The organism is Rhizobium sp. 768_B6_N1_8, from assembly GCF_051811225.1.
Classification (GTDB): domain Bacteria; phylum Pseudomonadota; class Alphaproteobacteria; order Rhizobiales; family Rhizobiaceae; genus Rhizobium.
The window spans coordinates 2,947,442-3,001,790 of the sequence record NZ_JBPWPV010000001.1 but is presented as its reverse complement, the minus strand read 5'-3'; the positions used below and the strand labels follow the sequence as shown (position 1 = coordinate 3,001,790).

Here is a 54,349-nt window from a genome sequence, read left to right as displayed (position 1 = left end):
GCCTGTGGTGACTTATGAGACGACCTCCAGTGTCGTGCCGGCTGAGCCGATGCCTGCACCCGGTGACGAGCTGATCGGTCCGGTCGGCTCGGTCGAGGCGATTACGCCGCCGGAGGAAGTCCGCACCTATATCGACACCACGCCGGGGCAGGCCGTGCGGCTTGGCGGTGATGTGGTCGTCGGTGCCGAAGTACCTGCAGACGTGACATTCGAGACGATTCCGGATTACCAGTATCGCTATGTCCGCATCAACGATCGGCCGGTGCTGGTCGACCCGGGCACGCGCCGCATCGTCTATGTCTATCAATAAGCTCATGGGAAAGGCGGCCATGCTGCCGCCTTTCTCCTTTCCATAAAGGATCCGCAGAGCTCTCGCATGGGTTGCCAGAATCCTCTACTTCTCCTCGTAAACATGATAATATTCTAACATGTCATCCGGTGATGGCATGAGTCGGCGATCGGGGAGATCGCCAGAGGAGAAAATCATGGAAGCGCTACTTCCGCTCATCACACAACTGGTTGCAGGGGCAGTCGGCGGCAATGTCGCAAGCGCCGCGCTGAAACAGCAGGCGATCAATGTCGTTGCCCGCACGATTGCGGGCGCCATCGGCGGCATTGGCGGCGGCATGCTGCTCAGCATGGTCGGCGGGGAAGCAGCAATGACCGGGCTGATCGCTGACGGCATTGGCGGACTGATCGGCGGCGGCATCCTTTCGTCGGTCGCCGGGCTGGTTATGGCCAAGGCACGCTGAAGGTTCGGACGCTGGACAACGAAACGGCCGGCAAACGCACGCGCCTGGCCGGGTCGGCATGATCGGTGGATGGTTTATTCGGCGGCGATAGCGGCGGCCGAATAGATTCTTTCATGTAATCATTCATCAGCGTTTCGGCGATCGTCGCCGGCGTGACGTAATACGGGCCGATTTCAGCCACGGGAGTAACGTCCGCTGTCGAACCGGTCTGGCAGCGCCCGGAGAAGCTGCTCAGCTTTTCCGGGAAGAAGGCCCGTTCGTCGACTTCAATGCCACGGCGTTTGGCGAGTTCAATCACCGTCCGGTGAGTGATGCCGTTCAGGAAGCAATCCGGGGTCGGCGTGTGAATGACGCCATCCTCGATGAAGACGATATTGGCGTCCTCGCCACGTTGATGCGGTTCGCCTGCGCGGAAACCCTCATCATCTCACTCCCGCGCGTCGTGAGATCGGCCGCACGTAAGCTTCAGAGAACTGAAGCCATCCTTGCCTCCTCCGGCGCGTTTGCGCCATGTCTGTTGATTGTTGTCCCCATTACGTTCTATCCACTGACGCAAGGGGAAATTGCGCGTTGCGTTGGAGATTTGCCGGGCGGGCTTTAGTTTCCGGGGAAAGAACAGTCCGCGGGGCCTGCAACGTTCGGGGAAGCTAGCGGCGACGCAAATTACGTCAATAAAGCTGACATATTTTGCGAAAGTTCCGCAAGGCTCGCGCCAAGAGAGAGGAAATGCCGAGTGCCACGACAGACCAGCTCGAAAGCAGGCAAACCTGAGCCGCTGGCCACGCCGATGGAAGATGTCGGGATCATCGATTTCGAGATCATCGAGCTGTTCTTCTTCGCTTATCGCGACTTCGTATCCGATCCCGACGCCATTCTCGAAAAGAGCGGTTTTGGGAGGGCGCATCACCGCGTCGTGCACTTCGTCAACCGAAATCCGGGCATGACGGTCGCCGATCTGCTCGATACGCTTAAGATCACCAAGCAGAGCCTTGCAAGAGTGCTGAAACAACTGATCGATTCAGGCTATATTCGGCAGGTGGCAGGCCCGGAGGATCGCCGACAGCGCAAGCTCTATCCCACCAAATCGGGCAGGGAGCTGGCACTGGCGCTCGCCGAGCCGCAATCACGCCGTATTGAACGGGCATTCGAGGGAGCTACCTCGGAGGCGCGAGGGCGCGTGAAGGCATTCCTCAGAGGCATGCGAGACAGACAGAAGGCGGATTGAATGGCGGTCAAGACAGGCATTTCCGATGACGCGGCGCATCTTCTCGTCGTCGACGACGATACCCGTATCCGCGCGTTGCTGAACCGCTACCTGACGGAAAACGGTTTTCGCGTGACCATTGCCTCTGACGGGGCCGAGGCGCAGCGCAAGCTGGCAGGGCTCGATTTCGACCTCATCATCATGGACGTGATGATGCCGGGCGAATCCGGCATCGAGGTGACACGCGGGCTCAGGGCCGTGAAGAACGTGCCGATCATCATGCTGACGGCGCTTGCCGAATCCGACAGCCGTATTGCCGGGCTTGAAGCCGGCGCCGACGATTATCTTCCCAAGCCTTTCGATCCGCGCGAACTCGTCCTGCGTGTCAACAATATCCTGCGGCGCAACAGCGGCGGCGATACGCTGAAGATCGAGCAGATCATGTTCGGGCCTTACACCTTCTCGCTGACGCGCAAGGAGTTGAAGAAGGCGGCTGAAGTGATCCGCCTGACGGACCGCGAGCAGGAGATCATGCTGCTTTTCGCCCGCCGGGCCGGCGACACGATCCCGCGGCATGAGCTGATCGGAGACGATGCGGAAGTCGGCGAACGCACCATCGACGTGCAGATCAACCGTCTGCGCCGCAAGATCGAGGATGATCCTGCCAATCCGGTCTGGCTGCAGACAGTGCGCGGTATCGGATACAGGCTGAGCATCGACTGAAACGACGGGTTCGGGACCGGCGCAAATGGTGACATTCGACAGCTTGCGGCGGGAAGACCGCTCTCCTGCACCCGGCTGGCGCTGGTTCGTGCGCTGGCTGCGCCGGCGATTGCCGACGGGCCTTTATACGCGTTCGCTGCTCATCATCATCATTCCGATGGTGCTTCTGCAGTCAGTCGTCGCAGCGGTCTTCATGGAACGTCATTGGCAGATGGTGACGGAGCGGCTGTCGCTCGCCGTGACCCGCGATATTGCTGCTATCATCGAGGTCATCGACACCTATCCGCAGGGTGATGATTACAGCGATATAACCCGCATTGCCCGCGACCAGCTCAACCTGCAGATTTCAATCGAGCCGGATGGAGATCTGCCGCCGCCGCGTGAAAAGCCGTTCTTCTCGATCCTCGACGGCATTCTGAGCGACGAGATCACCGAAGAAATCCGTCGGCCGTTCTGGATCGATACGGTCGGCAATTCCAACCTCATCGAGATCCGTATCAAGCTCGACAACCGCATCCTGCGTGTGATCACCAAACGCAGCCAGGCCTATGCATCGAACACGCATATTTTCATTCTCTGGATGGTCGGCGCGTCACTCGTGCTGATCGCCATCTCAATCCTGTTCCTGCGCGGCCAGATCCGGCCGATCCTCAATCTGGCGCGGGCGGCGGAAAATTTCGGCAAGGGACAGAAGGCCGATAGTTTCTATCCGCGCGGCGCTGACGAAGTTCGCCGGGCCGGCCTTGCTTTCATTCTCATGCGTGAGCGTATCGAGCGGCAGATGGAGCAGCGCACCGCGATGCTCTCAGGCGTCAGCCACGACCTCAGAACCATCCTGACGCGCTTCAAGCTGCAGCTGGCGCTCGCCGGGGACAACCCTGATCTTGCCGGGCTCAACGAAGACGTCAACGATATGCAGACCATGCTGGAGGCCTATATGGCCTTTGCCAAGGGTGAGGTGGAGGAGGATGTCGGCGAGCTGAAGCTCAGCGAGATCTTCGAAAAGCTCGAGATCGATTTCGAGCTGCATGGCAAGGTGTTGACCTATTCCATCGAGGGCGAGGACCATATCTCGGTGCGCCCCAATGCCTTCCTGCGGCTTGTGACCAATCTCGCCTCGAATGCAAGGCGCTATGCCGACACGCTCCATATTGAGGCCAAGCACGGTGCGAAGTGGCTGACGATTGTCTTCGATGACAATGGCCCCGGCATTCCGGAGAAGTACCGGGAGGATGTGTTCAAGCCGTTCTTTCGGCTGGATAGCGCACGCAATCTCGATGCTTCGGGCACCGGTCTCGGGCTTGCCATCGTGCGGGATATCGCGCGCAGCCACGGCGGCAATATCACGCTTGGCGACAGCCCGCTCGGTGGGCTGAGAGCGACTGTGCGTCTTCCGGCCTAGCTTTTTGCAGCCGGTTTGGGGGCGTCGAATTCATTCAGGTGAATGACGATCCAGCGCCAGAGCGAGACGACCTGGGTCAGCAGTTCGCGGCCGAGTGGCGTCAACTCGTATTCCACGCGCGGAGGCACCTGCGGATAGAGTGTGCGGATGACGAGGCCGTCGCTTTCGAGTGTGCGTAATGTCTGTGTCAGCACCTTCTGGCTGATATCCTCCACCCGCTCCAGCACCCTTGAAAACCGCAAGGGGCCATCGGCCTCAGAAAGCACATGCAGGACGCGCAGCGGCCATTTGGCGGCGGCGCGTTCCAGCATCTGCCGGGCTCGTGCATCCTGCTCGTCGCTCATATTGCGGCAGAAGTCGAAGATGTCGTCTCTCATTACAGTTACTTTCAGGTGTGTATAGATCTCCAAGGTATCTTCTTTCTAAAGGAAACAATAGATCCTAAATGGACAGGGAACCGAAAAGGAGGTTTCCCATGTCGAAGGTTTGGTTGATTACAGGAAGTTCGCGCGGTCTCGGGCGTGCGCTCGCTGACGCCGTGCTCGAGGCCGGCGACAAGCTGGTCGCGACGGCGCGTGATCCCGGCCAGCTTGCCGATCTCGTCGAAGCGTATGGTCCCCGCGTTTTCACGTTGCCGCTCAATGTGACTGATGAGGCGGCTGCGGAAGCTGCGGTGAAAACCGCGGTCGAAACATTCGGCCGGCTCGATGTGCTGGTCAACAATGCCGGTTACGGCAATGTCGCGCCGATTGAGGATACGAGCCTTGCGGATTTCCGGGCGCAGATCGAGACCAATCTCTTCGGCACAATCATCATGACCAAGGCGGCGATCCCGGTCATGCGCGGGCAGGGGGCGGGGCACATCATCCAGTTCTCCTCCGTCGGTGGCAGGATCGGTCCTGTCGGGCGTGCACCCTATGCGGCGGCAAAATGGGGTGTCGAGGGCTTTTCCGAAGTGCTCTCCAAGGAGGTTGGGCCGCTCGGCATCAGGGTAACGGTGATCGAGCCTGGGGGCTTCCGCACGGATTTCGCCGGCTCGTCGACGGCGATTTACGAAGGCCGCCCGGAATACGCTGAAACGGTTGGTGCCATGGCAGATTACCAACGCAACTATAATGGCCGCCAACCCGGCGATCCGGCCAAGGCGGCCGCCGTGGTCCTGCACATTGCCTCGCTCGATACGCCGCCGCTACGCCTACTGCTCGGCAGCGACGCGGCCGCGGCCGTGGAGAAGGCGGATGCCGCGCGAATGGAAGCCGATCGCACTTGGCGAGTCGTCAGCCAGTCGACCGATTTTGAACAGGACGGAGGTGCCAAGCCTATGCCCTGGGAGAAGAAGGCCGGCTGAGGTGTGGCCAAAAGAAAAGCGCCGCACTGTGGCGGCGCTTTTCGTCGGAATATCTTCAGCCTATCAGCTGGCGACGCAGAAGTGTTCGCGACCGTCATTGCCGACATAGGTGCCGCTCTGCGGGTCGAAGCTGCGGTAGCGATAAGAGCAATAGCGCTGCCATTGAGCGCTCCAGGGTTCCATGGCGCTGACTGGGCGACCATAGACGGGGCGGCCGTAGACCGGCTCGGAATAGACGGGTTCGGAGTAGACCGGACGCGCGCGGTAAACCGGCGGCGGAGCATATTCCGGCTCATAGACCGGCGGGTCGATGTAGCGGCGCTCTTCATAAACCGGGCCATTATTGGCATTGGCGATGGCGGAGCCGACGATCAGGCCAGTGGCAAGGCCGACCGCACCACCGACCAGCGCATCGTTGCCGTGGTCGTGGCCATGACGCCAGTAGCGATCGCCTGCAGAGGCTTCGCCGATGGCCGAGAGGGTAAGGGCGGCAGCGGTTGCGGTCAGAAGAATGGTCTTTGCAAGCCTGTTCATGGCGTAAAATCCCGGTATCGGGAACCGGAAGCGGTCCCTTCTCAATGGTTCTGAAACTAGCGGCGTCATGCTGAACGAAGGCTGAACGACAAAACCCGGCATCGCTGCCGGGCTTCAACTCGAATTCCACGCCTATGCGAGGGTTCAGCCTGAAATCTGCAGATTGACGGCCTTCGGGCCCTTGCCGCGGCGATCCGGCTCCGTGTCGAAGCTTACTTTCTGGTTTTCCGTCAGACCGGCCAGACCGGAAGCCTGAACGGCAGAAATGTGAACGAAGATATCGGCGCCACCTTTGTCCGGCTTGATAAAGCCGAAGCCCTTGTCGGTATTGAAGAATTTTACAGTGCCAGTCTCGGCCATGCCTCAGGTCCTTTTGTCTCCGCCCGCCATCCACACGGGCAGCATTACGCTATTGCCTTCTTGCGAAGACGCTGGCAGGCAATCTTGAAATGTGAGAAAAAGGTCCCCTCTACCTCCGCCGGTTCCAGACAGGACTTAACGCCTGCTGTTTTTTGGGACCGGCTGACCGGAATATTAGCGTTTCCGGCTCGCAAATTCTTAAGGACTTCCCATGCTCGCAAAATGCCCGAACGCGCGAAGAGTGCTGCGTTTGAAGGATTTTGGCAAGCAAAAGTTTTTTAACGTGTCCCTAAGAACACACCCGCAAAAATGACCTGTTTTCGCAAAAACGCAAAAAATCCTCCGTCGGGAGCAAATGATTAACGTTTTATATCGTCTGCAATATAAGTTCCGGGCAGATTTTACCAAAAATGCAACGCTAGCGCGTCTTAACACCTGCTTAAAAAAAATTTCAGATGGCACTAAACGCCCCACAAATGGACGCGTGTTCAGGCCGTTTGCGAGCGTCGACGGGTCATTTCGGGCACGAGCTCGACTACAAGCATAGCGATAAACATCAGCGCACAACCGACATAGCCGAGCGGCGGCATGCTCTCGCCCAAAAGAAGTGCGGCGAGCGAGGCACCGAACAGTGCTTCGGCGGAGAGGAAGATCGCCGCCTGTGACGGCGTGGTGTAGCGCTGGGCGACGACCTGCAGCACGAAGGCGACGCCCGAGGAGAAGATGCCGACATAGAGGATTTCGGGTGCTGCCGCGCGGATATCTGACAGGCTGATCGGTTCGAAAATGGCCGCGATGATGAGCGCGCAGACTGCCGTGACCGCAAACTGGGCGCTGGACAGGGCAAGTGGCCGACCCGTTTCCCCAACCGTCGTTCCGGCAAGCGTGATCTGGACCGACCAGAAGATGGCACAGACGACAGTCAGCAGGTCGCCGATCGTAAGGGCCGAGAGTTGGCCGCCGGAGAGCAGGTAAATGCCTGACACGGCCATGATGGCGCCTGGCCAGATGATCCAGTGCGGCGAGCGGCGCAGGAAGAAGACGGCAATCAGCGGCACGAAGATCACATAGAGGCCGGTGATGAAGCTGGAATTGGTGACGGTCGTCGTCTGCAGGCCGACCTGCTGTGTCGACGCGCCGCCGAAGAGCGCCAGTCCGATCAAAAGATAGAGACCGAGATGTCTGCGGCTGGTTGCGATCTTTGCCCTGCGGGCTTCGAAGAGCGTGAACGGCAGGGTGGCAAGTGCAGCGATGGCGAAGCGCAGGCCGATGAACCAGAAGGGACCGATCGCCTTCATTGCCGTCGACTGGGCGACGAAGCCTCCGCCCCAGATGGCGGCTGCAAGCAATAGAAGGAGGTTCGCCTGAATGCGCGTCATTTTCACCCTCGATGTTGGGGAAGCGTCTGGGAGCTATGCTCAGCGGGTTAGCAGTTGCATTTCTTTTCGGCAAGGATGAGGATTCCCCATATGGTTCGGAGGACATGCAGATGAGGGGGCAATTGATTGCCGTCGCGACAGCAGTCGTTCTGGCGGGGCTTGAGAGCGCTTCAGCCGAGGCTTCCTCGTCCGTCCGTCTGATTTCGCTCTTTGCCGATCTGCCGGAGTCCGTGCGGGCGGATATCGAGCCTGATGATGGCGACTGCCATATCGAAGAGCGGCGCCTTGCCTATGGCGACGCCTTCGAAGTCACTCAGGAGAAGGGGATGAGGCCGATCATCGTGCCCTGCGGCCCGGCCGGTGCCTACAACATGCCTTCCGCGATCTATGGCGGTCAGGGCAGCCAGATTTCTCGAACGGTCTTTCCGCTGAAGTTTTCAGAAACGACAGGCGATACGGGTTTCAACATCCGCTACGATGCGATGGAGAGGCGTTTCACTTCCTTCGTGAAGGGGCGTGGCATGGGCGATTGCGGCAGCTATTATGCGTGGCGCGTCGCAGAGCCTGAGAACACGGATTTCCTTGTTCTCGAGGAAGTGCGCATCAAGGAAGAGTGCGATGCAAGGGCCGATGGCGGTCCGGCAACATGGCCGCTCGTGTGGAAGCGCCAATGACGGCAGGATATTCCGGCACGCCGCTCGCAAGGAAGCTGGGGCTCAAACCGGGACAGACGGCCTTGCTCATCAATGTTCCCGATGGGTTGGCCGAGATCAGCCGGTTCGAGGGTTTCGCTACGGTCGAACGAGTCTTTCCGAAGGCCCCCGATCGGCAATTCGATTATATCCACGTCTTCGAAACACATCGTGTGGCGTTGGAAGAGATGGCGGCGGCGTTATTCCGCGTGATCAGGCCCGATGGCATGGTCTGGATATCCTGGCCGAAGAAGAGCTCGAAGGTGGCGACCAGCATCACAGAGGACGCGTTGCGCGAGATTTTGCTGCCGATAGGCCTCGTCGACGTCAAGGTCTGCGCCGTCAACGAAACATGGTCAGGGCTGAAATTCATGATCCGCAAGGAATTGCGGAACTCGCTTTAGCCGGCACGGTCTGGGGCGCGGGAAACCCGAAGCAATTCGCCGTCATTCTCATCGGTCACCATCAGCAATGCGCCATCGGGGGCGACGATCACATCGCGGATGCGGCCGTAATCGCCTTCGAACATGCGCTCCTCGGCGGTGAAGGCGCCGCTCGCATCCCGCTGCATGCGCGACAGCAACTGGAACTTCAGGGCGGCGACGATGAAATTGCCGTTCCATTCCGGAAACATCTTGCCGTGATAGACGACGAGAGCGCCCGGGGCGATCGACGGATCCCAATAGTGCTGGGGCTGCTCCAGGCCTTCCTTGGCGGTGCCTTCGCCGATCTTGGCGCCGGAATAGTCGCGGCCATAGGTGATGATGGGCCAGCCGTAATTCTTGCCGGGTTCGGGATTGTTGATCTCGTCGCCGCCGCGTGCGCCATGCTCGACGGTGTAGAGCTTGCCGTCGGCACTGTCGAAGGTGATGCCCTGCGGATTACGATGGCCCTTGGACCAGATTTCCGGCAGGGCTTTGCTGCTATTCTTGAAGGGATTGTCGGCGGGAATGCTGCCATCGGCGTTGAGATGGACAATGGAGCCGGCGTCATCTTTCCAGTCCTGCGAGCGGTTGCGGTCACCGCGATCGCCGACGCTGATGAACAGTGAGCCGTCGGGGGCGATCGCGATTCGTGAGCCGTACTGGATGTTCCCGCGGGTAAAGTGCCGCATGGTGAAAATGGGCGTGACGTTTTTGAGGCTCTTTTCATCCGAGGATAGTGTGGCGCTGAAAGCCTCGGTGCCGGAGCCTCGGTCGCTGGCAGTTGCGGCGGTCAGGTAGAGCTTTCGGCTGGTGGCGAAATCCGGGGCAAGCGCGACATCCATCAAGCCGCCCTGGCCGCGGGCGCTCACCTTTGGCACGCCATCGATCGGATCGGAAACCTTGCCGTCGCGGATGATGCGCAGCCGCCCCGGGCGCTCCGTGACGATATAGCCGCCATCAGGCAGGACCTCGACTGCCCAGGGATGCTCCAGCCCTTCGGCGAGTTTCTCGACACGAACCGAAACTTCCTGCGTCCTGATGATATCCCCGATCTGGGCAAGGGCTGGACCTGCAAAAGCAGCGGCTCCTGCCAGCAGCGCGGCGAAACGGAAAGTCGAAATGGCGTCCATCATAATCCCCCGTCGTCAGTTTAAGGGGAAGGTGGCGCGGGGCATGGTGCGCTTCAACCGTAGTCGGCACTCCATAACGGTTTTGTGTTTTCGGGTTGAATGAGAGCACGTCAGTTGATTATGCGGGGAGGGAAGCGGGTATCGAAATCGGCCTGTTGCAATTCCGCGCTCATTATCCGCTGTGTGATGTAGTAGCCGGTGCGCTTTGCTTCAGCTTTCAGGAAAAGTCCGCAGCCGATCAGCGCCATGCCGTAGAAGGCGAGGCAAACGATACCGACGGCGACCAGTTTCTCGACGATCGAAAGCCCGGGGAGACGGGGTCTTAGCGGTGCAGGCGGTGCCTCGTGGGCAGACGCGGCGGCCATTGCCAGCTCCATGTAGGTCGGCAGCGGCTCGAACGTGTCCGCTTCCTCGGTCCAGCTGGAACGCTGCGGCTTAGCGGGCATCGCTCCGGCCTCCCCAGATGACAAGGCCCTTAATGCGACGCAGCCAGATGGCGAGCCCGTTTGCGGCGACCAACGCGGCGAAAAGCACTGCTACGCCATCGGCAATCTTCTGGTCGGCATAGGAAACGTGGAGCGAACTGGAAGCCATGGCCGGTCCTGCTTCGGCGACTGAAAAGAGGCCGAACGCCGCGACGACACAGCTTGCAAACGCGATGACCGCCACCATCAGCGACAGAGAAACCCGGCTTGCGCGCAGACGTCCCGCTGCGTGCTCGTCTTCCAGAAACATGGCATACCCTCAATAACCAATGTCGGATGGTGATAGAGTAGCGGTTTGATCTCGGCGCTCTCACGACCGAATTGCGGCATGCCGCGGCATTTGTTGCGGCTTATTCGTGGCAAATGGTAAACGGGCGATAACCTTGATTTTAAGGAATAAAACAGGGACGACTTCAGAAGCTGATTCAACTTCCTGTGAGCCTGGATCCACCGCTTGCGGCGTCTCTTCGAACCTCGGTTCAAAATTCCAGAGGCAGGTGCGGCAATCGATCAATAAGAATCATTGCCGCCATCACGCCTTTGCGCTTGAAATGATGTCACACATTGGACATAGAGCTTAGCGCAGAACTCCGGTCCCGGCCTTCTGCCCGTTTCAACCTTGTAGGACCGATATCATGGCCTTCCTTGCCGATGCCCTTTCCCGCGTGAAGCCTTCAGCCACCATCGCCGTTTCTCAGAAAGCGCGCGAGCTGAAAGCCAAAGGACGCGACGTCATTGGTCTCGGCGCAGGCGAGCCCGATTTCGATACGCCCGAGAATATCAAGAAAGCCGCCATCGACGCGATCAATCGCGGCGAGACGAAATACACGCCGGTATCCGGTATCCCCGAGCTGCGTAAGGCGATTGCCGCCAAATTCAAGCGCGAGAACGGTCTGGAATATTCCTGGGAGCAGACGATCGTCGGCACCGGCGGCAAGCAGATCCTGTTCAACGCCTTCATGGCGACGCTGAACCCCGGCGATGAAGTTGTGATCCCCGCGCCTTACTGGGTGTCCTATCCCGAGATGGTGGCGCTCTGCGGCGGCACACCGGTTTTCGTTTCGGCTACCCAGGAGCATAATTTCAAGCTCCAGCCCGCCGATCTCGAAAAGGCGATCACGCCGAAGACTAAGTGGTTCATCTTCAATTCGCCGTCCAACCCGACGGGCGCTGCCTATACGCATGGCGAGCTGAAGGCGCTGACGGACGTGCTGATGAAGCATCCGCATGTCTGGGTGCTTACGGACGACATGTACGAGCACCTGACCTATGGTGACTTCAAATTCGTCACGCCCGTCGAAGTCGAGCCGAAGCTCTACGACCGCACGCTGACGATGAACGGCGTCTCCAAGGCCTATGCGATGACCGGCTGGCGTATTGGTTATGCGGCAGGCCCGATCCAGCTGATCAAGGCTATGGACATGATCCAGGGGCAGCAGACATCGGGTGCGACCTCGATCGCCCAGTGGGCGGCCGTCGAAGCGCTGAACGGCACGCAGGACTTCATCCCAGAGAACAAGAAGATCTTCGAAGGCCGCCGTGATCTCGTTGTTTCCATGCTGAACCAGGCCAGGGGCATCGTCTGCCCGGTGCCGGAAGGCGCCTTCTACGTCTATCCGTCCTGCGCCGGGCTCATCGGCAAGACAGCCCCGTCCGGCAAAGTCATCGAGACGGACGAGGATTTCGTTTCCGAACTCCTGGAATCGGAAGGCGTCGCCGTCGTTCACGGCTCTGCCTTCGGCCTCGGCCCGAACTTCCGTATCTCCTATGCGACCTCGGAAGAGCTTCTGGAAGAAGCGTGCCGCCGCATCCAGCGCTTCTGCGGCGCCTGCAGGTAATCATCGGCTATCAGCCGCATTAAAAAAGTCCGCCAGAGATGGCGGGCTTTTTGTTTGTCTGATGTTCTGATTTAACGCGCTGCAAAAATGATTCCGCTCGTCGCGTTAAGTCGCTGATTTCAGATTCAAAGTCCGATCGCCGTCAGCATGATGAAGGTGGCGAAGAGGATGAAATGGGTCATGCCTTCGATGGCATTCGTCTCGCCGTCATTGAGGTTGATGGCGGCGGCAATCAGCGTGATCGCCACCATGACCGTCTGGACCGGCGACATGGCCATGATGAAGGGCTGGCCGGTATAAAGCGCAATGGCCTCCATGACAGGTACGGTGAGGATGACCGTCGAGAGAGACGCGCCCATGGCGATGTTGACGGTTGCCTGCATACGGTTGCGGAGCGCCGCCCTCAAGGCCGTCAAAATTTCCGGTGCGGCGGAGATGGCGGCAACCACGATGGCAGTCACGGCAACAGGAGCGCCGGTATCGCGCAGGCCTTCGCTCATGAAGCCTGACATGAATTCGGCAAGCGCGCCGATGATGACCACGCCGATAAGGATGATGGTGATCGAGGTCGCGACCGATCCCTCTCCGTCATGTTCCTCGGGATGTTCCTTCTGCCGTTCCGAACGCGGATAGCTGTAAGAGAAGAAGTAGCTGTGCTGGCCGACCTGCATGCGCAGGAAAAGGCCGTAGAGCGCGATCATCGCGATGATGGTGAAGCCGGAATAATAGTGCCACTTGTCGTCGGGCACGAATTCCGGAACGATCATCGAGATGCCCATGGCGGTCAGAATCATCACACCATAGGTCTTGCCGGAATTGTCGTTATAGGGCTGCTCGCCATGTTTCAGGCCGCCGAGCAGGGCAGCTAGGCCGAGGATGCCGTTGATGTCGAGCATGAGCGCCGAATAGATCGTGTCGCGCACAAGCGTCGGCGACGTTTCCTCGCCGCTCATCATGATGCCAAGGATGATGACTTCGACAGCGACTGCCGAGAGCGTCAGGATCATCGTGCCGTAGGGGTCGCCAACCTTGACGGCCAGCAGTTCAGCGTGATGGGCGACGCGCATGGAGGCGAGCACGATGGTTGCGATCAGCGCGGCGGCGGCGAGAAGCGCCATGCCCCGGCCGGCCGCCATGACCGAATGTTCCAGCAAGTAGGCAATGACCGCGATAATGACTGCCACGATCAGGAATTTTTCTTCCTTAAGATGCAATGCCATTTCTACCACCAGCGCCGATTTTGATTCCCTCGGGGAATCTAAGCCGGTGATTTTTCTATGCAAGCAGACTCCCCACTGATGAAATTTGCAGTCTGTGACGATTAATGAAATACTGCTTTTCATACGGCAGCCGGAACCCAGATCGCGGCGTCCTGGAAATCTTCTCAAGCGGCCCGCGCTGAACCGGACATGATCCGGGAGCCTACGGATGCGCAACGAGAAGAAGAGGAGACACATGCATGGTCAAGGTGGTCTACGAAGTCGTACCGCATGACGGCGGCTGGGCCTACAAGCTTGGAGACGTCTATTCCGAGGCATTTCCGAGCCACTCCGAAGCGCTCGAAGCAGCCCGTATCGTTGCGGCCGAGCAGCAGGTTGGCGGCGATTCCGCCGAGATCAGCTGGCAGGATGCGCAGGGCAAGTGGCACGAAGAATATGCCGAAGGTGGCGATCGTCCCGAGACCGAGGTCGTGGACGGCTTTACCAAAGGCCGTTCGCCAGAGGTTTCCCCGGAGCCCTGATCCGGTTGATTTTCTGAAATCCTTCAGCGCGTCGTCAGGCGCGCGTTTCCCTGCATGACTTGATATAGTTCAGCAGACCCTTGACCAGCGCGTCGAAGGCGACACGGCAGCGCGGCGAGGTCTTGAGGCTTTCGTGCATGACGACCCATGTGCCGAGCTGGATTTCGAATTCATCTGCCAGAATGTGAACGAGATCGGAATTGGGACGGCCCAGCCCGGTCTGACAGATGCCGATTCCCACACCGGCGCGAATGGCCGTGTAGTGCGCCAGATGATTGCTGGTTCGGAAGGTGGCGGTGAGTTCATCCACGGCCGGGTAGAGCTTTCGCATCATGCGGATATAGGCTGTCTGCCTGTCGAAGCCGATGATGCGATGACCTGCAAGCTCGGCGAGAGTTTGCGGTGTGCCGTGGCGTTCCAAATAGCGGCGATGCGCGTGAAAACCGAGCGGGATATCGCCGATGCGCCGCACCAGAAGTGCATCCTGCTGCGGTTCGGCCATGCGCACAGCAATATCCGCCTCCCGGTTCATGAGATCTTCCAGCGCATCCGATGCCGACAGCTCCACCTGCAAGCCCGGATAGGCTTCCTGCAGATCGGCGATGATCGGCGGCAGCACTTCGACGCCGATGACCTCGCTGGCGCTGATGCGCACGGTGCCTTCCACTTTGTCGCGCTGGCTGGATGCCGTGCGCAGGAAGGCGGCGGCCGTCGTTGCCAGTGTTTCGGCATAGGGTTGGAGGTCGAGCGCCACATCGGTCGGCAGCAGGCCATTCGAAGAGCGGATAAAAAGCTCCGCACCGACAGCCTCCTCGAGCGCGGCGATATGGCGGCCGATTGTCGGCTGCGTCAGCCCCAGTTCACGCGCGGCCGCCGAGAGCGACCCCTGGCGCAGCACGGTGAGGAAGGAGCGATAGAAATCCCAGCTTGGCTCGGTGCTCATATAATTATGTATAGCGACGGAACTTATTTCGTCAATTTTGTTTATCCCGGATCGAAGGCATAGTCGTCTCATCGAACAAGGAGACGATCATGAGCAGCGAATATCAGGACAAGAAACTGGCGCTGGTTCTCGGCGCCACCGGCGGCGTCGGCGGTGCGGTCGCCCGCAAGCTGCAGTCACGCGGCTGGAAGGTCAGAGCGCTCAACCGCAACGCCGCGAAAGCATCCGCGAGCGGGCAGGGTTTCGACTGGTTACAGGGAGACGCGATGAATGCGGCGGATGTGCGCAAGGCGGCCGAAGGCGCAAGCCTGATCGTGCATGCGGTCAATCCGCCCGGTTATCGCGATTGGGAGAAGCTGGTTCTGCCGATGCTGGATAATACGATTGCCGCAGCTCGTGCCGTCGGCGCCCGCATCGTGCTGCCAGGCACCGTCTATAATTTCGGGCCGGATGCGTTTCCTGTTGTGACGGAGGATAGTCCGCAGCACCCGGTGACGAAGAAGGGCAAGATCCGCGTCGAGATGGAGAAGCGCCTGAAGGCTGCTTCCAAGACCGGCACCGGCGTCATCATCGTCCGCGCCGGCGACTTCTTCGGGCCGGGCGCTACCAGCAATAGCTGGTTCTCCGCTGCTTTTGCCACGCCGGGCAAACCTGTTGGTACGATCAAGAATCCGGCTAGGCCGGGCATCGGTCACCAATGGGCCTATCTGCCCGATGTCGCCGAGACGATGGTGCAGCTCGTCGAGCGTGCCGAGCGCCTTCCGGCTTTCGCCTGCTATCACATGAACGGTTTCTGGGATGGCGATGGCCGGCAAATGGCGGAGGCGGTCCGGCGTGTTGCCGGCGGCGCGGCGAAGATCGGTCGCTTTCCCTGGTTCATCGTGCCGTTGCTCGCTCCCTTCATGACGGTGATGCATGAACTGAAGGAGATGCGCTACCTCTGGAAGGTGACGCTGCGCATGAGGAACGACAAGCTGGTCGCCGAACTCGGAACCGAGCCGCACACGCCGATAGACGAGGCAGTGCGGGCCTCGCTCATCGCACAGGGCTCCCTGTCGGAGCCGAATGGAGCAACGACCACGGCACCTCTCTCTCATGTCGGGAAGGCGGGTTAAGCCAGTTCGGCGAGCGCGATGCGGGCGACAGTCAGAGGCTTTTCTGCCGACACGTGGTCATCATCTTCGAGGAACCAGGCGGCGGAAAGGCCGGAATAGGCGGCTATCCATTTGAGCAGGCGGGTCGGCTCGATATCGGCCTCCTTGGAGACGATCGCAAGCTGGCGCTTCAGACGAGCGGGGTCCGTTATCGTCGGCAGGTCTTCATTGGCGAAAATATTGGCAAAGTCGAAGCCACGTTCGCCCCAGAGACGCTTGGGATCGATCGCCAGCCAGCCCCGTTCGCCGAAATCGAGGATATTGCGGTGGTGGATGTCGCCGTGAAGAATGCTGAGCTGCTGTGGCTCGGCCAGCAAAGCGCTCGCCGTTTTCCAGCAGTCGGCAAAGGTGGCGCCATGGGTGAGGGCTGCCGGCTGCAGATCGCGGAACCAGCGCTTTAGCGGTGTGGAGTCATGGAGAGGAGTAGGGCGGGGCGCGTGCAGCTTTGCCGCCGTGCGCACCATGATGCGGCTTGCCTCGTCGTCCTCGCCGTTCATTGCCATGTGCAGCAGCGAGCGTTTATCCGTCGCGCGCTCCAGCAGAACTGCATCATCTTCCTGGGCATAGACACGGGCAGCGCCATCGCCGTCCCACCACTTCATCAACAGCGCGCCTTCGCGTTCGCTGCTGTGGGTCGCGACTTTCAGCATGGCCGGCTTGTTTTGCCAGATGACCGGCAGGAGGTGGCTTGAATGGGTGATGATGGGTTCGCCGTCAGCAGTCAGCGACCAGCGTTCGAGATAGGGAGAGAACATCGGCGCAAGCTAGCGGCAATGGCCTGAAATGGAAACCCCGCCGGATGGCGGGATTTCTGTTTGTCCAAGACGATCAGGCGACCTTTTCCAGGGCCGGATAATCGACATAGCCCTTTGCGCTGCCGCCGTAGAAGGTAGACTGGTCCGGCGGGTTGAGTGGCAGGTTCTTTTCCAGCCGTTCGACGAGATCGGGATTGGAGATGAAAGGTTTGCCGAAGGCGACGAGATCGGCCGTGCCGTTTTCGACGGCTTCGATCGCCATATCTCTGATATAGCCATTGTTGACCATCCAGGCAGCCTTGCCACCAGCCTTCTCATAGGCGGCGCGCAGCGCCTTGTAATTGAAAGACGGGTTGTCGCCCTGGCGATAGTCGCGCTCGCCACCGGTCTGGCCTTCTACGACATGGATATAGGTAAGGTCGTACTTGGCGAGACCTTCAACGACATGCGTGAAGAGCGCCTGCGGATTGGAATCGTAGGACTCACCCGACGGCGTGACCGGCGAAATGCGGATTGCGGTACGGCGAGCGCCGATTTCCTTGGTTACGGCCTCGACCACCTGGAAGGTGAACCGCGTGCGGTTTTCGATCGAGCCGCCATATTCGTCGGTGCGGTCGTTGACGCCGTCGCGCATGAACTGGTCGAGCAGATAGCCGTTGGCGCCGTGGATTTCGACACCGTCGAAGCCGGCATCGATCGCAGCGCGGGCAGCCTTGCGATAATCCTCGATGATGCCCGGAATTTCGGAGGCTTCGAGCGCGCGAGGCTCGGACGTATCGGCAAAGGCGCCGCTACCGTCAGCGTTGACCAGATAGGTCTTTGCCTTGGCGATACGGTTGGTCGAGGACACCGGCTTGCCGCCGTTCGGCTGCAGCGTCGTGTGGGAGATGCGACCGACATGCCACATCTGCACGATGATCTTGCCGCCTTTGGCATGAACGGCGTCCGTCACGCGCTTCCAGCCATCAAGGGCTTCCTTGCTATAAAGGCCGGGAACGTTGGCATAGCCCTGGCCCTGATGCGTGATGGCGGTCGCTTCCGTGATGATGAGGCCGGCCGTGGCGCGCTGGCGATAATATTCGACGTTGAGGTCGTTCGGGACTGCGCCCGGAGAACGGTTACGCGTGAGCGGCGCCATGACGATATGGTTCTTGAGCGCGATATCGCCGATCTGAGTCGGCTGGAAAAGCTTGGCCATGGAAGGTCCTTTCTGCTTGGGGGATCACTCGGCAGCAGCGGGGGCAGTCTGCGCCCGGCCGGAGAGATAGGTGAGAACAGTGGCGGCAAGGCCGATCAGGGCCATGGCGGCTGCGGCGAGGGGAACGCGATTGAGATCGAGGCCGGCATCGATGACCATGCCGCCGACCCAGGCGCCAAGGGCATTGCCGGTGTTGAAGGCGCCGATATTGATAGTCGAGACCAGGTTCGGGGCCTCCTTGCCGAAACCGACGACGCCGACCTGCAGGGCGGGAACCGCGGCGAAGGTGGCGGCGGCCCACAGGAAGAGGGTAATCTCGGCGGGGATGAAGAAGCGGCTCGTATAGAAGAAGATCGCTGAAGTCAGTGCGATCGCCGCGAAGATGGCGACAAGGGCTGTGCCGAGGCGCCAGTCGGCGAGCTTGCCGCCGATCAGGTTTCCGACCGTCAGGCCGACGCCGATCAGGAACAGGGTCCAGGTGACGCCTTCCGGCGAGATGCCCGTCACGTCGCGCAGCAGCGGAGCGATGTAGGTGAAGAGCGTGAACATCGAGGCCGAGAAGAAGACGGTAACCGAGAGCGCCATCCAGAGGCGGCCATTCCGCAAGGCGGCTATCTCACGCAGAATGCTGCTCTGCTCTTCCTGCTTATCCCTGGGCAGGATGGCGATCAGGCCGGCAATGGTGACGATGCCGATGGCGGTAACGACCCAGAAGGTGGAGCGCCAGCCGAAGGCCTGGCCGATGGCGGTGCCGAGCGGCACGCCGAGCACGTTTGCGAGCGTCAGGCCGGTAAACATCAAGGCGACGGCGCGTGCCTTGCGGTCTTCGCTGACGAGATTGGCGGCGACGACCGAGCCGATGCCGAAGAAGGCGCCGTGGCAGAGGGCGGTGACGATGCGTGCCACCATCAGCACCCAATAATTCGGAGCGATGGCGCAGAGCAGGTTGCCGGCAATGAAGAAGGCCATCAGCATGATGAGGGCCGAGCGGCGCTTCAGCTTGGCGGTCGAGACCGCCATGACCGGCGCGCCGAGGGCGACGGCCAGCGCATAACCCGTAACCAGCCAGCCGGCCTGAGGGATCGTGACAGAGAGGTCGGCTGCGACTTCGGGCAGAAGGCCCATGATGACGAATTCGGTGGTGCCTATCGCAAAAGAGCTCAAGGCAAGAACGAGCAGGGCAAGGGGCATGATTAAAGATCCTGCGTTAGCTGCTGGAGGAAGGCAGCGATCGTTTCTTCGTTACGCTTGTAGAAGATCCACTGGCCGACGCGCTTGCTGGTGACGAGGCCGGCGCGGTGAAGCGTGCCGAGGTGGGCGGAAACCGTGGATTGGGAAAGGCCGCAGCGTTCGAACTGGCTGGCGCAGACGCCCATTTCAAACGGGTGTTCCTGCGTCGGGAAGTGTTCTTCCGGATTCTTCAACCAGTTGAGGATGTCCATCCGGGCAGGGTTGGCCAGCGCCTTGAGAATCTCGTCTTTGTCCATCGTCGTTCATCGAAGTATAAATCGGATTTTCCCGATATATGGATCGACGATTTTCGATATGCAAATCACGGAGGCGTGAGCTGACGATTTTTCCGGCTTGCTTAAGTTTTAAGCAAAAAAAGAGGGCCACCGGAAAACCAGGGCCCTTTTAAGTGTGAAGGTCAAAAACCTCCAGAGGGGAACAGCCAACGCGGTGGCACTGGGAGAGAAGCCACCAAATGCATCAGCTATGAGCGATATGGTGGTTCTTTGTGCAGCTTTCAATACATTTTTGTGCATGTCTGCTATGCACTGCACAAATTTTTCCGCATTGCGGTATCTACCGACAAAAATTCGGGCAAAAAAAGAGGGCCACCGGAAAACCAGGGCCCTTATAAGTGTGAAGGTCAAAAACCTCCAGAGGGGAACAGCTAATGCGGTGGAACTGGGAGGAAAAGCCACCGTGTGCATCAGCTATGTGCGATATGGTGCTTTAATGAGCAAACAACAACCCTTTTTTGTGCATGTCAGTCATGCGTGGGTTGCATGATTTGAAATTCGTTCCATAAAAATGGAAGTCAGAAGTTCCAGTTGCGGGCCTTGCTGACGATGAAATCGCGGAAGGCTTTCAGCTTGGCGGCGTTCTTGATCTCGTCCGGATAGCAGAAATAGGTATCGAAGGAGGGGACGTCGGCATTGATTGCGAGCTGGATCAGACCGGGGTCGCGACCGACGATATAATCCGGCAGGCAGGCGATGCCGATGCCGAGCAGGCAGGCCCGCTTGATCGAGGTCTGGCTGTTGATCTGCAGATGCGGAATGCGCTTGTTGTCCGACGAGCGACCGGCGATTTCCAGCCAGTTGACGTCGAGCAGGTAGTTCGGCGCAGGCTCCCCGAAAGTGATGATGCGGTGATTGTCGAGATCCTCGATCGTCTGCGGCTCGCCGTGGCGGTTGATGTAGGAGGGGGCCGCATAGACGTGCATATGCACGGTGAAGAGCTTACGCTGGATGAGGTCCGACTGCTGCGGCTGGCGAAGGCGGATAGCGCAATCGGCATGGCGCATGTTCACATCCACTTCCTCGTTGTCGAGGATGAGCTGGATCTGCACATCGGGATAGAGCTGCAGGAATTCCTGGATCTTGTCGGTCAGCCATCCCTGGCCGAGGCCGACTGTCGTGGTGACGCGCAGCTTGCCGGACGGCGTTTCCGTCGTCTCGGTCAGTTGCATCTTCACGGTTTCGAGCTTCAGCAGCACATCATGGGCGGTGCGGTAAAGCAGTTCGCCCTGTTCGGTCAGGATCAGGCCGCGTGCGTGGCGGTGGAAGAGCTTGGTGCCCACATCCTGCTCGAGCGCGCTGACCTGACGGCTGATGGCCGACTGGGACAGATGCAGCTTGTCAGCCGCATGCGTAAACGATCCGGCTTCGGCAGCTGCGTGGAAAATACGCAGCTTGTCCCAGTCCAATGGCATTCCCCCACCCCTCATGCCACTGTTACTCCGCTGCTACGGCAACGGGCATGTGGCCCGTCAGATAACGTTCTGCCTCGAGGGCGGCCATGCATCCCATGCCTGCGGCGGTGACCGCCTGGCGGAACGTATCGTCCGTCACGTCGCCTGCGGCATAGACTCCCTCCAGGCTGGTCGCAGTCGAATCCGGTGCGGTCCAGAGATAGCCATTGTCCTTCAGCTTCAGCTTGCCCTTGAAAAGTTCGGTTGCCGGCGCGTGACCGATCGCCACGAAGACGCCGTCAACGACGACATCGGTGATGGCGCCGGTGCGGGTGTCGCGCAGGCGAGCACCGGAAACGGACGGCGGCATTGGGGGCTTTGCCGGCGTGCCAGTGATTTCGGCGACTTCGGTATTCCAGAGAATCTTGACGTTCTCCTTGGAGAAGAGACGTTCCTGCAGGATTTTTTCTGCGCGGAAGCTGTCGCGGCGGTGCACGACGGTAACCGACTTCGCGATGTTCGACAGATAGAGCGCTTCTTCGACGGCGCTGTTGCCGCCGCCGACCACGATCACATCCTTGTTGCGGTAGAAAAAGCCATCGCAGGTGGCGCAGGCAGACACGCCAAAGCCCTGGAAATGCTGCTCGCTTTCGATGCCGAGCCACTTGGCCTTGGCGCCGGTCGCAATAACAAGCGTATCGGCAGTCCAGACTTGGCCGCTATCGGTGCGGGCGACGAAGGGACGCTGGTTGAGGTCGACTTCGGTCACGAGGTCGTTGACGATCTCGGCGCCGACATGCTGCGCCTGCTGCAGCATCTGGTCCATCAGCCAGGGCCCCTGGATAGGATCGGCAAAGCCCGGATAGTTCTCGACATCGGTGGTGATCATGAGCTGGCCGCCCTGTTCCAGACCGGCGATCAAAACCGGCTTCAGCATGGCGCGCGCGGCATAGACCGCTGCCGTATAGCCGGCAGGTCCGGAACCGATAATGAGCACCTTGGTATGGCGGGCAGACATGGAATTTCCTTTCGACTGGCAGGATGCGGCGGCTAAGAGCAGAATAAGGCCGTTTCGCGATCCCTTCGCCATTTATGAACGACCAATGCTTTTATTCAAGGGCAGCCTTGCATTACCAACAAGGCAAATGCAGGCGCTGTGCAAGATTCCGTCATCTGACTGAAACTTTCTTGCGTATTCCGTCGCTTTATATAGAAGCTGCCCGCGGGGAATTAAAGAAAGGCCTAAGCGTGGTTCGCGCTGAACTTGACGTTATCGACATAAAGATATTGCGGGAACTGCAGGCCGACGGCCGCATGACCAATGTGGAACTTGCCGACCGGGTGGGAATTTCAGCGCCGCCCTGCCTGCGCCGGGTGCGCAAGCTCGAAGAAGCCGGTGTCATCGAAGGCTATCACGCCATGCTGAACAGCCCGAAGCTCGGGCTCGATCTCGTCGCCTTCTGCATGGTCGGCCTCAAGCACCAGTCGGAGGCCAACCTGAAGGCCTTTGCCGCTGCCACCACCGAATGGCCGTTGGTGCGCCAAGCCTGGATGGTGTCCGGCGACAGCGATTTCCTGCTGCATTGCGTAGCCCAAAACCTCACCCGCTTCCAGGATTTCGTCATCGAGGTGCTCACGGCCAACGAGCATGTCGATACCGTTCGCACCATGCTGACGATCCGGCAGGTCAAGAAGCTCGGGCTCGTCGAACTGTAATCTAAAGCGTGTCGCGATCTTCCAGATCCGCTTGCCACGCTTTAGGCTCTTGTTTTCGCATGTCGTTGCCGCAAAACCGCTACACACTTTTGCGCGACATGCTTTAGCCGCGCCAGGCCTTGCTCAGCCAATCGGTATTGCCGATGCGGCGATACCATTTCTGGCCGCCGCCTTCAAAAACTTCACTCATTTTCGGACTGCCGGCAAAGACGACGATCTTGGCCTCCGGTGGCAGCTCGGGATCGCGCCAGAAACTGTTGATGTGGCTGGGCACACAGGCATTCTTGAAGCTCACGCACCATTCGCGCGGCCAGTATTGCAGATGTCCATGCGCTGCGAGCTGCGCACTCTGGAACTGCTGGGAGATCTCGTATTTGGACATGGCCGCCACCGGATCGGCGATATAGGTATCCAGAATATAAGCGTGGGCGCCGATTTCGTAGCGGAAGACCGAACTATTGCCGACCGAGCCCAGGAACCTGTCGCGGGTGGGATTGACTATGCGCAGCGGCTTGGCGCGGAAGAGATCGTCATCACGGATGATGAGGAACTTTCCCGGATGCTGGAAGAGCGGTTCCAGATCATCGACGATGACGAGATCGAGGTCGAGGAAGAGGCCGATGCCCTTGAGATCGGCAAGCCCGCGGCGGAAGAGCGCAAGCTTCTGCCAGCGGCGATCCTTGGAGCCGGCCGGCAGGCCGAGCTCAGGCAGGGGGAAGGTTTCTATACCCTCGTCGAGGCCGGCGGTATTGTCGGTGAAGCAGACAAAGCGATGCGGGCGCTTCAGGTGTCGTTTGACACCGCGGTAGAGATTGTTGACATATTCGGCGCCGTAGAGCGTCCCCCACTTCATACAGAGCACGTTGACCAGGTTTTCGTTGTCGTTTGCGGTCGACATCTACGTGTCCCTACCTCCCTGATATGTCGTTGCCATGGTCTGACGAACGGCTTACGCGCCGAGAAGTTGCTGGTAAATCCGATTGATCGCCGTCGCTTCCTTTTCCAGCGCGAAATTTTCTCGCACGTGCGCCAGCGCCGTTTCGCCCTGCGCAATGGCGAGGGTGGGATCAGCAAGATAGGTGGCGATCGCCGCCGCCAGTGCCTCGCCGTCACCTGGCGGCACGATGATGCCGTTCTCGCCGGGCACGATCATTTCAGCGTAGGCGCCGGCGTCAGAGGCCACGACCGCTGTTTTCGAAGCCATGGCCTCCAGCGGTGTCAGGCCGAAGCCTTCATTGCGGGAGGGCGCGACATAGAGCGTCAGGCGGCGATACCAGACCTTGATATCTGGCACTTCGCCAATGAAGACGATGCGGTCGGTCAGGCCGGCTGCGGCGATATCGGCCTTCAGCTTGTCGGCGAATGCAATGTGCTCCGGGGTGACGCGACCGGAAATCACGGCCGTCCAGTCCGGATACTGCGGCAGCAGCGCGATCATCGCCTGGACGAAAAGATCGGTGCCTTTCTGATGGCGGACGCGACCGAAGCAGCCAATGAGGTAGCGGCCGGGCAGGCCTGTGGCAGCGATCGTGTCGACAGACCCTTCGGGGGGATGGAAGAGCGTGAGATCGACGCCGTGCTGGATGACCGTGTATGGTACCTTGAGGAACGAGCCGGAACGGCTGCTGGTGGCGATGACAGCATCCATCTGGCGGATCAGCCAGCGGGTGTAGGAGCTATGTCGGCGTTGGGCGGCCGAGGTGAAGACGAGCTTCAGCGGCATGCGCAGCACGTGACGCATGAGGATGCCCGCCGCCATCTCATTGTTGCGGCGTGCGTGCCAGACCCGGTGACGCCGTCCCGCGGGCGGACGCCGGAGGCCAGCAAGCTGCGGCCATTTCAGGCGCGGAAGTTCCGGCGGAAGGCCGGGGCCGAGGGCTGCGATCCTGATCCCTAGCCGGATCTGGCAGGGGATGAGCTGGACGATCGTCGACGTGACGCCGGAGAGCCGGCGTTTCAGGTTGGGCGCGATGATCTCGACGTCACTGATATCCGGCACTGGCTGCTCTTGAAGAGGGAGGCGCGGGCGATCAGCCCCAGGAGACGGAGAGGATTTCGTAGGCCTTCGAACCACCCGGCGCGTTGACTTCGATGGAATCGCCGACTTCCTTGCCGATCAGTGCGCGGGCGATCGGGGAGGAGATCGAGATACGGCCCTGCTTCACATCGGCTTCCTGATCGCCGACGATCTGGTAGGTCTTTTCCTCTTCGGTGTCCTCGTCGACGAGCTTCACCTTGGCGCCGAACTTGATCTTGTCGCCCGACATCTTGGAGAGATCGATGACTTCGGCGCGCGCCGTCAGGTCTTCGAGCTCGGCGACGCGGCCCTCATTGTGGCTCTGCGCTTCCTTGGCGGCATGGTACTCGGCATTTTCGGAAAGGTCGCCATGGGCGCGCGCTTCCGCGATTGCCTCGATGATTCGCGGGCGCTCCTCCTGCTGGCGCCAGCGCAGTTCTTCCTGCAGCTTGACGAAACCACCCTGTGTCATCGGTACCTTATCAACCATTTTTTCGTCCTTCTCTCCCCGCGTCTGCAGTTCTCGCAGACACAAAAGAAAACAGGTCCCGAAGGGAACTTCGGAACCGTGCTACAATCTTAGTTCGTTGCTTATAGCAGATCGGCACGCGCGATTTCCATAAAATTCTTACCGAAGCTTTCCGCTTCCCGCAGAAGTGCCTGCTTTTGAAGGGAAGTTGGGTGGAGGCTCATTTCTTCGTCTTGATTTTGCCACCGTGAACATTTAGTGAACATCGGGATGAAGAAATCGCTTAAAGAACGGTTGGCGATCCTCTCCGATGCCGCCAAATATGATGCTTCCTGCGCCTCCAGCGGCACAGTCAAACGGGATTCGGCTGCCTCTGGAGGGCTCGGCTCCACCGAAGGCTCGGGCATTTGCCATGCCTATGCGCCGGATGGGAGATGCATCTCGCTTCTGAAGATCCTGCTCACCAATTTCTGCATCTATGATTGTGCCTATTGCATCAACCGCTCGTCCAGCAATGTCGAGCGCGCCCGCTTCACACCGGAAGAAGTGGTCTGGCTGACACTGGAATTCTACCGGCGCAACTATATCGAGGGATTGTTTCTCTCCTCCGGCATCATCCGCTCGTCCGACCACACGATGGAGGAAATGGTGCGCATCGTGCGGGAGTTGCGGGTCACGCATCAATTTCGCGGCTACATCCATCTGAAATCCATTCCGGAGGCCTCCGCGCATCTGATCGAGGAGGCGGGGCTCTATGCCGATCGCCTGTCGCTCAATATCGAACTGCCAACCGATAGCGGCATCAACCGTTTTGCGCCGGAGAAGAAGCCGGCCAGTATCCGCCGGTCGATGGGCGATCTCAGGCTGAAGATCGAGGCTGCGGAAGAGCCGACGCTGCAGACCAAGAGGCGCAAGCGCTTCGTACCGGCCGGCCAGAGTACACAGATGATTGTCGGCGCCGACGGCGCCAATGATGCGACGATCCTGTCGACCAGCGGCCAGCTCTATAGCAGCTATGGTCTCAAACGAGTCTATTATTCCGCCTTCAGCCCGATCCCCGACAGTTCGAAGAACCTGCCGCTCATCAAGCCGCCGCTGATGCGCGAGCACCGGCTCTATCAGGCGGACTGGCTCTATCGTTTCTATGGTTTCGGCATCGACGAAATCACCTCGACACAGCAGGGCGGCATGCTGGATCTCAATCTCGATCCCAAGCTCGCCTGGGCACTCGGCCATCGCGAGGACTTCCCCGTCGATGTCAACCGCGCCGATCGCGAGAAGCTGCTGCGTGTGCCGGGCCTCGGCACCAAGACGGTAAAGGCGATCCTGACTGAGCGGCGGCAACGCCGTCTGCGGCTTGAAGACTTGCCGCGGCTCGGCGTGTCGATCCGCAAGGTGCAGGCCTTCATCACTGTCGAGGGCTGGACGCCGCATCGTCTTGTCGACCGGCCGGACTTGCGCGCGATGTTCGAGCCAAAACCCGAACAGTTGTCGCTGCTATGATGCGCCGGGTGGTTCTGGAGGGTAGGGGCAATTTCGAGGAATGGCGCAAGGCCGCTCGCGCCTTCGCCGCAGCTGGGATTCTGCCAGAAGAGATCGACTGGCATGAAAAGAGCAGCGAACCGGGCTTTGCCTTCCAGCGTGACGCCTTGCCGCCTGATCCTCCTGCCGACGCCAAGCCGATGAGCGTTTCGCCGGCTTTCATGGCGTTAGCCGAGGCCGTGATCTGCCATAGCGATGCCAGGCGTTTTTCGCTGCTCTATAGCCTGCTCTGGCGATTGCAGGAAAACCGGAACCTGCTGGATCTGGCGTCCGATGAAGAGGTTTCGCGTGCTCTGCTGATGCAGAAGAGCGTGCATCGCGACGCCCACAAGATGACGGCCTTCGTGCGCTTCAAGGAGGTGGCGGCACCTGCCGGCGGGCGGCGAAAATTCATAGCCTGGTTCGAGCCGGATCATTATATCGTCGCGCGCAAGGCGCCCTTCTTCCAACGCCGCTTCACCGACATGGACTGGCTGATCGCGACGCCGAAGGGTTCGGCCGCCTGGGACGGCGAGCGGCTGACGACAAGCAATGTGGCCTGCGAGAAACCTGACATCAGTGACGCGACCGATGATCTCTGGCGCATCTATTATGCCAGCATCTTCAATCCGGCGCGGCTGAAGGTGAAGGCCATGCAGGCAGAGATGCCGAAGAAATACTGGAAGAACCTGCCGGAAGCCGATCTCATCCCTGGCCTGATCGCCGAGGCCGAAGCAAAAGTGCTCGCCATGGCCGAGCGCGAGGCGACCATGCCGCTTCCCTATCACAATAAGATCCAGGAGGCGGCAGCCCGCATGCCGGCCCCGCAGATGGCCCCTGCGGGAACGCTGGAGGCATTGCGCGAGGAGGCCGCCGTCTGCAGCCAATGCCCGCTGCATGCGAAGGCGACGCAGACCGTCTTCGGCGAAGGGCCAGATGATGCCGAGATCATGTTCGTCGGCGAGCAACCAGGCGATCAGGAGGATCTCGCAGGTCGACCCTTTGTCGGGCCGGCGGGTAAGGTTTTCGACGAAGCGATCGCGCAGGCCGGCATCGATCGGTCGAGGCTCTATGTCACCAATGCCGTCAAGCATTTCAAATACGAGCCGCGCGGCAAGCGGCGTATCCACCAGAAGCCCAATCTCGGCGAGGTGCAGCATTGCCGCTGGTGGCTGAAGCTGGAACTCGATCTCGTAAAGCCGAAATTGATCGTGGCGATGGGCGCGACGGCGCTCTATTCGCTGACCGGCGAGAAGCAGAAGCTGGAGGATCTGCGCGGACGCCCGATCGCGATGGAGGAGGGGCGATTGCTCTTTGTCACGGTGCATCCCTCCTATCTGCTGCGAATTCCGGACGAGGGGAGGAGGGCACAAGAGCTGACCCGCTTCCGGCAAGATATGAATCTGATCAAGGGCCTGGCTGCCTGAGCGTAGAATTCGATTCAATGCGTCAGGGGACGAAGACCGGATCTTTCGGCAGGTTCGGCGGATTATATCCGGTCACCATGCGCACCCTCACGGATTCATGCAGGTTTGCGCCGTCGGGGATGAAACGCCTGTCTTCGCGGGGCAGATAAATGCCCCTTCTGTCGCCGCGCCTGCGCCAGGAGTTTTCCGGCACGCGCCGCGGGATATATTCGAGCAGCTTCCACCCTACGCTCATTGAGTTGTGCAGCGGCGCTGCCGCATTGAGCTCGACATAGTATTTGTCGCTTTTGCCAAGGACGATATTGTTGATCGTGCGCGAAACGTAGAGCAAGCCTGAGGGCCCCGTTTCGCGGATCATCCAGTCGAGCGGTATCTTGATCTGTGCGCTCTCGGCCTCCGGGTAACCGCCGCCGATATCGCCGTGGACGCCTGCAAACCAGACCTCCTTAAAGTCCTGTTTTGCGATCGCGGGCTTGAAGGGATTGCCGCGGTAATCCTGATCCGGCGCCCACAATTCCGGTTGAAACATGGTTCTGCGTTCGTCGATCGCCATGGCATGGCGCACATATTCGACGCTCGGATTCTTGCGGGTGAAGGGGTGGGTCTTGAACTGAATGCGCCCTTTGCCCTTTTCGATGACAGAGGCAACCGTATCAAAGAGACCGAGCAGCTTGATCGGCGGGCGGTCGTTGCGCAGCATGCGCTCGTAGAGCCGCATGCTCTTGAAGGCCGATGAGGGATCCCCGCCATCGGCGCGCTGCTCCTGTTCGGGAATGCCCTTATAGGTTCTGTAAGCGTAATCGAGCAGGTTCAGGTGATATCTGCTACACGGCCCAAAAGCATGGATGAAACCTGCGAGAACGCGGGCCGTATAGGCGCCGCGGCTGAAGCCGAAAATATAGATGCGATCCCTGTCGGGATGGCCGCCGTGATCGTCGGGCGTGCCGGCATCGTAATTTTCGACGAGGAAGCGGTAGGCGCCTTTGACGTTTTCATCGAGACCCCAACCAGTGGTAAGGCCCCAGACCTCGATAGACTTGCGGTAGAAGGGCGACCAGGCGTCTGCCGCACCCAGCGTGCCGACGCCGGGGTCGTAATAGACGATCTGTTCGTCGGAGCGCTTCAGCGTTCCGAACAGACGTAAAATATTGGTGCGATCTGCAGTTATCTCGTTCGACGTGCCGTCGAACAGGATGACGATATTCTTCGACATGCTGCTTCCCCGATACGGCCGGGGAGCAGGCTAACACCAAGTATCCATGTCTGCAATTTTGGGTCGCAGTTTTGACGAGCCTAGGAGGCGAGCGCGAAGAGGCGATGCCTCTCCCGGGATCAGAAGTAGCTCTGCAGCGGGCGGACTTCGAGATTGCCGGCCTTGAGCGCCTTGATGGCTTGGGCGGCAGCTTCGGCGCCGGCCATCGTGGTGTAATAGGGCACCTTCTGCATCAGCGTGGCGCGGCGCAGCGACTTCGAATCCGAGATCGCCTTGTTGCCGTCGGTCGTGTTGATGACGAGTTGGACCTGGCGGTTGCGGATGGCGTCTTCGATATGCGGACGTCCCTCGAGAACCTTGTTGATCTTCGCGGCGGTGATGCCGTTTTCGGCGAGGAAGCGGGCGGTGCCGCCGGTCGCGAGAACCTTGAAGCCCTGTTCGACGAGGATGCGGATCGCCGGCAGAACGCGCGGCTTGTCTTCGTCGCGCACGGAAACGAAGACCGTGCCTTCACGCGGCAGTTCGACGCCGGCGCCGAGCTGTGACTTGGCGAAGGCCAGCGCGAAATCGGTATCGAGGCCGATGACTTCGCCGGTCGAGCGCATTTCCGGTCCGAGCAGCGTATCGACGCCCGGGAAACGGGCGAAGGGGAAGACTGCTTCCTTGACGGCGATGTGCTTCAGGGCACGCGGATCGGGCTTCTCGCCGTAAGCCGCAAAGGTCGCATCCAGCTTCTCGCCGGCCATGACGCGGGCGGCGATCTTGGCGATCGGCGCGCCGATGGTCTTGGCGACGAAAGGCACCGTGCGCGAAGCGCGCGGATTGACTTCGAGCACGTAGACCGTGCCGTCCTTGATGGCGAACTGGACGTTCATCAAGCCGCCGACATTGAGGGCCTTTGCCATGGCTTTCGCCTGGCGCTCCAGCTCGTCGAGCATCTCGCGCGAGAGCGTGCGCGGCGGCAGCGAGCAGGCGCTATCGCCGGAATGGATGCCGGCTTCCTCGATGTGTTCCATGATGCCGGCGACATAGACGTCTGTGCCGTCGGACAGGCAGTCGACGTCCACCTCTATGGCGTGGCTGAGATAGCTGTCGAACAGCAGCGGGTTCTTGCCGAGCAGGGTGTTGATCTGGCCGGTCTTGTCGTTCGGGTAGCGTTGCTTGATATCCTCGGGTACCAGTTCCGGAACCGTGTCGAGCAGGTACGTCTGCAGCTGGCCTTCGGAATGCAGGATCTGCATGGCGCGGCCGCCAAGCACGTAGGACGGGCGCACGACCAGCGGGAAGCCGATTTCGGCGGCGACGAGGCGGGCCTGCTCGACCGAGTAGGCGATGCCATTGTTCGGCTGATTGAGATCGAGCTTCATCAGAAGCTTCTGGAAACGGTCGCGGTCTTCGGCAAGGTCGATCATGTCGGGCGCGGTGCCGAGGATGGGGATGCCGTTCTTTTCGAGCGCTTCTGCGAGCTTCAGCGGGGTCTGGCCGCCGAACTGGACGATGACGCCGACGACTTCACCCTTTTCCTGCTCTGCGCGCAGAATTTCGATCACGTCTTCGGCCGTCAGCGGCTCGAAATAGAGGCGATCGGAGGTGTCGTAGTCGGTGGAAACCGTTTCCGGGTTGCAGTTGATCATGATTGCTTCATAGCCGGCATCCTTCAGCGCGAAAGCGGCATGGCAGCAGCAATAGTCGAATTCGATGCCCTGGCCGATACGGTTCGGGCCGCCACCGAGGATGACCACCTTCTTGCGGTCGGAGACCAGCGCCTCGGAGCGCGCAGCGCCGACGAAAGGCGTTTCATAGGTCGAGTACATGTAGGCGGTCGGCGAGGCGAATTCGGCGGCACAGGTGTCGATGCGCTTGAAGACTGGGCGGACGTTGAGCGCGTTGCGCAGCTCGGCCACTTCCTTCGGGCGCTTGCCGGTCAGGGTGGCGAGGCGGGCGTCGGAGAAGCCCATGGCCTTCAGCATGCGCAGGTTGGTTGCATCATCAGGCAAGCCGTGCTCGCGGATGCGGGCTTCCATCTCGACGATGTTCTTGAGCTGGGCGATGAACCACGGGTCGATCTTGCAGCCTTCATGAACCTCTTCGATGCTGAGGCCCATGCGCAGCGCCTGGGCGACCATACGCAGGCGGTCCGGCGTCGGCGTGCCGATCGCGGCGCGGATGGCGTTGTGGCTAGATTCGCCTTCTTCGGAGTCCGGGATTTCGATCTCGTCGAGGCCGGTCAGGCCCGTTTCGAGGCCCCGCAGTGCTTTCTGCAGCGATTCCGCGAAGGTACGGCCAATCGCCATGACTTCACCGACCGACTTCATGGCCGTGGTGAGAACCGGGGATGCGCCCGGGAATTTTTCGAAGGCGAAACGCGGGATCTTGGTGACGACATAGTCGATCGACGGTTCGAAGGAAGCGGGCGTCGCGCCGCCGGTAATGTCGTTCTCCAGCTCGTCAAGCGTATAGCCGATCGCGAGCTTGGCGGCGATCTTGGCGATCGGGAAGCCGGTGGCCTTGGAGGCCAGCGCCGAGGAGCGCGACACGCGCGGGTTCATTTCGATGACGACGAGGCGGCCGTCCTTCGGGTTGACGGCGAACTGCACGTTCGAGCCGCCGGTTTCGACGCCGATCTCGCGCAGCACCGCGATCGAGGCGTTGCGCATGATCTGGTATTCCTTGTCCGTCAGCGTCAGCGCCGGAGCAACGGTGATCGAGTCGCCGGTATGGACGCCCATCGGATCGATGTTTTCGATGGAGCAGATAATGATGCAGTTGTCCGCCTTGTCGCGGACGACCTCCATCTCATACTCTTTCCAGCCGAGGACGGATTCTTCGACCAACACTTCGGTGGTCGGCGAGGCATCGAGGCCGCTGCCGACGATTTCGAAGAATTCCGAACGGTTATAGGCAATACCGCCGCCGGTGCCGCCGAGGGTGAAGGACGGTCGGATGATGGCGGGCAGGCCGACATGGTCGATCGCCTGGGCGGCGATTGCCATGGCATGGCTCATATAGCGCTGCTTGCGGTCGCTCTCGCCGAGGTTCCACTGGTTTTCCAGCTCGTCGAGCGCCTTGTCGAGGTCGGGGCCGGAGAGGCTCTCGCGCAGCTTGGTACGCTCGGCTTCATGCGTCTTGCGGTCGGCGTCCTTGATGTCGGTGGCGTTTGCCAGCATCGAGCGCGGCGTTTCAAGGCCGATGCGGGCCATCGCCTCGCGGAACAGCGCGCGGTCCTCAGCCATGTCGATGGCGGCAGGTTTTGCGCCGATCATCTCGACATTGTAGCGATCGAGCACGCCCATGCGCTTCAGCGAGAGAGCGGTATTCAGTGCCGTCTGGCCGCCCATGGTCGGCAGCAGCGCGTCGGGGCGCTCCTTGGCGATGATCTTGGCGACGACTTCAGGCGTGATCGGCTCGACATAAGTGGCATCGGCGAGGCCCGGATCGGTCATGATCGTTGCCGGGTTGGAGTTGACGAGGATGACGCGGTAGCCTTCCTCCTTCAGCGCCTTGCAGGCCTGGGTGCCGGAATAGTCGAATTCGCAAGCCTGGCCAATGACGATTGGTCCCGCACCGATGATGAGGATCGATTTGATGTCTTGGCGCTTCGGCATGGGCGATATCCATTTCTAGCTGCGCAAAAAGCCGGCCAGGGTGGGAGGTCACCGGGTCGGGTCGCGCATTGAGGGTCTTTTCAGGCTAGAAGCGGCTTATAGGCAAATGTTTTTGCAAACGGAACCCCATAAATCATGGAATCGACAGGAATTCGGACCGGCCTTTGGAAGCCTATTGCCCGCCGGGCACGACGAGCGTGCGAATCTCGCCGCCAAGCGCCGGATTGGCGATCGCTTCAGGCGCCTGTTCGAGTGTGATCCGACGCGAAATCAGCGGCTCCACCTTGATCGCGCCTGAGGCGATGAGATCGGCGGCGCGCCCGTGCGTGAAAGGGTTGAGGAAAGAGCTGACGAGGTTCACTTCGCGAAACAGCAGGTCGAAGGGCTCGATCTCAATCTTTGCGCCTTGCGGCATGACTCCGAGGATGATGGCCGTGCCGCCGCGTCTTGCAAGCTTGGGAGCCTGCATCATCGTTTCGGGCACACCAGCACATTCAAAGACGACATCGGCGCCGCCGGGCAGCAATCCACCTTCTCCGGTAATGCTGCTAACGGCATCCGCCTGTGACGGATCGAAGCTCGCGGTGGCGCCTAAGCTTTCTGCGAGCGCGCGTTTCTCGGCATTGCGGGTGACCAGAAGAATGCGTGTCGCACCGGCGAGCCGGGCAAGCTGGACGGTGAGCAGGCCGATCACACCGCCTCCAAGCACGATCACGGAAGCGCCTGTCTTGATGTTGGCGAGATCGACGCCGTGCAGGCAGCAGGCGAGTGGCTCGCAAAAGGCACCGTGCAGGGGATCGAGGCCAAGCGGCAGGGCGAAGGCCTGTTTCTGCGGAAGGATGACATAATCGGCAAAACCGCCGTCTTTATGGATCCCGATCGCCTGCAGGTTCCGGCAGAGATTGACGCGGCTGTTGTGGCATTCCTCGCAGCGCCCGCAGGCGATATTGGGATCGCCCGTGACCCGCATGCCGGGGTGGAAGCCGATGACCTCGGGGCCGACCGCTTCGATGATGCCGGCGAATTCGTGGCCGAGGGTCACTGGTGGATGGGAGGGGAATTCACCCAAGAAAAGATGCCGGTCGGTGCCGCAGATGCCGCAAGCTTCCACGCACACCAGCAGATCACCCGGTCCGGGAACGGGCTTTTCGACCTTGCGCAGAAACAGCTTTCCGGTCGCTTCCAGGCGCACGGCTTTCATCGGCATTCTCCTCCAGGTCTCCTTATCATCAGGAAGCGGGAAAGCAGGAGTCGCGTCAAGCATTTGCCGGCATTTCTTCAGCCGAAGCGTTTGCGGGCTTCCTCGGCAAAACTCCGGCTGACCGGGATCTGCGTGCCGTCACGGGTGAGGATCAGGATCTTGCCGTTATCGCGTTTCAGGGATTCGACATGGGCATCGGCCACCCAATGCGACCTGTGCACCTGAAGCCCTGGCGTTTCTCCGATCTCGCGCAGCGCATCGGAAAAGCGCAGGAGCACCAGCTCGCGGCCGCGGCTGGTGATGACCTCGGTATAATGGTCCTGCACGGAAAGGCGCAGCAGGGCGCCGCGGTTCTGTGGCTTCAGCCGGTCGAGGACGGAGGCTGCCGGAGGTGTTTGCGCCGTTGCCTGCTCGATCTGCCGATGCATGGCGAGGTAGGTCAAAAAGCAGAAGAGGGCGCAGAGCGGCAGCGCGAAGAGCGCCCTTGCGAAGCTGCTGCCAAGCGCGGCCGGATTGCCAGTGAAGGCATAGTCGAAGAGGCCGATTGCAAAGCCGATCGGCAGGGCTGCGACCAGTGAGCCGATCATCATGCGCCAGAACATGCGGTCCAGCACCTTGCGCAGCAGCGCATCGGCAAGAACCGAAAATAGGACGGCGATGGACCAGGCGACGGCGTGCAGGACCAGCCAGTAGGCGAAGCGCTCGCCGGCCGCCATGCTTTCCATCGTCCCATAGGGGCCGGTGATCGCGAAGATCAGGACGATGGCGAGGAAGGTTCCCCAGAAGCGCGGCGCGCGCCAGAAGACCTGCAATTCGCGAAGCGTGGATTGCAAGGATGGGTGATCCACGAAGTTTTCCCGCCGTCTACGCCATGTTTGTTGAGAGGAATGCAGTCATGCCGGAAACGGGGGACGAATTCAACCGGAGCCGCTCATGACCCTGGAACCTCTGCTTAATGCCCCTGTTGCCATTCAGGTCCACGTTGCCGCCGTGGTGCCGGCGGCTATCCTCGGCGCCTATCTGCTCGCGTGGCCGAAGGGCACGCCGCGGCATCGTCTGCTCGGCAAAATCTGGATGGTGCTGATGGTGGTGACGGCTCTGTCGAGCTTCTTCATCCACCAGATCAATCTCGTCTATGGCTTCAGCCCAATCCATCTTCTTTCCGTCCTCGTGCTGGCCGGAAGCTGGCGGGCGGTTCTTGCCGCGCGGCGGCATGATATCCGTACACATCGGCGGATCGTATCAGGCATGTATTTTGGCGGCATCGTCGTTGCCGGCCTTGCGACACTGCTGCCGGGCCGGCTGATGCATGCGGTCACATTCTCCGGCAATAGCTGGCTGGCCCTGGCGCTGCTTGGGCTGGTCACCGCTGCGATCGGCGCGGCCATCGGGTTTCGTCCGCGCCGCAGCCGGGTCGCGTGAGGAAGCGGCTGGAATTCGTCCTCGCGGCGGATATATAACTGACTCCTGTGAGCATGCATGAGGCGCATCGCCGGGGAGATCGATCATGGAATGGAAAGGCCGGCGTCAGTCCGACAATATCGAGGATCGCCGTAGCGATCCATCCGGTGGCATGGGACGCAATCCCTTCGGCCGTGGCGGCGGCTTCAGCTTTCCATCAGGCGGCGGCGTTGGCCGTCGTGGTGGCGGGCTCAGCATTGGCACGATCATCTTTCTCGTCGTCATCTACCTGATCTTCAAGGCGATGGGTATCGACCTGATGCAGGTGATGGATGGCGGCGGCGGTTCGACGGGAGATTCCGGCTATTCGCAGAGCGAGTCTTCCCCACTGGCGCCTGCCAATGACGAGATGACCGCCTTCGTGCGCACGGTTCTCGCCGAAACCGAAGATACCTGGCATGGCATCTTCCAGTCGCAGGGCAAGGATTATGAGGAGCCACGTCTCGTGCTCTTCTCCGGCCAGACCCAGTCGGCCTGTGGATTTGCCTCGGCTGCCACCGGTCCGTTTTACTGCCCCGGTGATCACAAAGTTTATCTCGACACCGCCTTTTTCCAACAGCTTTCCGACCAGTTCGGCGCATCCGGCGATTTCGCCGAGGCCTATGTGGTCGCCCATGAGGTCGGCCATCACGTGCAGAACCTGCTCGGCATCCTGCCGAAGTTCAATCAGGCGCGCCAGAGCATGAGCGAGGCCGATGCCAACAAGATGTCGGTCCGCGTCGAACTGCAGGCAGATTGCTTTGCGGGCATCTGGGGCAAGTATACGCAGCAGAAAGGCATTCTCGACGCCGGCGATCTGGAGGAGGCGTTGAACGCTGCGCAGCAGATCGGCGACGATACGCTGCAGAAGCGTTCGCAGGGCTATGTCGTGCCCGAGAGTTTCAACCACGGCACGTCGGCGCAGCGCATGCGCTGGTTCAAGCGTGGCTTCGATAGCGGACAGCTTTCGGCCTGCGATACTTTCTCCAACCCGATCTGATCAGGATATTCGGCACCCTGCCCGAAGGCAGGGTGCCGGTCAGCCGGGCAGCTTACTTTTCGCTGTCCATGTGCTTGAGCTGAGCTTCAGGATAACGGGCGCCCTTGGCGGCCCCCTTCGGCACGGCGCGTTCAATGGCGGAGAGATCGTCTGCGGTGAGTTCCACTGCGCGGGAGCCGAGCGCTTCCGTCAGCCGGTCGCGGCGGCGGGCGCCGACCAGCGGTACGATATCCTTGCCCTGTGCCGCTACCCAGGCGATCGCGACTTGTGCGACCGAGGCGCCCTTGAGGGTGGCGATCTTCCGGAGTTCTTCCACCAAAGCAAGGTTTTCATCGATATTGCCTTCCTGGAAGCGCGGACTGACGGCCCGGAAATCGCCTGCGCCCTGCTGGCCTTTCTGCCAGTGGCCGCTGATGAGGCCGCGCGACAGCACGCCATAGGCTGTGATGGAGATGCCGAGCTCACGGGTCGCGGGCAGGATCTCACCTTCGATGCCGCGGGAGATCAGCGAATATTCGATCTGCAGGTCGGCAATCGGTACGACGGCAGCGGCCCGGCGGATCGTATCGGCGCCGACTTCGGACAGCCCGACATGGCGGACGTAACCAGCCTTGATGAGATCTGATATCGCGCCGACCGTGTCCTCGATTGGCACATTCGGATCGAGGCGGGCAGGGCGGTAGATGTCGATATAATCGACGCCTAGGCGCTGCAGCGTATAGGCAAGGAAGTTCTTCACGGCGATCGGGCGGGCGTCGTAGCCGTTCCAGCCATTGGCGGGATCACGCAAGGCGCCGAACTTGACGCTGATGATGGCGTCTTCACGCTTGCGGCCCTTGAGCGCCTCACCGATCAGCATTTCATTATGGCCCATGCCATAGAAGTCGCCTGTGTCGAGCAGGTTGACGCCGGCATCGAGTGCTGCGTGGATGGTCGCAATGCTTTCAGCGCGATCAGATGGGCCGTACATGCCCGACATGCCCATGCAGCCGAGGCCGATAGCCGAGACTTCTGGACCGGTTTTTCCCAAACGATAGGTCTGCATTTTCTTCTCCTTCAGCGGCGCCCCGATGGCGTCTTCGGATGCTGTTTTACCGCAGCCGAATTTGTGCGATAATCCGGATAGTCTCGAACGGGCCGTACGGGAAAATGCACAATGGACGACCTTCCCCTCAGTGATCTGGATGCCTTTGCCGCAATTGCAAGAGAGCGCAGCTTCCGCTCCGCGGCCCGCAAGCGCGAGGTTTCTGCGTCGTCGCTGAGCGACTCCCTGCGGCGCCTCGAAGAGCGGCTTGGTGTCAGGCTTCTCAATCGTACGACGCGCTCCGTCACGCTGACGGCGGCGGGCCAGCGATTGCTCGAGAGGCTTTCGCCGGCGCTTGCGGAAGTGGCGGCCGCGCTCGGTCAGCTCGACAGTTTTCGTGACAGTCCGGCGGGCACGCTCAGGCTCAACGTGCCTGGTATCGTCGTAAAGCTCTTCATGGCCGATCTCGCCGTGCGGTTTCTGGCGCTCTACCCGCAGATCACGCTGGAGATCATTGCCGAAGATACATTCATCGATGTGCTGGCCGCCGGCTTCGATGCCGGCATTCGTTATGACGAGCGGCTGGAGCGCGACATGATTGCCGTGCCGATCGGTCCGCGCCGGCAGCGCTATGTGACGGCGGCTGCTCCCGCCTATCTGGAAAAGTGGGGCATGCCACAACATCCGCGGGATCTGCTGGAGCATAGCTGCATCCGCCATCGCTTCATCAGCGGCGCTTCGCTTGCCTGGGAATTCGAACGGGGTGACGAAGTGCTCGTGATTACGCCATCCGGTCCCATCATCGCCAATGCTGTGGAGATGGAGATCGAGGCCGCCCTTGCCGGTCTCGGCGTCATCCGTACCTTTGAAGAACTGCTTGCGTCGGGCATTGCTGAGGGCAGGCTGGTGCCGATCCTTGAGGAATGGGACAGCGAATTTTCCGGCCCCTTTCTCTATTATCCGAGCCGCCACCACATGCCCGCGCCATTGCGGGCTTTTGTCGATTTTGTACGGATGGAGCAGCGAAAGAGCGCGTGAACCATCTGTTTCGGCGGTCTCTCCATCAAAACATTGAAATGTTCACGTATTGTTTCGGTCATTCCAATCGGCTATGTCATATATCCGGCGACGAGATCGTCTTTCCAGAAAATATCAGCTGTAGAGATGTCTTATGCTTGATCCGAAATTCGTTCGCCGCGGCCTTTTCCTGGTCTTCATCATTCTCTTTCTGGACGTTATCGGCATTGCGATCATCATGCCGGTACTGCCTGTTTATCTGGAGCAATTGACGGGCGGCACGGTCAGCGATGCAGCCGTTGACGGCGGCTGGCTGATGCTGATCTATTCGCTGATGCAATTCCTGTTTGCGCCGCTGCTCGGAAACTTGAGCGATCGTTTCGGGCGCCGTCCGATCTTGCTGCTCTCGGTGCTGACCTTCGCGTTCGACAATTTCATCTGCGCCATCGCCACCAGTTATTGGATGCTCTTCGTCGGCAGGGTGCTCGCGGGCATCAGTGGCGGCAGTTTCGCCACCTGCTCTGCTTACATTGCCGACATCAGCAACGAGGAGAACCGCGCCAAGAATTTCGGCCTGATCGGTATCGCCTTCGGTGTCGGCTTCACCGTCGGCCCCGTGATCGGCGGCTTCCTTGGCGAGTTCGGGCCGCGCGTGCCGTTCTATGGTGCCGCCGCGCTTTCCTTCATCAATTTTGTTGCCGCCTGTTTCCTGCTGCCGGAAACGCTCGAAGCGAAGAACCGCCGTACCTTCGAATGGAAGCGCGCAAACCCGCTCGGCGCTTTGCGGCAGATGCGGCACTATCCCGGCATCGGCTGGGTTTGCCTCGTGATGTTCCTGTTTTTCCTCGCCCATGCCGTCTATCCCTCGGTCTGGCCCTTCGTCTCGACCTTCCGCTATGGCTGGAGCGAAGGGCAGATCGGCCTGTCTCTCGGCCTCTACGGGATCGGCGCCGCTGTGGTCATGGGACTCGTTCTGCCGCGTGTCGTGCCTGTACTCGGTGAATGGAAGACGGCGCTGCTCGGCCTGTGTTTCTCGATGGCCGCCCTCACAGGTTATGCTTTCGCCTGGGAGGGCTGGGTCGTCTATACCGTGATCGTACTGACGGTTATGGAGAATGTTGCCGATCCGCCGCTGCGCAGCATTGCCGCCGGTAAGGTGCCGCCATCCGCACAGGGTGAGTTGCAGGGCGCGCTTACCAGCATCGGCAGCATCACGACGATCATCGGCCCGCTGATCTTCACCCAGATGTTCGGCTATTTCACCAAGCCGGATGCACCGATCACCTTTGCCGGCGCGCCTTATCTGCTGGCCGCTTTCTTCATCCTCCTTGCTGCGGTTGTATTCCTGACGCGGGTGACGACATCGAAAACACCGGCACAAGCCTTCAACGCGGCGGAGTGATCCATCAAAAACAGTGAAGCCGTGATGAATTTTTCAGCATCTGCCTGTTTTGGGGTGGTTCTTTGCGTCGCTTTGCTCTAAGCCGACATGATATTTTGCCGCACTGCGGCCCGTAACGATTCAATCTCAGGAATAGTGTCATGGACACGCCGATCGACGTGCGCGCCGTTGCGCCTGCAAACGACAACCGCTGGTCTGCGCATTTTCGCGCCACGCTGATGCTCGGCGTGCCGTTGATCGGCGCTCAGCTCGCGCAATTCGGCATCGGCATGACCGATGTGATGATCGTCGGTCAGCTCGGAGCAGAGCACTTGGCCGCCATGGTGCTTTCCGCGCAGTTCCTGTTCACGATCCTGATTTTCGGTTCTGGCTTTGCGATTGCCGTCATCCCGATGGTGGCCCAGGCCTATGGCCGCGGCGATGTCGTGAGCGTGCGCCGTTCGCTGCGCATGGGTATCTGGGTCGTCATCTGCTACTGGTTGCTGATGCAGCCGGCCTTCTACAATTCCGAGGCAATACTGCGTTATTTCGGGCAGAAGCCTGAAGTGGCGAAGCTTGCCCACGGTTATATCATCATCGGTCAGTTCGGTGTGCTGCCGGGTCTGCTCTATAATGTCATGCGCGGGCTTGTCAGCGCCATCGGCAAGGCCGGCGTCATTCTTCAGGTCACCATCGCCATGCTGGTGCTGAATGCGATCGGCGCCTACATCCTCGTGCTCGGCCATTTCGGCTTCCCGGTGATGGGGCTGGAAGGGGCTGCAATCGTGTCCGTTGCGGTGCAGGCGGCCGGTTTCCTCTTCATCCTCTCCTATGTACAGGGCAGGGAGGAGACGCGGCGTTATGAAATTTTCGTGCGCTTCTGGAAGCCGGACTGGCATGCCTTTTTCGAAGTCATCCGCTTGGGCTTGCCGATCAGCATCACCATTCTCGCCGAAGTGAGCCTCTTCACGGCAGCCTCGCTGCTGATGGGCCATATCGGCACGATCGAGCTTGCTGCGCATGGCATCGCTCTGCAGTGGGCATCGATGGCTTTCATGATCCCGCTCGGTCTCGGCCAGGCGGCAACGGTGCGGGTCGGTGTCGCGCACGGGCAGGGCGATCATGCCGGGCTGGTGCGGGCGGCGATCACGGTGCTGATCATCGCCAGCATCGCTGCGATCATCGGCAGCATCATCTTTGCGACCGTGCCGCAGCTTCTGGCGCGGCTGTTCCTCGATGTCAGCCTGCCGGAAGCGCCTGAGGTGCTGGCCTATGCCGGTCCGCTGATCGTCATTGCCGGTCTCTTCCAGTTCGTCGATGGGGTGCAGGCGATCGCCAGCGGCCTGTTGCGCGGGCTGAAGGATGCGCGCGTGCCGATGATCCTGGCGCTGATTGCCTACTGGCCGATCGGCTTCTTCCTCGCTTGGGCCTTTGCCTTCCCGCTCGGTCTCGGCGGTCTCGGCATCTGGTTAGGCTTTCTTGTCGGGCTTGCGGCCGCGGCCGCCATGCTCTGCACGCGCTTCTATATTCTCGTTCGTCGGGAAGGGGCTGCGGCCGGCGCCTGAGCCGGCCGTCCTACAGCATCGGCCCGAAAATCGGAATCGATTTTCGGAAGCCTTATGCGTAGATTCAAAGAGTTAGAGCGTCCTTTGTGCGTCCGAATGGACGTACGGCGCTCTAGTATCAGGCGGCGACAGGCTTGTAGCTGGCGATATCTGCGCGGATGCCGAGGCGCGCAAACATTTCCTGCGGGTCGAAATTGGCCGCCTTGTGGGCTGCGGCAACGACCGCCCGCACGCGTTCGACGACATCGGCGCTTTCCCATTCGGCAACCGTGACGAAATTGAATTCGCCGGGGCCGGCAACCTGTTCCAGCACCGTATGATTGATGAAGCCGTCCTGTGCCTCCAGCACCTTATGGGTCATCATCACATTGACGAGAAATTCCTCACGCGCCGCAGCCGGCACGACGAATTTGTCTATCCTGTAGAAAGCTCCGCTCATCCAGTCTTCTCCTGCATCTGATGTGTTGCAGGCAGTTCTGTAATTCCTCAAGTTAAGTTGAGGTCAATATGCGGACAAAGAAAAAAGGCCCGCCTGAGCGGACCAATCTTGGCGCGGACGCCAGATGCAGAATAGCGTCAGCGACGTTTACGGTGTCCAATGTTATGAAACATGGCTGGTCGCCCAGGCGCCTATCCGGCGGGACATCACAATCTCATCCATCTCCACGCCGTCGTGGAGAAACGCACCCGGAATCCGGCCTATTTCGATGAAACCTTCGCGCTCGTAGAATCGGCGTGCCGCGCGATTTTCGGCGCTGACCGCCAGTTCGATCTGCCTGATCCCGTGGGCATCTGCATGCTGCGTCACTTGCTCCAGAAGTTTAAGAGCAAGGCCGGTTCCGCGCAGGCTGGCACGCACATAGACCATTATGAGCGTTGCCCGGTGCGCCATCTTGCTTGGCTTTTGCCACGTCAGCCCCATGATCGCGACTGGTTCATCATCCTGAAAAGCGACGAAGACCGGCATTTCAATCAACCGGCTGCGCCATTCATCAAGAGACAGTATCTCCCAGTCTTCTGAGCGGCTGGCGAATGCGGCGGGGTCAGAACGCAAGGCTTCAAGTCGAATTTTCTTGAAGACCTCGGCATCCTCTGGTTTCAGCAGTTTGATAATTCCGTCGGACATACCACCGCTCCAAAGCCACGAGACGGGTCAGCGCTGTTTCTATGAAAGTATTTTCAGCAGGCAATATCTTGATGAAGACGACCCCTCGATGAGGGAGGAGATCGTGTCTTTTGATCAAAAAGGCTGGACTGCGAAGCGGCGCTGATGAGAAATCAGCGTTCGGCGAGCGCCGGTTCGCCCTTCTTCTCGCGCACCATGTTAACAAAGCGGCGGAAGAGGTAGTGGCTGTCCTGCGGGCCGGGAGAGGCTTCCGGGTGGTGCTGGACGGAGAAGACCGACTTGCCGAGAACGCGCAGGCCGCAATTCGTACCGTCGAACAGCGATACGTGAGTCTCTTCAACGCCTTCGGGCAGCGACTTCGTGTCGACCGCGAAGCCGTGGTTCATGGAGACGATCTCGACCTTGCCGGTCGTGTGATCCTTGACCGGATGGTTTGCGCCGTGGTGGCCCTGATGCATCTTCTCGGTCTTGGCGCCGAGTGCGAGGCCGAGCATCTGGTGGCCGAGGCAGATGCCGAAGACCGGGATATCGGTGCTGATCAGTTCCTTGATGACTGGCACGGCATATTCGCCTGTAGCGGCCGGGTCGCCCGGGCCGTTCGACAGGAAGATGCCATCCGGCTGAAGGGCGAGCACATCCTGTGCACTCGCCGTTGCCGGCATGACCGTGACCTTGCAATCGAGACCGGCGAAGAGGCGCAGGATGTTGCGCTTCACACCGTAATCCAAGCAGACGACATGGTACTTGCTGTCGGAGGCGGCGAGTTCGCCGTAGCCTTCGTTCCAGACCCAGGGTGTCTGCGACCACTGCGAGGACTGGCCGGAGGAGGCGATCTTGGCGAGGTCGAGGCCTTCGAGGCCGCTCCACGCCTTGGCTTCCGCCTTCAGCGCTTCGATGTCGAAATTTCCCGAAGGATCGTGAGCGATGACGGCGTTGGGCGAGCCGTTCTCGCGGATCCAGGCCGTTAGCGCGCGGGTGTCGATGCCGCAGAGGCCGATGATGCCGCGGGCCTTCAGCCAGGCGTCGAGATGCTTGGCAGCACGGTAGTTCGAGGGCTCGGTGATATCGGCCTTGAAGATCACGCCGACCGCGCCGTGGCGTGCTGCAGGCGTCAGGTCTTCGATATCCTCTTCGTTGGTGCCGATATTGCCGATATGCGGGAAGGTGAAGGTAACGATCTGGCCGAGATAGGACGGGTCGGTGAGGATTTCCTCGTAGCCGGTGAGCGCCGTGTTGAAGACCGCTTCCGCCTGAACGCTGCCGGTTGCGCCGATACCTTTGCCTTCGATGACCGTGCCGTCTGCAAGAACGAGCAGGGCGGTCGGCTTTTCGGTTGTCCAGGGTGCTGTCGCGGTCATCTTCATCCCGTTTCCGGCGGGCTTGGCGTTCTGAAAACGCGAGCCGGCCATTTGATCTCGCAGGTGCAGGCGCGCGGCTTTGGTCGCGTTTGACGCCTGATCACGAATTTTGGTGCAGGTGGCGGTAGATAGCCACGCTCTCTGCCTAGGTCAATCTTTGTACTGCAGATTGCGGCACTTTTCCTGCCGATATTGCCGGGATTCTCGCAATTTATTTGATCCCACACATCAGCGTGGTTTATGAAAGCGCCATTCCAGAGCGGCGGGCCGGGAAACGGATTCGCTGCTTCAAGTTTTTGTTCAAGCATCGGCTTATCTGAAAAGCCCCTTCACACTTTTCGGTCCGGTGCCTCAGAAGGAGTAATGACATGCTGCGCGATCAACTCGCCACCCAGCTCAAAGAAGCCATGAAGGCGAAGCAGATGGAGCGTCTCGGCACCATCCGCCTCATCCAGGCCGCGATCAAGGATCGCGACATCGCCAATCGCGGCGTCGGCAAGGAAGAGGCGGGCGACGACGAAGTGCTGCAGATCCTCGCCAAGATGGTGAAGCAGCGCGATGAGTCGGCGAAGATTTACGAAGAGAACGCCCGTCCCGAGCTTGCAGCCAAGGAGCGCGCAGAAATTGTCGTTATCCAGGACTTCATGCCGAAGCAGCTTTCCGACGATCAGGTGCGTGCCAATATCGCCGTCATCATCAAGGAAGTCGGCGCCGAAGGCCCGAAGGACATGGGTAAGATCATGACTGCTCTGAAAGAGCGCTATGCCGGCCAGATGGACTTTGCCAAGGCTTCCGGCACCGTCAAAGAGCTGCTGAAATAAGGCGCCTTGCCTGCGGTTGTTCTTCGACCGCAGGCCCAAGCACGGCTTCGGCGGCTGAATCGATGATGGCGAATTTCGCCGCCTGATAGTTCCAATATTCGAGCACGAAACCGCGGGAGAGCCAGAAATCGCCCTTTCTCGGCGGTTCGGTCCATCCCACGCTTCCCATATCGGCGGCCTGCGCGAGCAGGCGTTTCAGGTGGGTATTGGAAATCATGAACTGATCGCGAATCTCGCGCAGCGACAACGGGCCGACGATGACGCGATCGGCAGAACGCGGAAAGCCCGGCAGGCGCGAAATCAGATAGTCCATCACGAGGCCGCCGGAATTGGCCCAATTAAAGAGATTGAAGGTAGCGCCCGGATCGCGCACTGCTTCGGTTTCGATGATCTTCTTGGCGATTAGCGGCTGCAGGCGGGCGATCAATGTTGGATCGGCCATCAGATTTTCCGCGCGGCGGCCGCCATCGAGGCTATCCAGAATCATCAGATGGGCGACCAGCCATTTGGTAAAATGATGCTCCGCCGTTTCCGTCGGCTCAAGGAAGCGCGTACGTTTGTCATCGCCCGGAATGGGACGCAGAAACCGGTAGACCAGCATTTCCTGCACGAAGGCAGCTGCCGTGTTGCGGCTGGCGATCTTGTTCTGGATGACGAAATCGATGAAGCGGCCGGAATAGAGGCCGCGCCTCTCTTCACCAGGATAGCCGTAATAGAGAGCAAAACCAGTATGCGCCATCAGCCAGCGCTGCTGTGCGGCGAATATCGATGCAATACGCGGGCTGTCGCGATAAATCGCGAGCATTTCATTGGCACAATGAAGAATTGCAGCAAGAAAACTATCGTCGGCTGCAAGATTTTCTGCGGTGTAGGCCATAGCGCTGTCCAGGAGTTTCGCGCATTCATTTGCCACGCCTATTGGAAGTGTCAATGCTTTTGTATTTTAGGGGTTAATTGGTAAGGTAAAGCTCAATAAAAGCGGCTGCGCATAGCCCAAAAATTAAGAAGGCAGGAGCTGGGGGCGCTCCTGCCTTCTTGCTCTTTGCTTCCGTCAGCGACGCAGGGTCGAAACCCAAGCCGGCGGGTATTTGCAAAGGCACCCTTACGAGGCGGCGCCGGGGGTAGGGATGGTGCCTCGCTTGGGGATCGCTTTGTTGAGTTCGAACTTATGGCCAGCCCCCGGCTTATTCAAATTACAAAAATATAATAATCTCGGATTCGGCCTCTCGGGATGTGAATATGGAGTTCGGCCGCGCACTCCGAAAAAGCCTGGGCAATCCACTCAGATCTCTTTTAACTTATTGTTTTTGCATATTCTTTCTCCGAACCGGCTTTCCTTGATATGGACGGCGCCATTCTCTCGGAACTTGGAAAATGTCAAAAATGTCGCACCCCCAGTCAGGGGCCGATAACACGTTGTTGAGTGGCATTGGCCGACGTATGTGACAATGTCCTGCGCCCTGTGAAAAGCGGGATTTACGGCAGAAGTTTCGTGGCGCGGCGCGGTAAAGCTGCTTATATGGATGTTCTGCAAGAGGTAGAGATGCGCTTTTCCCCCACCTTCCTGGACGATATCCGCGACCGCGTTCCCATTTCGAACGTGATTGCGCGGCGCGTGGGCTGGGACAAGCGCAAGACCAACGTGTCGCGCGGCGACTATTGGGCCTGCTGCCCGTTCCATGGCGAGAAGTCGCCGAGCTTCCATTGCGAGGATCGCAAGGGCCGTTACCATTGCTTCGGCTGCGGCGTGACCGGAGATCATTTCCGCTTCCTGACCGAGCTCGAAGGCCTGAGCTTTCCCGAGGCGGTGCAGACGATCGCCGACATGGCCGGCGTGCCGATGCCGGTCGCCGATCCGCAGATGGAAAGACGCGAGAAGGAGCGTACCTCGCTTCTCGACGTCATGGAAATGGCGACCCAGTTCTTTCAGGACCAGCTGCAGACGGCGAATGGTGCGAGGGCACGCGCCTATCTGCGCGACCGCGGGTTGACGGGGCGCACCATCGAGACCTTCCGGCTCGGTTTTGCACCCGACAGCCGCAATGCGCTTAAGGAATTTTTGGCCGGCAAGGGTGTCAGCAAGGAGCAGATCGAGGCCTGCGGGCTTGTGGTGCACGAGAATGTGCCTGTTTCCTACGACCGGTTCCGCGACCGCATCATGTTCCCGATCCTGTCGTCGCGCGAGAAGGTCATTGCTTTCGGCGGACGCGCCATGTCACCGGATGCGCCGGCGAAATATCTCAATTCCAACGAGACCGAACTCTTTCACAAGGGTAACGTGCTCTACAATTTCGCCCGGGCGCGCCGCGCGATGCAGGGCGCAAATGGCGAGGGCACCATCATTGCCGTGGAAGGCTATATGGATGTCATTGCGCTGCATCAGGCCGGTATCGAGAATGCCGTGGCACCGCTCGGTACGGCGCTGACCGAAAACCAGCTCGATCTGCTCTGGAAGATGACGTCGCAGCCGGTGCTCTGCTTCGATGGCGACGGCGCCGGCATTCGCGCCGCCAACCGCGCCGCCGATCTGGCGCTGCCGCATCTGAAGCCGGGGCGGAGCGTGCGTTTTGCGCTGCTGCCTGACGGCAAGGACCCCGATGATCTCGTGCGTCAGGACGGCAGGGCGCCTTTCGACAAGGTCATGGCGCAGGCAAAGCCGCTGTCGGAAATGCTGTGGGACCGCGAGGCGAGAAACGGGACCTTCGATACGCCTGAGGCGCGCGCCGAGCTGGAAGCACGGCTGAAACAGCTCGTTGCCGTCATTGGTGACGAGAATGTGCGGCGCCATTACCAGCAGGACATGCGCGACCGGCTGAACAGCTTCTTCCAGCCGCAGTTCCAGAACCGCGGCGGCGACCGGCGCAACTTCGGTGGCGGCAGCAATTTTTCAGGAGGCAGCAATTTCGGCGGGGGCAATTTCCGTGGGCAGAAGGAGCGGGGCGGGAAGGCTGGAGGGCCTCGAACGCAGGCATTCGCATCGGATCGCCTGACCCGTTCGGGGCTCGTGCGCGGCCATCAGGAAAATGCGGCGCTCCGGGAGTGTGTGCTGGCGCTGACCGTCGTCAACCATCCCGCGCTGATGCTGGACGATTATGATGAGATCGCTGCCATCGATTATGACAATCGCGATCTGCAGAAGCTCTGGTCGGCGATGCTGGGAGCAGCTGCCGTTGTCGCCGGGCCACATCTGACGCGTGATTACCTGTTGGAATGCCTTGATGTCGCTGGCTTCGGTTCGCTCCTGAAAAACCTTGACCAGCAGGTGCGTAATGCCCGGCTCTGGACGGCTACCGAGCAGGCAGCGATGGAAGATGCCCGTGAGGGTTATCGCCAGGCGCTCGCCTTCCACAAGCGCGCCAAGGATCTGCGCTGGCAGAAGATCGAGCTGGAGCGTGATATCGCCCAGGCGACCGAGGCGGGCGACGATGCCGAGATCGACCGGCTGATGCGCGCTTCGCAGGAAGTGCATTTCGAGGCGTTGCGGCTCGAAAACCAGGAAGCAATTATCGATGGCTTCGGTGTGCTCTCCGGGCGCGTCAAGGGCGCTGCGAGCCACTGATGCCGCAGATTGAAAGCCACGAGCCGCTGTTTTCCGCATCCGACGCGCTGTTTTCAGGCGCGGCCAAGCCGCTCGATGTGCTGAAGCGTGTCTACGGCTATCCCGCCTTTCGCGGGCGGCAGCAGGAAGTCGTAGAGCATGTCGTCGCCGGTGGCGACGCCGTCGTGCTCTTCCCTACAGGTGCGGGCAAATCGCTCTGCTTCCAGATCCCGGCTCTTTGCCGCCCGGGTCTTGGTATCGTCGTCTCGCCGCTGATTGCGCTGATGCGTGATCAGGTGGAGGCGATGAAGCAACTCGGGATCCGTGCTGCGGCACTGAATTCCTCGATTTCGCGCGAAGAATATGGCGCGATCCGTCGCGGCATTTCCTCAGGCGATCTCGATCTACTCTATGTGACGCCCGAGCGCATCCTGATGGATGGGTTCCGCGAGCTGATCGGCAATACGAAGATCGCGCTCTTTGCTATCGATGAAGCGCATTGTGTCTCGCAATGGGGCCACGATTTCCGGCCGGAATATCGCGAACTCGGCAAGCTTGCGGAACAGTATCCCGGTGTGCCCCGCATCGCGCTGACGGCGACGGCCGATCCGCATACGCAGGAGGATATTATCGAGCGGCTGATGCTCGACAATGCCGAAGTCTTCACCACCAGCTTCGACCGGCCGAACATTTCCTATGAGATCGTCGAGCGGGACCAGCCGCGCCAGCAGCTCCTGCGTTTCCTTTCCGGCCACAAAGGCAATAGCGGCATCGTCTATTGCCTGTCGCGGGCCAAGGTGGAGGAAACCGCCGACTGGCTGAACACACAGGGTATCCGGGCGCTCGCCTATCATGCCGGTATGGACCGGGCGCTGCGCGACGGCAACCAGGATGCTTTCCTGAAGGAAGAAGAGCTTTGCCTTGTCGCGACAGTCGCCTTCGGCATGGGGATCGACAAGCCGAACGTGCGTTATGTCGCCCATCTCGATCTGCCGGGCTCGGTGGAGGCCTATTATCAGGAAACGGGCCGCGCCGGACGTGACGGCCTGCCGTCCGAGGTGTGGATGGCCTATGGCATGGCCGACGTGATCCAGCGCCGGCGGATGATCGATGAAGGCAATGCGGCCGACGAGATCAAGCGCATCGAGCGCGGCAAGCTGAATGCGCTGCTGGCGATCTGCGAGACGGCTTCCTGCCGGCGCCAAGCGATCCTGGCGCATTTCGGCGAGGCGCATGGTGGTAAGTGCGGCGGTTGCGATACCTGCCTGAAGCCGGTCGAGACCTGGGACGGAACGGAAGCGGCGATCAAGGCGCTGGCTGCGATCTACCGCACCGGCGAGCGTTTCGGCGCCGGGCATGTGATCGATGTGCTTGTCGGCAATAGCAATGAAAAGACCGAGCGCTTTCGCCATGTCGATATGCCTGTTTTCGGCGCAGGCAAGGATATTGCCGTTCGCACCTGGCAATCGGTCTATCGCCAGCTGATGGCGATGGGGCTGATCCGTGTTGATCATGAAGCGTTCGGAGCCCTGAAGCTGGAGCCCGAGGCGCGCGCCGTCTTCAAGCGTGAGCGTGAGGTCTTCTTCCGCAAGGATCGCGCGCCTTCCGAGCGCAGAGCGAAGAAGACTGAGCGAGCTGAGCGCAGGACCGGACTTTCGGGGGCGGATGGCACGCTCTTTGAAGCGCTGAGGGCCGAGCGCATGTCGATTGCCAAGTCACTCGGCGTGCCGCCCTATGTTGTCTTCCCGGATGCGACGCTGATTGCGTTTGCCACCGAGCGGCCGCGCAGCCGCAAGGAGCTTCTCGGCATTTCGGGCGTCGGCCAATCGAAGCTCGAGCGCTACGGCGACGCTTTCCTCGATATCATTCTCTCCCACGACGAATAGTCCGGTTGCACCTACCTTCCGCTGCAATCGGCACAGATCTCTGCTAGGGTTGTTCCAGAGTTTGGGGAACTTCAATGGCACATTTCAACAGAGCAGTCGCATCACTGCCCGGGCGTGAGCGGATTGCCAGACATCCGCATGGCGGGCAGGTCTTCATTCATGCAACGGCGGAGGAAACCGCCGGCGCCTATGGCATATGGGAAACCTTCTCGGCGCCAGGCACCGGCCCGTCGCGGCATATGCACACGCGGGAGACGGAGGTCTTTCGGGTCATCGAGGGGAGCTATCGTTTCTGGTGCGGAAACGAGATGATCGAGGCGCCCGTCGGCTCCGTCGTCGTGCTGCCGCCGAATGTTCCGCATCATTGGCGCAATGTCAGCGATGGCATGGGCCGGATGATGGGCTTCGTCACGCCTGGTGGCTTCGAGCATTTCTTCGTGGAGCTCGAACGGGCTGGTGCGGCGACACCGGAAGCGATCCTGCCGATCCAGCATAGGTTCGGCCTCGTGGAGATCGGCGACGGTCCCGATCCCTGAGATGCCCGATCCTTGAGATGATGATGGATGGTATCCTATAAGGGCCATCCGGAGGATTATCATGAGCCAGAATATCTATGACACGGCGGAGTTCTTCGCCGGATACAGCGCCATGCGCCGCTCGGTCGAAGGGCTTGAGGGTGCGGCCGAATGGCCGGCGGTTCGGGCGCAATTACCTGATCTCACAGGCAAGCGGGTGGTCGATCTCGGCTGTGGTTTCGGCTGGTTTGCCCGCCATGCTCGCTCGGTGGGTGCTGCAAGTGTCCTCGGCCTCGACATATCCGAGAACATGATCGGCCGGGCTAGGGCGGATACGCATGATGAGGCGATCACCTATGGGATTGCCGATCTCGAAGAGCTGGAACTGCCGGAAGCCTCATTCGATTTCGCGCATAGTTCGCTCGCTTTTCACTATGTCAAAAATTTCGAGCGGCTTGTCGCCACAGTCTACCGGGCGCTCGTTCCCGGTTCGCGTTTCGTCTTTACGATCGAGCATCCGATCTTCATGGCGCCGCGCAATGCCGGCTGGAGCACTGATGCCGATGGGCAGCGCATATGGCCGCTCGACGGCTATGCCGTCGAGGGAAGCCGCACAACGGACTGGCTGGCGAAGGGTGTCGTCAAGCAGCATCGCCGCCTCGGCACGACTATCAATATGCTGATATCGGCTGGTTTTACGATCCGCCATGTCGAAGAATGGGCGCCGAACGAGCAGGATCTGACCGCGCATCCCGAATGGGTCGAAGAGCTCGACCGGCCGATGTTTCTGCTTGTCACGGTCGAGCGTTGAGCAAGACAAGCCAGCGGCAATATGCTAACCGACGCTTAGACGGGAAACATCAAGAGAAGGGCCCTCAATGACCTCGAATTTCCTCTCGCACCTGCGCGGCGAACTGGCTGCGCTCAAGGATGCTGGCCTCTATAAATCAGAGCGCATCATCACGTCGAAGCAGGCCGGCGAAATCGCCGTTGCCTCTGGTGAACGCGTGCTGAATTTCTGCGCCAACAACTATCTTGGCCTTGCCGATAACGAGGAACTGGCGGACGCCGGTAAGAAGGCGCTTGACCGGTACGGCTACGGCATGGCCTCGGTGCGTTTTATCTGCGGCACGCAGGAAGAGCATAAGCAGCTTGAAGCCCGTATCTCGTCCTTCCTCGGCATGGAAGACACGATCCTCTATTCCTCCTGCTTCGATGCCAATGGCGGTCTGTTCGAGACGCTGCTGTCCGAAGAGGACGCGATCATTTCCGATGCGCTGAACCATGCCTCGATCATCGATGGCGTGCGCCTCTCCAAGGCCAAGCGTTTCCGCTACGCCAATAATGATATGGCGGCGCTGGAAGAGGAGCTGAAGAAGGCCGAAGGCAGCCGCTTCAAGATGATTGCGACCGATGGCGTCTTCTCGATGGACGGTATCATCGCCAATCTCCAGGGCGTCTGTGATCTTGCGGAAAAGTACGGTGCGATGGTCATGGTGGACGACAGCCACGCCGTCGGCTTCGTCGGCAAGCATGGCCGCGGCTCGCCGGAATATTGCGGCGTCGAAGGCCGTATCGATATCATCACCGGTACGCTCGGCAAGGCGCTCGGCGGCGCGTCCGGTGGTTATACTTCGGCTAAGGCCGAGATCGTCGAGTGGTTGCGGCAGCGCTCGCGCCCCTATCTCTTCTCCAATACGCTGGCGCCGGTCATTGCCGCCGCCTCGCTGAAGGTCTTCGACCTCATTGAAAATGGCGATGCGCTGCGTGAGCGGCTGACGGCCAATGCATCGCTCTTCCGCTCCGAAATGACCAAACTCGGCTTCACGCTGGCGGGCGAGGGTCATGCGATCATCCCGGTCATGCTGGGCGATGCGAAGCTTGCGCAGGATATGGCGGCACTGATGCTGAAAAAGGGCGTCTATGTGATCGGCTTCTCCTTCCCCATCGTGCCGAAAGGGCAGGCGCGTATCCGCACCCAGATGTCGGCTGCGCATTCGAAGGCGGACGTGGAGCGGGCGATTGCCGTTTTTGCCGAAGCGGGCCGTGAACTCGGCGTTATCTAAGAGCCTTGAGGAGAGAAAAGATCATGTCCAACATGATGAAAGCACTGGTCAAGGCGAAGCCCGAAGTCGGCCTCTGGATGGAGAACGTGCCGGTGCCGGAAGTCGGCCCGAACGACGTGCTGATCCGGGTGAAGAAATCGGCGATCTGCGGCACGGACGTGCATATCTGGAACTGGGATCAGTGGGCGCAGAAGACCATTCCGGTGCCGATGGTGGTCGGTCACGAATTCTCCGGCGAGATCGCCGAGATCGGCTCCGCCGTTACCAAATACCGCGTCGGCGAACGTGTTTCCGGCGAAGGCCATATCGTCTGCGGCAAATGCCGCAACTGCCGTGCGGGCAGGGGGCATCTTTGCCGCAATACGCTCGGCGTCGGCGTTAACCGGCCGGGCTCCTTCGGCGAGTTCGTCTGCATTCCGGAAGCCAATGTCGTTGCTATCCCCGACGATGTCACGGATGAGATCGCAGCGATCTTCGATCCGTTCGGCAATGCCGTTCACACCGCGCTCTCCTTCGATCTCGTCGGCGAAGACGTGCTGGTGACGGGTGCGGGGCCGATCGGCATCATGGGCGCGCTGGTTGCCAAGCGTTCCGGTGCACGCAAGGTCGTCATCACCGATATCAATCCGAACCGGCTCGATCTTGCCCGCAAGCTCGGCATCGATCACGTCGTGGATGCTTCGAAGGAAAACCTCGCCGATGTGATGAAATCGATCGGTATGACCGAAGGCTTTGATGTCGGACTTGAAATGTCAGGTGCCGCGCCCGCATTCCGCGACATGATCGACAAGATGAACAATGGCGGAAAGATCGCCATCCTCGGGATTGCGCCTGCCGGTTTCGAGATCGACTGGAACAAGGTGATCTTCAAGATGCTGAACCTCAAGGGCATCTATGGCCGCGAGATGTTCGAGACCTGGTACAAGATGATCGCCTTCGTGCAGGGTGGCCTGGATCTGTCGCCGGTTATCACTCATCGCATCAAGATCGACGAATTTCGAGATGGTTTCGAGGCGATGCGCTCGGGCAATTCCGGCAAGGTCGTGATGGATTGGATGTGAGGAAATTGGAATGAAATACGACGGAAGCTGCCACTGCGGCAATATCGCCTTTACGGTTGAAGGCGCGTTTACGGAAGCAGTCGATTGCAACTGCTCGCTCTGCCGCCGGCGCGGCGGGCTTCTGGGCTTCGTGCCGCGGGAGAAGCTGCATCTGACGGTGCCGGGAGAAAACCTGTCGACCTATACGTTCAACAGCCATGCCATTAAACATCACTTCTGCGCCAAGTGCGGCATCGCGCCCTTTGGGGAAGCGAGGGCGCCCAATGGCATGGAGATGGCATCCGTCAATCTGCGCTGCATTCCGGCGCTCGATCTGTCTGCCCTGACGGTGAATGCGTTCGACGGTCTGTCGCGCTAGGGCGTAATTTCGATGGGTGTATGATTGGGGACACGCGCCCA

56 protein-coding genes and 2 pseudogenes (2 of these 58 cut by a window edge) are annotated in these 54,349 nt (G+C 60.2%); 29 read left to right on the top strand and 29 right to left on the bottom strand.

The window, feature by feature from the left end:
- Positions 1–310, top strand: partial view of a DUF1236 domain-containing protein gene (locus AB8B33_RS15470; RefSeq protein ID WP_439016041.1) — the 3' portion only. The gene continues 308 nt to the left of window position 1, outside the view; only the last 310 of its 618 coding nucleotides appear in the window; its start codon lies beyond the left edge, outside the window; the stop codon is at positions 308–310.
- A gap of 175 nt (positions 311–485) precedes the next feature.
- Positions 486–752, top strand: coding sequence for a hypothetical protein (locus AB8B33_RS15465; RefSeq protein ID WP_113323654.1), 267 nt, complete (start codon positions 486–488; stop codon positions 750–752).
- Between the two features lie 106 nt (positions 753–858).
- Here the strand turns inward: AB8B33_RS15465 and AB8B33_RS15460 are convergent.
- Positions 859–1,131 (bottom strand): annotated as a pseudogene (locus AB8B33_RS15460) (aminotransferase class IV); the annotation flags it as partial.
- On the opposite strand from AB8B33_RS15460, the gene AB8B33_RS15455 reads away from it, so the two are divergent.
- The 4 genes from AB8B33_RS15455 (at position 1,096) to AB8B33_RS15440 (ending at position 4,081) form a co-directional block, all read left to right on the top strand.
- On the top strand, positions 1,096–1,353 hold the full coding sequence (locus tag AB8B33_RS15455) for a hypothetical protein (protein WP_439016040.1): 258 nt from the start codon (positions 1,096–1,098) through the stop codon (positions 1,351–1,353). The pseudogene AB8B33_RS15460 and the gene AB8B33_RS15455 overlap by 36 nt on opposite strands.
- Before the next feature lie 132 nt (positions 1,354–1,485).
- On the top strand, positions 1,486–1,977 hold the full coding sequence (locus AB8B33_RS15450) for a MarR family winged helix-turn-helix transcriptional regulator (RefSeq protein WP_439016039.1): 492 nt from the start codon (positions 1,486–1,488) through the stop codon (positions 1,975–1,977).
- Complete coding sequence (locus tag AB8B33_RS15445; protein WP_216755349.1) at positions 1,978–2,679, top strand: response regulator; 702 nt, start codon at positions 1,978–1,980, stop codon at positions 2,677–2,679. It abuts the gene before it with no gap.
- A gap of 25 nt (positions 2,680–2,704) precedes the next feature.
- Entirely contained in the window at positions 2,705–4,081 is a 1,377-nt protein-coding gene (locus AB8B33_RS15440; RefSeq protein WP_113323657.1) for an ATP-binding protein, read from the top strand.
- On the opposite strand, the gene AB8B33_RS15435 is transcribed toward AB8B33_RS15440, so the two are convergent.
- The gene (locus tag AB8B33_RS15435) at positions 4,078–4,491 is read right to left on the bottom strand and encodes a winged helix-turn-helix transcriptional regulator (RefSeq protein ID WP_439016038.1); all 414 of its coding nucleotides are present in this window, start codon (positions 4,489–4,491) and stop codon (positions 4,078–4,080) included. The two genes, AB8B33_RS15440 and AB8B33_RS15435, sit on opposite strands and share 4 nt — an antisense overlap.
- A 65-nt stretch (positions 4,492–4,556) precedes the next feature.
- Here AB8B33_RS15435 and AB8B33_RS15430 point away from each other — a divergent pair, with 65 nt between their 5' ends.
- Positions 4,557–5,429, top strand: a complete 873-nt coding sequence (locus AB8B33_RS15430) for an oxidoreductase (RefSeq protein ID WP_439016036.1) — start codon at positions 4,557–4,559, stop codon at positions 5,427–5,429.
- A 63-nt stretch (positions 5,430–5,492) separates the two neighbouring features.
- Here the strand turns inward: AB8B33_RS15430 and AB8B33_RS15425 are convergent, their stop codons facing one another.
- From AB8B33_RS15425 to AB8B33_RS15415, 3 genes are all read right to left on the bottom strand, one after another.
- Positions 5,493–5,963, bottom strand: coding sequence for a BA14K family protein (locus tag AB8B33_RS15425; RefSeq protein ID WP_007824345.1), 471 nt, complete (start codon positions 5,961–5,963; stop codon positions 5,493–5,495).
- 144 nt (positions 5,964–6,107) lie between these two features.
- Entirely contained in the window at positions 6,108–6,323 is a 216-nt protein-coding gene (locus tag AB8B33_RS15420) for a cold-shock protein (protein ID WP_007824341.1), read from the bottom strand.
- Positions 6,324–6,811: 488 nt separating this feature from the next.
- Entirely contained in the window at positions 6,812–7,702 is an 891-nt protein-coding gene (locus AB8B33_RS15415; protein WP_439016035.1) for a DMT family transporter, read from the bottom strand.
- A gap of 110 nt (positions 7,703–7,812) precedes the next feature.
- Here AB8B33_RS15415 and AB8B33_RS15410 point away from each other — a divergent pair, with 110 nt between their 5' ends.
- A complete protein-coding gene (locus tag AB8B33_RS15410) occupies positions 7,813–8,376 on the top strand; it encodes a DUF1176 domain-containing protein (protein WP_439016034.1) in 564 nt (187 codons plus the stop codon).
- On the top strand, positions 8,349–8,798 hold the full coding sequence (locus AB8B33_RS15405; RefSeq protein WP_439016033.1) for a hypothetical protein: 450 nt from the start codon (positions 8,349–8,351) through the stop codon (positions 8,796–8,798). The genes AB8B33_RS15410 and AB8B33_RS15405 overlap by 28 nt, the downstream gene beginning before the upstream one ends.
- Here the strand turns inward: AB8B33_RS15405 and AB8B33_RS15400 are convergent.
- The 3 genes from AB8B33_RS15400 to AB8B33_RS15390 form a co-directional block, all read right to left on the bottom strand.
- Positions 8,795–9,949: a PQQ-dependent sugar dehydrogenase gene (locus tag AB8B33_RS15400; RefSeq protein WP_439016032.1), complete on the bottom strand. Its 1,155-nt coding sequence runs from the start codon at positions 9,947–9,949 to the stop codon at positions 8,795–8,797. The two genes, AB8B33_RS15405 and AB8B33_RS15400, sit on opposite strands and share 4 nt — an antisense overlap.
- A gap of 110 nt (positions 9,950–10,059) precedes the next feature.
- Complete coding sequence (locus AB8B33_RS15395; protein ID WP_439016031.1) at positions 10,060–10,395, bottom strand: sortase; 336 nt, start codon at positions 10,393–10,395, stop codon at positions 10,060–10,062.
- Positions 10,385–10,684 carry a hypothetical protein gene (locus AB8B33_RS15390; RefSeq protein WP_439016030.1) on the bottom strand — a complete coding sequence of 100 codons (300 nt, stop codon included), beginning with the start codon at positions 10,682–10,684 and terminating at the stop codon, positions 10,385–10,387. Before AB8B33_RS15390 ends, AB8B33_RS15395 begins: the two co-directional genes overlap by 11 nt.
- Positions 10,685–11,069: 385 nt before the next feature.
- Between AB8B33_RS15390 and AB8B33_RS15385 the strand changes: the two genes are divergently transcribed.
- Positions 11,070–12,272 (top strand): pyridoxal phosphate-dependent aminotransferase, encoded by a 1,203-nt coding sequence (locus AB8B33_RS15385; protein ID WP_439016029.1) that lies wholly within the window; start codon positions 11,070–11,072, stop codon positions 12,270–12,272.
- A gap of 125 nt (positions 12,273–12,397) precedes the next feature.
- On the opposite strand, the gene AB8B33_RS15380 is transcribed toward AB8B33_RS15385, so the two are convergent.
- Positions 12,398–13,492, bottom strand: a complete 1,095-nt coding sequence (locus AB8B33_RS15380) for a calcium:proton antiporter (RefSeq protein ID WP_439016028.1) — start codon at positions 13,490–13,492, stop codon at positions 12,398–12,400.
- 239 nt (positions 13,493–13,731) lie between these two features.
- Here AB8B33_RS15380 and AB8B33_RS15375 point away from each other — a divergent pair, with 239 nt between their 5' ends.
- On the top strand, positions 13,732–14,013 hold the full coding sequence (locus AB8B33_RS15375; RefSeq protein WP_007824317.1) for a DUF2188 domain-containing protein: 282 nt from the start codon (positions 13,732–13,734) through the stop codon (positions 14,011–14,013).
- 34 nt (positions 14,014–14,047) lie between these two features.
- On the opposite strand, the gene AB8B33_RS15370 is transcribed toward AB8B33_RS15375, so the two are convergent.
- On the bottom strand, positions 14,048–14,956 hold the full coding sequence (locus AB8B33_RS15370) for a LysR family transcriptional regulator (protein ID WP_439016027.1): 909 nt from the start codon (positions 14,954–14,956) through the stop codon (positions 14,048–14,050).
- Between the two features lie 89 nt (positions 14,957–15,045).
- Here AB8B33_RS15370 and AB8B33_RS15365 point away from each other — a divergent pair, with 89 nt between their 5' ends.
- On the top strand, positions 15,046–16,071 hold the full coding sequence (locus tag AB8B33_RS15365) for an NAD(P)H-binding protein (RefSeq protein WP_439016025.1): 1,026 nt from the start codon (positions 15,046–15,048) through the stop codon (positions 16,069–16,071).
- On the opposite strand, the gene AB8B33_RS15360 is transcribed toward AB8B33_RS15365, so the two are convergent.
- The 6 genes from AB8B33_RS15360 to trxB all read right to left on the bottom strand — a co-directional run bounded on the left by AB8B33_RS15360 (position 16,068) and on the right by trxB (position 22,001).
- The gene (locus tag AB8B33_RS15360) at positions 16,068–16,865 is read right to left on the bottom strand and encodes an aminoglycoside phosphotransferase family protein (RefSeq protein ID WP_439016024.1); all 798 of its coding nucleotides are present in this window, start codon (positions 16,863–16,865) and stop codon (positions 16,068–16,070) included. The genes AB8B33_RS15365 and AB8B33_RS15360 overlap by 4 nt on opposite strands.
- Positions 16,866–16,938: 73 nt before the next feature.
- Positions 16,939–18,063, bottom strand: a complete 1,125-nt coding sequence (locus AB8B33_RS15355; RefSeq protein ID WP_439016023.1) for an alkene reductase — start codon at positions 18,061–18,063, stop codon at positions 16,939–16,941.
- A gap of 24 nt (positions 18,064–18,087) precedes the next feature.
- Positions 18,088–19,254 carry an MFS transporter gene (locus AB8B33_RS15350; protein WP_439016022.1) on the bottom strand — a complete coding sequence of 389 codons (1,167 nt, stop codon included), beginning with the start codon at positions 19,252–19,254 and terminating at the stop codon, positions 18,088–18,090.
- A gap of 2 nt (positions 19,255–19,256) precedes the next feature.
- Positions 19,257–19,550, bottom strand: coding sequence for an ArsR/SmtB family transcription factor (locus AB8B33_RS15345; protein WP_113325116.1), 294 nt, complete (start codon positions 19,548–19,550; stop codon positions 19,257–19,259).
- Positions 19,551–20,107: 557 nt separating this feature from the next.
- A complete protein-coding gene (locus tag AB8B33_RS15340) occupies positions 20,108–21,004 on the bottom strand; it encodes a LysR family transcriptional regulator VtlR (protein WP_112543602.1) in 897 nt (298 codons plus the stop codon).
- A 22-nt stretch (positions 21,005–21,026) separates the two neighbouring features.
- Entirely contained in the window at positions 21,027–22,001 is a 975-nt protein-coding gene (gene trxB, locus AB8B33_RS15335; RefSeq protein ID WP_439016019.1) for a thioredoxin-disulfide reductase, read from the bottom strand.
- On the opposite strand from trxB, the gene AB8B33_RS15330 reads away from it, so the two are divergent.
- On the top strand, positions 22,000–22,164 hold the full coding sequence (locus tag AB8B33_RS15330) for a hypothetical protein (RefSeq protein WP_439016017.1): 165 nt from the start codon (positions 22,000–22,002) through the stop codon (positions 22,162–22,164). The two genes, trxB and AB8B33_RS15330, sit on opposite strands and share 2 nt — an antisense overlap.
- Positions 22,165–22,231: 67 nt before the next feature.
- Positions 22,232–22,699 carry an Lrp/AsnC family transcriptional regulator gene (locus AB8B33_RS15325; RefSeq protein ID WP_007824299.1) on the top strand — a complete coding sequence of 156 codons (468 nt, stop codon included), beginning with the start codon at positions 22,232–22,234 and terminating at the stop codon, positions 22,697–22,699.
- Positions 22,700–22,802: 103 nt separating this feature from the next.
- Here AB8B33_RS15325 and AB8B33_RS15320 read toward each other — a convergent pair whose 3' ends face one another.
- From AB8B33_RS15320 to greA, 3 genes are read right to left on the bottom strand one after another with little or no spacing between them, the layout of a single operon-like run.
- Positions 22,803–23,597, bottom strand: a complete 795-nt coding sequence (locus AB8B33_RS15320) for a hypothetical protein (protein ID WP_439016016.1) — start codon at positions 23,595–23,597, stop codon at positions 22,803–22,805.
- A 51-nt stretch (positions 23,598–23,648) separates the two neighbouring features.
- Positions 23,649–24,698, bottom strand: a complete 1,050-nt coding sequence (locus tag AB8B33_RS15315; RefSeq protein WP_439016015.1) for a glycosyltransferase family 4 protein — start codon at positions 24,696–24,698, stop codon at positions 23,649–23,651.
- 31 nt (positions 24,699–24,729) lie between these two features.
- A complete protein-coding gene (gene greA, locus AB8B33_RS15310) occupies positions 24,730–25,206 on the bottom strand; it encodes a transcription elongation factor GreA (protein ID WP_113325123.1) in 477 nt (158 codons plus the stop codon).
- 249 nt (positions 25,207–25,455) lie between these two features.
- On the opposite strand from greA, the gene AB8B33_RS15305 reads away from it, so the two are divergent.
- Both AB8B33_RS15305 and AB8B33_RS15300 read left to right on the top strand, forming a co-directional pair.
- Positions 25,456–26,688 (top strand): putative DNA modification/repair radical SAM protein, encoded by a 1,233-nt coding sequence (locus AB8B33_RS15305; RefSeq protein ID WP_439016014.1) that lies wholly within the window; start codon positions 25,456–25,458, stop codon positions 26,686–26,688.
- Positions 26,688–28,133 (top strand): UdgX family uracil-DNA binding protein, encoded by a 1,446-nt coding sequence (locus AB8B33_RS15300; protein WP_439016013.1) that lies wholly within the window; start codon positions 26,688–26,690, stop codon positions 28,131–28,133. The genes AB8B33_RS15305 and AB8B33_RS15300 overlap by 1 nt, the downstream gene beginning before the upstream one ends.
- 22 nt (positions 28,134–28,155) lie before the next feature.
- Here the strand turns inward: AB8B33_RS15300 and AB8B33_RS15295 are convergent, their stop codons facing one another.
- The 4 genes from AB8B33_RS15295 to AB8B33_RS15280 form a co-directional block, all read right to left on the bottom strand.
- Positions 28,156–29,346, bottom strand: coding sequence for a T6SS phospholipase effector Tle1-like catalytic domain-containing protein (locus AB8B33_RS15295; protein WP_439016012.1), 1,191 nt, complete (start codon positions 29,344–29,346; stop codon positions 28,156–28,158).
- 119 nt (positions 29,347–29,465) lie between these two features.
- Positions 29,466–32,951 (bottom strand): carbamoyl-phosphate synthase large subunit, encoded by a 3,486-nt coding sequence (gene carB, locus AB8B33_RS15290; protein ID WP_310387058.1) that lies wholly within the window; start codon positions 32,949–32,951, stop codon positions 29,466–29,468.
- Positions 32,952–33,123: 172 nt separating this feature from the next.
- The gene (locus tag AB8B33_RS15285) at positions 33,124–34,152 is read right to left on the bottom strand and encodes a zinc-dependent alcohol dehydrogenase family protein (protein ID WP_439016011.1); all 1,029 of its coding nucleotides are present in this window, start codon (positions 34,150–34,152) and stop codon (positions 33,124–33,126) included.
- A 77-nt stretch (positions 34,153–34,229) separates the two neighbouring features.
- On the bottom strand, positions 34,230–35,000 hold the full coding sequence (locus AB8B33_RS15280; protein ID WP_439016010.1) for a LytTR family DNA-binding domain-containing protein: 771 nt from the start codon (positions 34,998–35,000) through the stop codon (positions 34,230–34,232).
- Positions 35,001–35,085: 85 nt separating this feature from the next.
- Between AB8B33_RS15280 and AB8B33_RS15275 the strand changes: the two genes are divergently transcribed.
- Complete coding sequence (locus AB8B33_RS15275; RefSeq protein ID WP_439016009.1) at positions 35,086–35,574, top strand: DUF2306 domain-containing protein; 489 nt, start codon at positions 35,086–35,088, stop codon at positions 35,572–35,574.
- 85 nt (positions 35,575–35,659) lie between these two features.
- Positions 35,660–36,592: a KPN_02809 family neutral zinc metallopeptidase gene (gene ypfJ / locus AB8B33_RS15270; RefSeq protein WP_439016008.1), complete on the top strand. Its 933-nt coding sequence runs from the start codon at positions 35,660–35,662 to the stop codon at positions 36,590–36,592.
- A 52-nt stretch (positions 36,593–36,644) separates the two neighbouring features.
- On the opposite strand, the gene AB8B33_RS15265 is transcribed toward ypfJ, so the two are convergent.
- On the bottom strand, positions 36,645–37,637 hold the full coding sequence (locus AB8B33_RS15265; protein WP_310387067.1) for an aldo/keto reductase: 993 nt from the start codon (positions 37,635–37,637) through the stop codon (positions 36,645–36,647).
- Between the two features lie 111 nt (positions 37,638–37,748).
- Between AB8B33_RS15265 and AB8B33_RS15260 the strand changes: the two genes are divergently transcribed.
- The 3 genes from AB8B33_RS15260 to AB8B33_RS15250 all read left to right on the top strand — a co-directional run bounded on the left by AB8B33_RS15260 (position 37,749) and on the right by AB8B33_RS15250 (position 41,579).
- A complete protein-coding gene (locus AB8B33_RS15260; protein WP_113325105.1) occupies positions 37,749–38,654 on the top strand; it encodes a LysR family transcriptional regulator in 906 nt (301 codons plus the stop codon).
- 133 nt (positions 38,655–38,787) lie between these two features.
- Complete coding sequence (locus AB8B33_RS15255) at positions 38,788–40,035, top strand: TCR/Tet family MFS transporter (protein WP_113325104.1); 1,248 nt, start codon at positions 38,788–38,790, stop codon at positions 40,033–40,035.
- A 140-nt stretch (positions 40,036–40,175) separates the two neighbouring features.
- A complete protein-coding gene (locus AB8B33_RS15250; protein WP_439016007.1) occupies positions 40,176–41,579 on the top strand; it encodes an MATE family efflux transporter in 1,404 nt (467 codons plus the stop codon).
- A gap of 118 nt (positions 41,580–41,697) precedes the next feature.
- On the opposite strand, the gene AB8B33_RS15245 is transcribed toward AB8B33_RS15250, so the two are convergent.
- The 3 genes from AB8B33_RS15245 to carA form a co-directional block, all read right to left on the bottom strand.
- The gene (locus AB8B33_RS15245) at positions 41,698–42,018 is read right to left on the bottom strand and encodes a hypothetical protein (protein WP_007824261.1); all 321 of its coding nucleotides are present in this window, start codon (positions 42,016–42,018) and stop codon (positions 41,698–41,700) included.
- A 162-nt stretch (positions 42,019–42,180) separates the two neighbouring features.
- Positions 42,181–42,705, bottom strand: coding sequence for a GNAT family N-acetyltransferase (locus AB8B33_RS15240; RefSeq protein WP_113324493.1), 525 nt, complete (start codon positions 42,703–42,705; stop codon positions 42,181–42,183).
- A gap of 152 nt (positions 42,706–42,857) precedes the next feature.
- Positions 42,858–44,063: a glutamine-hydrolyzing carbamoyl-phosphate synthase small subunit gene (gene carA / locus AB8B33_RS15235; protein WP_439017258.1), complete on the bottom strand. Its 1,206-nt coding sequence runs from the start codon at positions 44,061–44,063 to the stop codon at positions 42,858–42,860.
- A 368-nt stretch (positions 44,064–44,431) separates the two neighbouring features.
- Here carA and AB8B33_RS15230 point away from each other — a divergent pair, with 368 nt between their 5' ends.
- On the top strand, positions 44,432–44,884 hold the full coding sequence (locus AB8B33_RS15230) for a GatB/YqeY domain-containing protein (RefSeq protein WP_113324494.1): 453 nt from the start codon (positions 44,432–44,434) through the stop codon (positions 44,882–44,884).
- Here AB8B33_RS15230 and AB8B33_RS15225 read toward each other — a convergent pair.
- Positions 44,865–45,761: a hypothetical protein gene (locus tag AB8B33_RS15225; protein ID WP_439016006.1), complete on the bottom strand. Its 897-nt coding sequence runs from the start codon at positions 45,759–45,761 to the stop codon at positions 44,865–44,867. The two genes, AB8B33_RS15230 and AB8B33_RS15225, sit on opposite strands and share 20 nt — an antisense overlap.
- 666 nt (positions 45,762–46,427) lie before the next feature.
- Here AB8B33_RS15225 and dnaG point away from each other — a divergent pair.
- The 7 genes from dnaG to AB8B33_RS15190 all read left to right on the top strand — a co-directional run bounded on the left by dnaG (position 46,428) and on the right by AB8B33_RS15190 (position 54,308).
- On the top strand, positions 46,428–48,443 hold the full coding sequence (gene dnaG, locus AB8B33_RS15220; RefSeq protein ID WP_113324530.1) for a DNA primase: 2,016 nt from the start codon (positions 46,428–46,430) through the stop codon (positions 48,441–48,443).
- The gene (gene recQ, locus AB8B33_RS15215; RefSeq protein ID WP_439016005.1) at positions 48,443–50,308 is read left to right on the top strand and encodes a DNA helicase RecQ; all 1,866 of its coding nucleotides are present in this window, start codon (positions 48,443–48,445) and stop codon (positions 50,306–50,308) included. The genes dnaG and recQ overlap by 1 nt, the downstream gene beginning before the upstream one ends.
- A 74-nt stretch (positions 50,309–50,382) precedes the next feature.
- The gene (locus AB8B33_RS15210) at positions 50,383–50,844 is read left to right on the top strand and encodes a cupin domain-containing protein (protein WP_310387086.1); all 462 of its coding nucleotides are present in this window, start codon (positions 50,383–50,385) and stop codon (positions 50,842–50,844) included.
- 61 nt (positions 50,845–50,905) lie between these two features.
- Positions 50,906–51,634 (top strand): class I SAM-dependent methyltransferase, encoded by a 729-nt coding sequence (locus AB8B33_RS15205; RefSeq protein WP_439016004.1) that lies wholly within the window; start codon positions 50,906–50,908, stop codon positions 51,632–51,634.
- Positions 51,635–51,701: 67 nt separating this feature from the next.
- The gene (locus tag AB8B33_RS15200; RefSeq protein WP_439016003.1) at positions 51,702–52,889 is read left to right on the top strand and encodes a glycine C-acetyltransferase; all 1,188 of its coding nucleotides are present in this window, start codon (positions 51,702–51,704) and stop codon (positions 52,887–52,889) included.
- A gap of 23 nt (positions 52,890–52,912) precedes the next feature.
- Positions 52,913–53,950: an L-threonine 3-dehydrogenase gene (gene tdh, locus AB8B33_RS15195; RefSeq protein WP_113324500.1), complete on the top strand. Its 1,038-nt coding sequence runs from the start codon at positions 52,913–52,915 to the stop codon at positions 53,948–53,950.
- A 10-nt stretch (positions 53,951–53,960) separates the two neighbouring features.
- Positions 53,961–54,308 carry a GFA family protein gene (locus tag AB8B33_RS15190; RefSeq protein ID WP_439016002.1) on the top strand — a complete coding sequence of 116 codons (348 nt, stop codon included), beginning with the start codon at positions 53,961–53,963 and terminating at the stop codon, positions 54,306–54,308.
- Here the strand turns inward: AB8B33_RS15190 and AB8B33_RS15185 are convergent.
- Positions 54,305–54,349 (bottom strand): annotated as a pseudogene (locus AB8B33_RS15185) (L,D-transpeptidase family protein); it runs 508 nt beyond the window's last position. The gene AB8B33_RS15190 and the pseudogene AB8B33_RS15185 sit on opposite strands and share 4 nt — an antisense overlap.

Bases quoted from the DNA above. Each gene is read 5' to 3' on its own strand.
- AB8B33_RS15465 (WP_113323654.1), top strand. From the start codon at position 486: ATGGAAGCGCTACTTCCGCTCATCACACAACTGGTTGCAGGGGCAGTC.
- AB8B33_RS15445 (WP_216755349.1), top strand. From the start codon at position 1,978: ATGGCGGTCAAGACAGGCATTTCCGATGACGCGGCGCATCTTCTCGTC.
- AB8B33_RS15440 (WP_113323657.1), top strand. From the start codon at position 2,705: ATGGTGACATTCGACAGCTTGCGGCGGGAAGACCGCTCTCCTGCACCC.
- AB8B33_RS15430 (WP_439016036.1), top strand. From the start codon at position 4,557: ATGTCGAAGGTTTGGTTGATTACAGGAAGTTCGCGCGGTCTCGGGCGT.
- AB8B33_RS15425 (WP_007824345.1), bottom strand. From the start codon at position 5,963: ATGAACAGGCTTGCAAAGACCATTCTTCTGACCGCAACCGCTGCCGCC.
- AB8B33_RS15420 (WP_007824341.1), bottom strand. From the start codon at position 6,323: ATGGCCGAGACTGGCACTGTAAAATTCTTCAATACCGACAAGGGCTTC.
- AB8B33_RS15415 (WP_439016035.1), bottom strand. From the start codon at position 7,702: ATGACGCGCATTCAGGCGAACCTCCTTCTATTGCTTGCAGCCGCCATC.
- AB8B33_RS15410 (WP_439016034.1), top strand. From the start codon at position 7,813: ATGAGGGGGCAATTGATTGCCGTCGCGACAGCAGTCGTTCTGGCGGGG.
- AB8B33_RS15405 (WP_439016033.1), top strand. From the start codon at position 8,349: ATGGCCGCTCGTGTGGAAGCGCCAATGACGGCAGGATATTCCGGCACG.
- AB8B33_RS15400 (WP_439016032.1), bottom strand. From the start codon at position 9,949: ATGGACGCCATTTCGACTTTCCGTTTCGCCGCGCTGCTGGCAGGAGCC.
- AB8B33_RS15395 (WP_439016031.1), bottom strand. From the start codon at position 10,395: ATGCCCGCTAAGCCGCAGCGTTCCAGCTGGACCGAGGAAGCGGACACG.
- AB8B33_RS15390 (WP_439016030.1), bottom strand. From the start codon at position 10,684: ATGTTTCTGGAAGACGAGCACGCAGCGGGACGTCTGCGCGCAAGCCGG.
- AB8B33_RS15385 (WP_439016029.1), top strand. From the start codon at position 11,070: ATGGCCTTCCTTGCCGATGCCCTTTCCCGCGTGAAGCCTTCAGCCACC.
- AB8B33_RS15380 (WP_439016028.1), bottom strand. From the start codon at position 13,492: ATGGCATTGCATCTTAAGGAAGAAAAATTCCTGATCGTGGCAGTCATT.
- AB8B33_RS15375 (WP_007824317.1), top strand. From the start codon at position 13,732: ATGGTCAAGGTGGTCTACGAAGTCGTACCGCATGACGGCGGCTGGGCC.
- AB8B33_RS15370 (WP_439016027.1), bottom strand. From the start codon at position 14,956: ATGAGCACCGAGCCAAGCTGGGATTTCTATCGCTCCTTCCTCACCGTG.
- AB8B33_RS15365 (WP_439016025.1), top strand. From the start codon at position 15,046: ATGAGCAGCGAATATCAGGACAAGAAACTGGCGCTGGTTCTCGGCGCC.
- AB8B33_RS15360 (WP_439016024.1), bottom strand. From the start codon at position 16,865: ATGTTCTCTCCCTATCTCGAACGCTGGTCGCTGACTGCTGACGGCGAA.
- AB8B33_RS15355 (WP_439016023.1), bottom strand. From the start codon at position 18,063: ATGGCCAAGCTTTTCCAGCCGACTCAGATCGGCGATATCGCGCTCAAG.
- AB8B33_RS15350 (WP_439016022.1), bottom strand. From the start codon at position 19,254: ATGCCCCTTGCCCTGCTCGTTCTTGCCTTGAGCTCTTTTGCGATAGGC.
- AB8B33_RS15345 (WP_113325116.1), bottom strand. From the start codon at position 19,550: ATGGACAAAGACGAGATTCTCAAGGCGCTGGCCAACCCTGCCCGGATG.
- AB8B33_RS15340 (WP_112543602.1), bottom strand. From the start codon at position 21,004: ATGCCATTGGACTGGGACAAGCTGCGTATTTTCCACGCAGCTGCCGAA.
- AB8B33_RS15330 (WP_439016017.1), top strand. From the start codon at position 22,000: ATGGAATTTCCTTTCGACTGGCAGGATGCGGCGGCTAAGAGCAGAATA.
- trxB (WP_439016019.1), bottom strand. From the start codon at position 22,001: ATGTCTGCCCGCCATACCAAGGTGCTCATTATCGGTTCCGGACCTGCC.
- AB8B33_RS15320 (WP_439016016.1), bottom strand. From the start codon at position 23,597: ATGTCGACCGCAAACGACAACGAAAACCTGGTCAACGTGCTCTGTATG.
- greA (WP_113325123.1), bottom strand. From the start codon at position 25,206: ATGGTTGATAAGGTACCGATGACACAGGGTGGTTTCGTCAAGCTGCAG.
- AB8B33_RS15305 (WP_439016014.1), top strand. From the start codon at position 25,456: ATGAAGAAATCGCTTAAAGAACGGTTGGCGATCCTCTCCGATGCCGCC.
- AB8B33_RS15300 (WP_439016013.1), top strand. From the start codon at position 26,688: ATGCGCCGGGTGGTTCTGGAGGGTAGGGGCAATTTCGAGGAATGGCGC.
- AB8B33_RS15295 (WP_439016012.1), bottom strand. From the start codon at position 29,346: ATGTCGAAGAATATCGTCATCCTGTTCGACGGCACGTCGAACGAGATA.
- carB (WP_310387058.1), bottom strand. From the start codon at position 32,951: ATGCCGAAGCGCCAAGACATCAAATCGATCCTCATCATCGGTGCGGGA.
- AB8B33_RS15285 (WP_439016011.1), bottom strand. From the start codon at position 34,152: ATGAAAGCCGTGCGCCTGGAAGCGACCGGAAAGCTGTTTCTGCGCAAG.
- AB8B33_RS15275 (WP_439016009.1), top strand. From the start codon at position 35,086: ATGACCCTGGAACCTCTGCTTAATGCCCCTGTTGCCATTCAGGTCCAC.
- ypfJ (WP_439016008.1), top strand. From the start codon at position 35,660: ATGGAATGGAAAGGCCGGCGTCAGTCCGACAATATCGAGGATCGCCGT.
- AB8B33_RS15265 (WP_310387067.1), bottom strand. From the start codon at position 37,637: ATGCAGACCTATCGTTTGGGAAAAACCGGTCCAGAAGTCTCGGCTATC.
- AB8B33_RS15260 (WP_113325105.1), top strand. From the start codon at position 37,749: ATGGACGACCTTCCCCTCAGTGATCTGGATGCCTTTGCCGCAATTGCA.
- AB8B33_RS15255 (WP_113325104.1), top strand. From the start codon at position 38,788: ATGCTTGATCCGAAATTCGTTCGCCGCGGCCTTTTCCTGGTCTTCATC.
- AB8B33_RS15250 (WP_439016007.1), top strand. From the start codon at position 40,176: ATGGACACGCCGATCGACGTGCGCGCCGTTGCGCCTGCAAACGACAAC.
- AB8B33_RS15245 (WP_007824261.1), bottom strand. From the start codon at position 42,018: ATGAGCGGAGCTTTCTACAGGATAGACAAATTCGTCGTGCCGGCTGCG.
- AB8B33_RS15240 (WP_113324493.1), bottom strand. From the start codon at position 42,705: ATGTCCGACGGAATTATCAAACTGCTGAAACCAGAGGATGCCGAGGTC.
- carA (WP_439017258.1), bottom strand. From the start codon at position 44,063: ATGACCGCGACAGCACCCTGGACAACCGAAAAGCCGACCGCCCTGCTC.
- AB8B33_RS15230 (WP_113324494.1), top strand. From the start codon at position 44,432: ATGCTGCGCGATCAACTCGCCACCCAGCTCAAAGAAGCCATGAAGGCG.
- AB8B33_RS15225 (WP_439016006.1), bottom strand. From the start codon at position 45,761: ATGGCCTACACCGCAGAAAATCTTGCAGCCGACGATAGTTTTCTTGCT.
- dnaG (WP_113324530.1), top strand. From the start codon at position 46,428: ATGCGCTTTTCCCCCACCTTCCTGGACGATATCCGCGACCGCGTTCCC.
- recQ (WP_439016005.1), top strand. From the start codon at position 48,443: ATGCCGCAGATTGAAAGCCACGAGCCGCTGTTTTCCGCATCCGACGCG.
- AB8B33_RS15210 (WP_310387086.1), top strand. From the start codon at position 50,383: ATGGCACATTTCAACAGAGCAGTCGCATCACTGCCCGGGCGTGAGCGG.
- AB8B33_RS15205 (WP_439016004.1), top strand. From the start codon at position 50,906: ATGAGCCAGAATATCTATGACACGGCGGAGTTCTTCGCCGGATACAGC.
- AB8B33_RS15200 (WP_439016003.1), top strand. From the start codon at position 51,702: ATGACCTCGAATTTCCTCTCGCACCTGCGCGGCGAACTGGCTGCGCTC.
- tdh (WP_113324500.1), top strand. From the start codon at position 52,913: ATGTCCAACATGATGAAAGCACTGGTCAAGGCGAAGCCCGAAGTCGGC.
- AB8B33_RS15190 (WP_439016002.1), top strand. From the start codon at position 53,961: ATGAAATACGACGGAAGCTGCCACTGCGGCAATATCGCCTTTACGGTT.